The 57,671-nt window shown below is 61.3% G+C and carries 48 protein-coding genes and 1 pseudogene; 25 read left to right on the top strand and 24 right to left on the bottom strand.

The genetic code is table 11. From position 1 onward, the window contains the following. Window positions 1–205 precede the first annotated feature (205 nt). Window positions 206–940 carry a phosphoadenylyl-sulfate reductase gene (locus tag J1G34_RS19185; protein ID WP_065898139.1) on the bottom strand — a complete coding sequence of 245 codons (735 nt, stop codon included), beginning with the start codon at window positions 938–940 and terminating at the stop codon, window positions 206–208. 150 nt (window positions 941–1,090) lie between these two features. On the opposite strand from J1G34_RS19185, the gene thrH reads away from it, so the two are divergent. Beyond that, the gene (thrH, locus tag J1G34_RS19190; RefSeq protein ID WP_222994496.1) at window positions 1,091–1,708 is read left to right on the top strand and encodes a bifunctional phosphoserine phosphatase/homoserine phosphotransferase ThrH; all 618 of its coding nucleotides are present in this window, start codon (window positions 1,091–1,093) and stop codon (window positions 1,706–1,708) included. A 68-nt stretch (window positions 1,709–1,776) separates the two neighbouring features. On the opposite strand, the gene J1G34_RS19195 is transcribed toward thrH, so the two are convergent. From J1G34_RS19195 to rloA, 6 genes are all read right to left on the bottom strand, one after another. After that, window positions 1,777–2,133 carry a helix-turn-helix domain-containing protein gene (locus J1G34_RS19195; protein ID WP_122463837.1) on the bottom strand — a complete coding sequence of 119 codons (357 nt, stop codon included), beginning with the start codon at window positions 2,131–2,133 and terminating at the stop codon, window positions 1,777–1,779. Beyond that, window positions 2,133–2,435: a type II toxin-antitoxin system HigB family toxin gene (locus tag J1G34_RS19200; protein ID WP_065887828.1), complete on the bottom strand. Its 303-nt coding sequence runs from the start codon at window positions 2,433–2,435 to the stop codon at window positions 2,133–2,135. Before J1G34_RS19200 ends, J1G34_RS19195 begins: the two co-directional genes overlap by 1 nt. Before the next feature lie 225 nt (window positions 2,436–2,660). Continuing rightward, window positions 2,661–4,004 carry an aminodeoxychorismate synthase component I gene (gene pabB, locus J1G34_RS19205; RefSeq protein WP_065937026.1) on the bottom strand — a complete coding sequence of 448 codons (1,344 nt, stop codon included), beginning with the start codon at window positions 4,002–4,004 and terminating at the stop codon, window positions 2,661–2,663. 100 nt (window positions 4,005–4,104) lie between these two features. Continuing rightward, on the bottom strand, window positions 4,105–5,091 hold the full coding sequence (locus J1G34_RS19210; protein ID WP_065887830.1) for an alpha-L-glutamate ligase-like protein: 987 nt from the start codon (window positions 5,089–5,091) through the stop codon (window positions 4,105–4,107). Beyond that, on the bottom strand, window positions 5,091–6,623 hold the full coding sequence (gene rloB, locus J1G34_RS19215; protein WP_065887831.1) for an osmotic stress tolerance membrane protein RloB: 1,533 nt from the start codon (window positions 6,621–6,623) through the stop codon (window positions 5,091–5,093). Before rloB ends, J1G34_RS19210 begins: the two co-directional genes overlap by 1 nt. 5 nt (window positions 6,624–6,628) lie before the next feature. Further along, window positions 6,629–7,168 (bottom strand): retropepsin-like aspartic peptidase RloA, encoded by a 540-nt coding sequence (rloA, locus tag J1G34_RS19220; RefSeq protein ID WP_065892325.1) that lies wholly within the window; start codon window positions 7,166–7,168, stop codon window positions 6,629–6,631. 265 nt (window positions 7,169–7,433) lie between these two features. On the opposite strand from rloA, the gene J1G34_RS19225 reads away from it, so the two are divergent. The 6 genes from J1G34_RS19225 to prpD all read left to right on the top strand — a co-directional run bounded on the left by J1G34_RS19225 (window position 7,434) and on the right by prpD (window position 15,933). Beyond that, window positions 7,434–8,132 carry a GntR family transcriptional regulator gene (locus J1G34_RS19225; protein WP_065892326.1) on the top strand — a complete coding sequence of 233 codons (699 nt, stop codon included), beginning with the start codon at window positions 7,434–7,436 and terminating at the stop codon, window positions 8,130–8,132. Between the two features lie 13 nt (window positions 8,133–8,145). Continuing rightward, on the top strand, window positions 8,146–9,039 hold the full coding sequence (prpB, locus tag J1G34_RS19230) for a methylisocitrate lyase (RefSeq protein ID WP_057721179.1): 894 nt from the start codon (window positions 8,146–8,148) through the stop codon (window positions 9,037–9,039). Between the two features lie 36 nt (window positions 9,040–9,075). Continuing rightward, a complete protein-coding gene (prpC, locus tag J1G34_RS19235; RefSeq protein WP_065935004.1) occupies window positions 9,076–10,203 on the top strand; it encodes a bifunctional 2-methylcitrate synthase/citrate synthase in 1,128 nt (375 codons plus the stop codon). A gap of 197 nt (window positions 10,204–10,400) precedes the next feature. Beyond that, a complete protein-coding gene (gene acnD / locus J1G34_RS19240; protein ID WP_065937023.1) occupies window positions 10,401–12,995 on the top strand; it encodes a Fe/S-dependent 2-methylisocitrate dehydratase AcnD in 2,595 nt (864 codons plus the stop codon). An 11-nt stretch (window positions 12,996–13,006) separates the two neighbouring features. Then, on the top strand, window positions 13,007–14,197 hold the full coding sequence (gene prpF, locus J1G34_RS19245; RefSeq protein ID WP_065892330.1) for a 2-methylaconitate cis-trans isomerase PrpF: 1,191 nt from the start codon (window positions 13,007–13,009) through the stop codon (window positions 14,195–14,197). A 251-nt stretch (window positions 14,198–14,448) separates the two neighbouring features. Continuing rightward, window positions 14,449–15,933 (top strand): 2-methylcitrate dehydratase, encoded by a 1,485-nt coding sequence (prpD, locus tag J1G34_RS19250; protein ID WP_065898144.1) that lies wholly within the window; start codon window positions 14,449–14,451, stop codon window positions 15,931–15,933. 108 nt (window positions 15,934–16,041) lie between these two features. On the opposite strand, the gene J1G34_RS19255 is transcribed toward prpD, so the two are convergent. Genes J1G34_RS19255 through J1G34_RS19275 form a run of 5 tightly spaced genes read right to left on the bottom strand, consistent with a single transcriptional unit; the run spans window position 16,042 to window position 21,514 of the window. Further along, complete coding sequence (locus J1G34_RS19255) at window positions 16,042–16,773, bottom strand: alanyl-tRNA editing protein (RefSeq protein ID WP_065892332.1); 732 nt, start codon at window positions 16,771–16,773, stop codon at window positions 16,042–16,044. Window positions 16,774–16,775: 2 nt separating this feature from the next. Then, window positions 16,776–17,768, bottom strand: coding sequence for a serine O-acetyltransferase (locus J1G34_RS19260; RefSeq protein ID WP_065892333.1), 993 nt, complete (start codon window positions 17,766–17,768; stop codon window positions 16,776–16,778). A 37-nt stretch (window positions 17,769–17,805) separates the two neighbouring features. Continuing rightward, on the bottom strand, window positions 17,806–18,720 hold the full coding sequence (locus J1G34_RS19265; protein ID WP_065937021.1) for a PLP-dependent cysteine synthase family protein: 915 nt from the start codon (window positions 18,718–18,720) through the stop codon (window positions 17,806–17,808). A gap of 14 nt (window positions 18,721–18,734) precedes the next feature. Then, window positions 18,735–20,597, bottom strand: a complete 1,863-nt coding sequence (moeB, locus tag J1G34_RS19270) for a molybdopterin-synthase adenylyltransferase MoeB (RefSeq protein WP_222994497.1) — start codon at window positions 20,595–20,597, stop codon at window positions 18,735–18,737. Between the two features lie 23 nt (window positions 20,598–20,620). Beyond that, window positions 20,621–21,514: a DMT family transporter gene (locus J1G34_RS19275; protein ID WP_163001595.1), complete on the bottom strand. Its 894-nt coding sequence runs from the start codon at window positions 21,512–21,514 to the stop codon at window positions 20,621–20,623. 160 nt (window positions 21,515–21,674) lie between these two features. Between J1G34_RS19275 and J1G34_RS19280 the strand changes: the two genes are divergently transcribed. Next, on the top strand, window positions 21,675–23,099 hold the full coding sequence (locus tag J1G34_RS19280) for an aminotransferase-like domain-containing protein (RefSeq protein WP_065887930.1): 1,425 nt from the start codon (window positions 21,675–21,677) through the stop codon (window positions 23,097–23,099). A 241-nt stretch (window positions 23,100–23,340) separates the two neighbouring features. Here J1G34_RS19280 and ppsR read toward each other — a convergent pair whose 3' ends face one another. Continuing rightward, window positions 23,341–24,159, bottom strand: coding sequence for a posphoenolpyruvate synthetase regulatory kinase/phosphorylase PpsR (gene ppsR, locus J1G34_RS19285; protein WP_003230310.1), 819 nt, complete (start codon window positions 24,157–24,159; stop codon window positions 23,341–23,343). Window positions 24,160–24,337: 178 nt separating this feature from the next. Between ppsR and ppsA the strand changes: the two genes are divergently transcribed. The 8 genes from ppsA (at window position 24,338) to J1G34_RS19325 (ending at window position 32,477) form a co-directional block, all read left to right on the top strand. Beyond that, window positions 24,338–26,713 (top strand): phosphoenolpyruvate synthase, encoded by a 2,376-nt coding sequence (ppsA, locus tag J1G34_RS19290; protein WP_065887843.1) that lies wholly within the window; start codon window positions 24,338–24,340, stop codon window positions 26,711–26,713. Between the two features lie 106 nt (window positions 26,714–26,819). Continuing rightward, window positions 26,820–27,809: an alpha/beta fold hydrolase gene (locus J1G34_RS19295; RefSeq protein ID WP_065892337.1), complete on the top strand. Its 990-nt coding sequence runs from the start codon at window positions 26,820–26,822 to the stop codon at window positions 27,807–27,809. Window positions 27,810–28,039: 230 nt separating this feature from the next. Then, complete coding sequence (gene rraA / locus J1G34_RS19300) at window positions 28,040–28,531, top strand: ribonuclease E activity regulator RraA (RefSeq protein WP_065892338.1); 492 nt, start codon at window positions 28,040–28,042, stop codon at window positions 28,529–28,531. Window positions 28,532–28,556: 25 nt separating this feature from the next. Continuing rightward, window positions 28,557–29,552, top strand: a complete 996-nt coding sequence (locus J1G34_RS19305; protein ID WP_065892339.1) for a zinc transporter ZntB — start codon at window positions 28,557–28,559, stop codon at window positions 29,550–29,552. Window positions 29,553–29,638: 86 nt separating this feature from the next. Beyond that, complete coding sequence (locus J1G34_RS19310; RefSeq protein ID WP_065887847.1) at window positions 29,639–29,884, top strand: CrfX protein; 246 nt, start codon at window positions 29,639–29,641, stop codon at window positions 29,882–29,884. A gap of 2 nt (window positions 29,885–29,886) precedes the next feature. Beyond that, on the top strand, window positions 29,887–30,711 hold the full coding sequence (locus J1G34_RS19315; RefSeq protein WP_003193288.1) for a mechanosensitive ion channel family protein: 825 nt from the start codon (window positions 29,887–29,889) through the stop codon (window positions 30,709–30,711). Window positions 30,712–30,798: 87 nt separating this feature from the next. Continuing rightward, window positions 30,799–31,389, top strand: coding sequence for an RNA polymerase sigma factor SigX (gene sigX, locus J1G34_RS19320; protein ID WP_057721193.1), 591 nt, complete (start codon window positions 30,799–30,801; stop codon window positions 31,387–31,389). 107 nt (window positions 31,390–31,496) lie between these two features. Further along, entirely contained in the window at window positions 31,497–32,477 is a 981-nt protein-coding gene (locus J1G34_RS19325; RefSeq protein WP_065892340.1) for an OmpA family protein, read from the top strand. Window positions 32,478–32,537: 60 nt separating this feature from the next. On the opposite strand, the gene cobA is transcribed toward J1G34_RS19325, so the two are convergent. The 8 genes from cobA to J1G34_RS19365 all read right to left on the bottom strand — a co-directional run bounded on the left by cobA (window position 32,538) and on the right by J1G34_RS19365 (window position 43,870). Then, entirely contained in the window at window positions 32,538–33,281 is a 744-nt protein-coding gene (cobA, locus tag J1G34_RS19330) for a uroporphyrinogen-III C-methyltransferase (protein WP_065892341.1), read from the bottom strand. Between the two features lie 10 nt (window positions 33,282–33,291). Further along, on the bottom strand, window positions 33,292–36,000 hold the full coding sequence (locus J1G34_RS19335; RefSeq protein ID WP_222994498.1) for a nitrate reductase: 2,709 nt from the start codon (window positions 35,998–36,000) through the stop codon (window positions 33,292–33,294). Then, the gene (nirD, locus tag J1G34_RS19340) at window positions 36,000–36,317 is read right to left on the bottom strand and encodes a nitrite reductase small subunit NirD (protein WP_065887851.1); all 318 of its coding nucleotides are present in this window, start codon (window positions 36,315–36,317) and stop codon (window positions 36,000–36,002) included. Before nirD ends, J1G34_RS19335 begins: the two co-directional genes overlap by 1 nt. Beyond that, window positions 36,314–38,767: a nitrite reductase large subunit NirB gene (nirB, locus tag J1G34_RS19345; protein WP_122561893.1), complete on the bottom strand. Its 2,454-nt coding sequence runs from the start codon at window positions 38,765–38,767 to the stop codon at window positions 36,314–36,316. Before nirB ends, nirD begins: the two co-directional genes overlap by 4 nt. A 224-nt stretch (window positions 38,768–38,991) precedes the next feature. Then, window positions 38,992–40,662: a bifunctional protein-serine/threonine kinase/phosphatase gene (locus tag J1G34_RS19350; protein WP_065898149.1), complete on the bottom strand. Its 1,671-nt coding sequence runs from the start codon at window positions 40,660–40,662 to the stop codon at window positions 38,992–38,994. Continuing rightward, on the bottom strand, window positions 40,662–41,873 hold the full coding sequence (locus tag J1G34_RS19355; protein ID WP_065887854.1) for a nitrate/nitrite transporter: 1,212 nt from the start codon (window positions 41,871–41,873) through the stop codon (window positions 40,662–40,664). Before J1G34_RS19355 ends, J1G34_RS19350 begins: the two co-directional genes overlap by 1 nt. A gap of 184 nt (window positions 41,874–42,057) precedes the next feature. After that, window positions 42,058–42,633 carry an ANTAR domain-containing response regulator gene (locus J1G34_RS19360; RefSeq protein WP_065887855.1) on the bottom strand — a complete coding sequence of 192 codons (576 nt, stop codon included), beginning with the start codon at window positions 42,631–42,633 and terminating at the stop codon, window positions 42,058–42,060. Window positions 42,634–42,643: 10 nt separating this feature from the next. Beyond that, window positions 42,644–43,870, bottom strand: coding sequence for a CmpA/NrtA family ABC transporter substrate-binding protein (locus tag J1G34_RS19365; RefSeq protein ID WP_122463821.1), 1,227 nt, complete (start codon window positions 43,868–43,870; stop codon window positions 42,644–42,646). 283 nt (window positions 43,871–44,153) lie between these two features. Between J1G34_RS19365 and J1G34_RS19370 the strand changes: the two are divergent. The 5 genes and pseudogenes from J1G34_RS19370 to J1G34_RS19390 all read left to right on the top strand — a co-directional run. Continuing rightward, a pseudogene (locus tag J1G34_RS19370) lies at window positions 44,154–44,942 on the top strand (secretin N-terminal domain-containing protein); the annotation flags it as partial. A 106-nt stretch (window positions 44,943–45,048) separates the two neighbouring features. Next, window positions 45,049–45,270, top strand: a complete 222-nt coding sequence (locus J1G34_RS19375) for a FliM/FliN family flagellar motor switch protein (RefSeq protein WP_065887857.1) — start codon at window positions 45,049–45,051, stop codon at window positions 45,268–45,270. Between the two features lie 158 nt (window positions 45,271–45,428). Beyond that, a complete protein-coding gene (locus J1G34_RS19380) occupies window positions 45,429–45,815 on the top strand; it encodes a winged helix-turn-helix domain-containing protein (RefSeq protein WP_065937013.1) in 387 nt (128 codons plus the stop codon). Then, complete coding sequence (locus J1G34_RS19385; RefSeq protein WP_065937012.1) at window positions 45,808–46,269, top strand: transglycosylase SLT domain-containing protein; 462 nt, start codon at window positions 45,808–45,810, stop codon at window positions 46,267–46,269. The genes J1G34_RS19380 and J1G34_RS19385 overlap by 8 nt, the downstream gene beginning before the upstream one ends. A gap of 85 nt (window positions 46,270–46,354) precedes the next feature. After that, entirely contained in the window at window positions 46,355–47,374 is a 1,020-nt protein-coding gene (locus J1G34_RS19390) for a quinone-dependent dihydroorotate dehydrogenase (protein WP_065898153.1), read from the top strand. A 127-nt stretch (window positions 47,375–47,501) separates the two neighbouring features. Here the strand turns inward: J1G34_RS19390 and rmf are convergent, their stop codons facing one another. After that, window positions 47,502–47,717 carry a ribosome modulation factor gene (rmf, locus tag J1G34_RS19395; RefSeq protein ID WP_002553055.1) on the bottom strand — a complete coding sequence of 72 codons (216 nt, stop codon included), beginning with the start codon at window positions 47,715–47,717 and terminating at the stop codon, window positions 47,502–47,504. Between the two features lie 532 nt (window positions 47,718–48,249). On the opposite strand from rmf, the gene rlmKL reads away from it, so the two are divergent. Further along, the gene (gene rlmKL / locus J1G34_RS19400; RefSeq protein ID WP_065892350.1) at window positions 48,250–50,514 is read left to right on the top strand and encodes a bifunctional 23S rRNA (guanine(2069)-N(7))-methyltransferase RlmK/23S rRNA (guanine(2445)-N(2))-methyltransferase RlmL; all 2,265 of its coding nucleotides are present in this window, start codon (window positions 48,250–48,252) and stop codon (window positions 50,512–50,514) included. Window positions 50,515–50,785: 271 nt separating this feature from the next. Beyond that, window positions 50,786–53,167 (top strand): sensor domain-containing diguanylate cyclase, encoded by a 2,382-nt coding sequence (locus tag J1G34_RS19405; protein ID WP_065892351.1) that lies wholly within the window; start codon window positions 50,786–50,788, stop codon window positions 53,165–53,167. Between the two features lie 9 nt (window positions 53,168–53,176). On the opposite strand, the gene dacB is transcribed toward J1G34_RS19405, so the two are convergent. Then, window positions 53,177–54,637: a D-alanyl-D-alanine carboxypeptidase/D-alanyl-D-alanine endopeptidase gene (gene dacB, locus J1G34_RS19410; RefSeq protein ID WP_065887863.1), complete on the bottom strand. Its 1,461-nt coding sequence runs from the start codon at window positions 54,635–54,637 to the stop codon at window positions 53,177–53,179. 237 nt (window positions 54,638–54,874) lie between these two features. Between dacB and J1G34_RS19415 the strand changes: the two genes are divergently transcribed. Further along, a complete protein-coding gene (locus tag J1G34_RS19415; protein WP_057721210.1) occupies window positions 54,875–55,219 on the top strand; it encodes a YggL family protein in 345 nt (114 codons plus the stop codon). Between the two features lie 37 nt (window positions 55,220–55,256). On the opposite strand, the gene J1G34_RS19420 is transcribed toward J1G34_RS19415, so the two are convergent. Further along, complete coding sequence (locus J1G34_RS19420) at window positions 55,257–56,447, bottom strand: benzoate/H(+) symporter BenE family transporter (protein WP_065892352.1); 1,191 nt, start codon at window positions 56,445–56,447, stop codon at window positions 55,257–55,259. 361 nt (window positions 56,448–56,808) lie between these two features. Between J1G34_RS19420 and J1G34_RS19425 the strand changes: the two genes are divergently transcribed. Next, on the top strand, window positions 56,809–57,573 hold the full coding sequence (locus tag J1G34_RS19425) for a GntR family transcriptional regulator (protein WP_065887865.1): 765 nt from the start codon (window positions 56,809–56,811) through the stop codon (window positions 57,571–57,573). Window positions 57,574–57,671 lie beyond the last annotated feature (98 nt).

Below are 57,671 nucleotides of genomic sequence, written 5' to 3' on the forward strand. Positions count from 1 at the left end.
TGCCGAGTGGTGGGGCAAGAGCCCTTTGGTTACTTTGGGGCTTTTCCAAAGTGACCCGCCGTCAGGGCGGAACCCTAAGTAGCCGTTACCGCAGAAACGGATATGTACTCGATCTGATCCAACATCCCGGTAGGCCCAGAGGCCGCCATCGGGGGCAAGCCCCCTCCCACACAAGCCCCCTCCCACAGGTTTTACCGCATCAACTTCAAGCCTTGCTGATGATATTCCCCGCATGCAGCCCGCATTCCTTCTGCGTAGCTTCTTCCCACCACCAGCGGCCTTCACGCTCGTGCTGATTGGGCAATACCGGGCGGGTGCAGGGCTCGCAGCCGATGCTGATAAAGCCGCGTTCATGCAGGCTGTTATAGGGCAGCTCAAGCATGCGGATGTAACCCCAGATTTCCTCACTGGTCATCTGCGCCAGCGGGTTGAACTTGTACAGGGTACGTTCCGGGGTAGAGAACGCCGTATCGATTTCCAGCGCGGCCACCTGACTGCGGGTGCCCGGGCTCTGATCGCGGCGCTGCCCTGTGGCCCAGGCGCGTACACCTGCGAGTTTGCGGCGCAACGGTTCGATCTTGCGGATGCCGCAGCACTCGCCATGACCGTCCCTATAGAAGCTGAACAGGCCTTTCTCCTTGACGAAGGGTTCCAGCTTGCTCTGGTCCGGCGAGATCAGTTCGATGTCGATCTTGTAGAAGTCACGCACCTGTTCGATAAACCGATAGGTTTCCGGGTGCAGCCGGCCGGTGTCGAGGCTGAACACCTTGACGTTCTTGTTCAGTTTCCAGGCCATGTCCACCAGCACCACATCTTCGGCGCCGCTGAAGGAAATCCACAGGTCGTCACCGAACTGGCTGAACGCCAGCTTGAGAATGTCCTGGGCGGACTTGTTGGCATAGGTCGTGGCGAGTTCAACGACGTCGAAGGCTTGGTTCATCAGGACGGTTCCTACAGGTCAGTGGCGCTGAGCGCTCTATAGGCGGCGATGGTATCAAAATCCGCCCTGCGTTGCGGCGGCGTGCTTGAATCGCTAGAGTTCGGCAGTCCTTTTGCTCGCTCAACTTGAATAATACGAACGGAGTGTCTTGTGGAAATTGCCTGTCTCGACCTGGAAGGGGTGCTGGTTCCGGAAATCTGGATCGCCTTCGCCGAAAAAACCGGTATTGAATCCCTGCGCGCCACCACCCGTGACATTCCCGACTACGACGTGTTGATGCAGCAGCGCCTGCGTATCCTCGACGAGCATGGGCTCAAGCTTGCCGATATCCAGCAAGTGATCGCGACACTCAAGCCACTGGACGGCGCCATCGAGTTCGTCAACTGGCTGCGCGAACGCTTTCAAGTGGTGATTCTCTCCGACACCTTCTACGAGTTCTCCCAGCCGCTGATGCGCCAGCTGGGCTTTCCGACCTTGCTTTGCCACCGCCTGATTACCGATGAAAGCGACCGGGTGGTCGGTTACCAACTGCGCCAGAAAGACCCCAAGCGCCAGTCGGTACTGGCGTTCAAGACGCTGTATTACCGCGTGATTGCTGCCGGCGATTCCTACAACGACACCACAATGCTGGCGGAGGCTGATCGCGGAATTCTGTTCCATGCGCCAGACAATGTGATTCGTGAATTCCCGCAGTTTCCGGCCGTGCACACGTTTGAGGATTTGAAGCGGGAGTTTATCAAGGCGTCGAATCGGCCGTTGAGCCTGTAAGTTGTCCGGCGCGGCTGATGGCCTCATCGGGAGCAAGCCCCCTCCCACATGGGCCTCCCAGCCTGCGCCTAAACGCCTGCCAGCAATCGTTCGTAAGGAATACACAATCCTTCATGCAGGCGTTTGATCATCGCCAGGCTCAGTTTGCGCTTGCCGTTCAGAACTTCTGAAACTCGCCCGCTGGGGCCGATAAAGGGTTCAAGGTCGCGGGCGGTCAAGCCCATTTGTTCCATGCGGAATTTGATCGCTTCCACAGGGTCCGAAGGCGGCATTGGAAAATGTTCCGCCTCGTATTTCTCGATGAGAACAGCGAGAATTTCGAGTTCGTCACCTTCGGGGCTGCCGATGGCCGCTCCCCAAATCTGCTCGACGCGCGCGAGCGCAGCGGCCAGGTCTTCCTGAGAGTGAATAGGTTTGATGTTCATCACACGGTCTCCGCGTTGATTGAGTCGTACTGCGCGTGGGTGCCGACGAAGCGGATAAACCCAAGTTGTCGCTCATAATCGATCGACATGATCACCCGATACTTGTTGCCACCCACGTTGAACACAACCCTGGCGCCTTTGAGAATGCTCGCAGTCCTGAGCTCTGCCTTGAGGGCCTGTGGTGTCGGATAAGTGGCTTTTTCCATATGGCGATACAGCTCGACCAAGGGCGTTTTCGCGTCGGCAAAAGCCGGGCGACTCTCCCAGAATATTCGTAGGGTGGAGAGAGCGATTATGCGCATCGTTCTGACCTCCCGTTTTGGGAGATAGTAGAGTGGAGCGGGAGAGGATGCAATTCCTGAAACAAATCCTGACGATTGAGCAGTCGCATATGTGATCCTTCACAGACGGCCGGTGGGCGGTGGAAGACGGAAGCTATCGCGCAGCTCACCGTCGGTCCACAACCGTTCTGATTCGGGGTTTTTCGTGGCGAAGTCGCTGCCTTGCGCGGCAGGAATGGCCTGGTTCTAGAGCGCTTCCAGGGTGTGTAACAACACCCGTACCTTGGTCAGCGACTCCTGATATTCCGCCTCCCACTGGGAGTCCGCCACGATCCCGCCGCCGCCCCAGCAGCACACCTGCCCGTCCTTGACCAGCAGGCTGCGGATGGCAATGGAGCTGTCCATTTCGCCGCGCACGTCCAGGTACATCAGTGAACCGCAGTACAAGCCACGTCGGGTCGGCTCCAGTTCGTCGATGATCTGCATGGCGCGGATCTTCGGCGCGCCGGTGATGGAGCCGCCGGGGAAGCTGCCTTCGATGAGGTCGAGGGCATCCTTGTCGTCGGCCAGCGTGCCGGTGACGCTGCTCACCAGGTGGTGCACGTTGGGGTAGCTTTCCAGGCTGAACAGCTCCGGTACGTTTACCGAGCCGATTCGGCAACTGCGGCCGAGGTCGTTGCGCAGCAGGTCGACGATCATCAGGTTTTCCGCGCGATCCTTGGGGCTGGCCAACAGTTCGTCGGCGTGCGCGGCGTCTTCCTGGGGTGTCAGGCCACGGGGGCGGGTGCCCTTGATCGGGCGGGTTTCGACATGGCGCTCGCTGACCCGCACGAAACGCTCGGGCGACAGGCTCAATACCGCACCGTGATCCGGCAGGCTCTGAAATCCGGAGAACGGCGTCGGGCACGCTTGGCGCAATGCGCAGTAAGCCACCCAGGGATCACCGGCGCACGGCGCGCGAAAACGCTGGGCAAAGTTGACCTGATAGCAGTCACCGGCCTGGATATAGTCCTGGATGCGCACGATGGCCTGGCGGTACGCCTCGGCCGTGAGGTCCGGCGCCATGGGGCCTTGCAGCGTGAAGCTGGCCGTTGACGCAGTGAATGGCCGACTGAACAAGGCAATCAGGCGCTGCCGCTCACGGTCGGCCAGTGTGGGGTGAAACACCAGTTGGCTGGTCTGCGCCTGGTGATCACTGATCAGCGCCCAGGCATACAGGCCCAGGCGCGCGTCCGGCAGGTGCAAATCGTCTACCGCCAAGTGCGGCATGTGTTCCAGGTGGCGGCCGAAGTCATAACTCAGGTAGCCGATCAAACCACCGGCAAAGGGCAGCTCTGTACCGGCGGGCAGCGTCGCTTCGCCCAAGTTCGTCAGGCTATCGCGCAGGCGTTGCAGGAAATTGTCGCCGCGCTCCTCAGGCTCAACCGCGAAGGTCGCCTCCGGCCAGGCGCTGAGCAGGTCGTAACGGCCACGCTCGGCAGCCGGCCGGCCGCTGTCGAGCAGCACCGCGCCAGGGGCATGACGAATCGCCGTAAAGTACTCGGCGGGGTTGGCCCGATAGGGCAGCGGATGTACGGAACAGGTCGACATGCGGGGGTGGATCAGCCAGTGGCGCGGGGGAGGGGATTGTAGTCCCCTGTAGGATTTGCTCCTAGAGGGGATGTCGGGGATAGACAGTTTGAAGACCGGATCAGCCTTCCACCGGCGGAATATGACCGAACATTTCCTGTACGAACTTCACCCGCTCTTCCACGGTTTCGGTCACGCCGGCGGCTTTCAGTTCTTCCAGCCGCGCCTCCACCGCATGGGTGCGCAGGGTCAGGCCGCAGTCGTTGGCAATCTGGATATTCAGCCCCGGCCGCGCGTTCAGCTCCAGGATCAGCGGGCCTTTTTCCTGGTCGAGCACCATGTCCACGCCGATATAGCCCAGGCCGCACAGCTCGTAACAGCCGGCCGCCAACTTCATGAAGCCGTCCCAGTTGGGCAGTTGCACGCCATCCACCGCATTGGTGGTATCGGGGTGCTTGGTGATGATGGTGTTCAGCCATGTGCCACGCAGGGTCAGGCCGGTGGCCAGATCCACGCCCACGCCAATCGCGCCCTGGTGCAGGTTGGCCTTGCCACCGGACTGACGGGTCGGCAAACGCAGCATCGCCATCACCGGATACCCCATCAGCACAATGATGCGGATATCCGGCACGCCTTCGTAGCTGATGCTCTTGAAGATCTGGTCGGGCACCACGCGGTATTCGATCAAGGCGCGGTCGCGGTGGCCGCCCAGGGAGTACAGGCCGGTCAGGATGCTGGAAATCTGATGCTCGATTTCTTCATGGCTGATGATCTTGCCGGACACCGTGCGATAGCGCCCTTCAAAACGGTCCGCCACCACCAGGATGCCGTCGCCGCCGGCACCCTGGGCGGGCTTGATCACGAAGTCGCTGCGCCCGCCGATAATGTCGTCGAGCTTGTCGATTTCCTTCTCGGTGGAGATCACCCCGTACATTTGCGGCACATGGATGCCGGCCGCCATGGCCCGCTCCTTGGTGATGATCTTGTCATCCACGATCGGGTACAGGCTGCGCTTGTTGTACTTGAGCACGTAGTCGGCGTTACGCCGGTTGATGCCCATGATCCCGCGCGCCTCCAGGGCTTTCCAGGTCTTCCAGAAGCCGAACATTACGAGTCAGCCTTCAAGAACGCCTTGAAACGTACCAGTTCGGTCAGGCGATAACCGCGATAACGCCCCATGGCCAGCATGAAACCTACCAGGATCAGCAGGATCGCCGGGAAGGTGAACACGAAGTAGACCAGCTCCGGCACGCTCATGATGATGTGCGCCAGGGAGGCTGCGAACAGCGTGCCGATCGCGACTTTCAGCGCATGGTTGGCGCCGCGCTCTTCCCAGGTGATCGACAGGCGTTCGATGGTCATGGTCAGGATCACCATCGGGAACAGCGCCACCGACAGGCCTCGCTCCAGGCCCAGCTTGTGGCTGAACAGGCTGATGGCGGCAATCAGCACCACCACGAAGGTCAGCACCACCGACAGGCGCGGCAGCATCTGCAGCTTGAGGTGTTCCAGGTAGGACCTGAGCGACAGCCCCAGTGCGGTAATAATGGTGAACAGCACAATGCCGAAGCCCAGTTGCGTCTCGCGAAACGCCAGGGCAATCAGCACCGGGGTGAAGGTGCCGAGGGTCTGCAGGCCGATCAGGTTGCGCAGGATCAGGATCACCAGCACGCCAATCGGGATCATCACCATGATCATGAACGTCTGCTGGGTTTGCAGCGGCAGGCCGTACAGCGAGTATTCGAGAAAGTTGGCGTCGGTGTTTTCGTCGGTCAGCTTGGCCAGGCGAATGGCATTCATCTCGCTGTTGTTCAGGCTGAAGGTGACCATGGCTTTCTTGCCGCCATCGACCGTGATCAGGTTTTCATCGCCGGTCCACCACAGCAGGCGGTCGGCGGGCAGGCCTTGCTCACCGGTTTCCGGGTTGAAGTACAGCCAGTCGTTGCCGTTGAAGCTGCGCAGCCACAGTTCAGGCGATTGCGGCTGGTCGGCGACGAGGCGGATGGTGTGGACTTTTTCCACCGGGACGTGGGCGATGGACAACAGCAATTCGACGATCTTGGCCTTGTGCGGCGTCGACGGGTCGCCCGCCAGCAGCAGTTTTACATTGTCGTCGTTGAGGTTGTTGGTGCGCTTGATGGCTTCGGTGATAAAGGTTTCGACGTCTGCCGAGTGCTGGCGAATCGGCGCGAGCAAGGCTTCGGCGGCGATTTTTTCCGGGCCTTCCACGGCGATGCTGTCGCGAAAGGTCGGGCCCTTGATCTTGACCTTTTCACCGCTGTAGCGCTTGGTCAGCACCAGGCGGTAATACAGCGTCTGGTTACCCTTGGCGCGGCGCGCCGACCAGGTGACCTTGCGGTTGCCGTCGGCGCGGTTGACGCTCACCCCGTAGTTGTTCGAGATGAAACTCTCATTGAGGCTGACGAAGTCGCGGCTCAACGGCGGCACGAACATCGAAATCTTCACCGGGTCCTTGGGGTTGGCGACGAACTCGACCTTGGCGTCGATGTTCCACAAGTCGTCGGTGGCGTCCTCGGTGACAGGGATGCCCAGCACGAAGATCTGGTAGGCGGTGACCGAAATACCCAGCACCACCAGAATGGTGATCAGGATTTTCAGGTGCAGGGTCAGAGAGCGCATTCGGTTTACTCGGCGGTATGAGCGTCGGCGGCGCAGGCAGGTTTGCCTGCTGCATATTTAAGACTGGGGTCGATCAGCGCATCAAAGCGCTTGAGCGCTTCGGAGCCGATCAGCAGCGGATATTGGAAGGTGCTGCGGTCGGTCAAGTTCACTTCGATACTGCGTAAAGCGCTGCCCATGCAGATATCCAGGGCAATCACCGGACGAGCGGTGTACTGCTTGTCCTCATCGGGGTCGTAGTCATCGGCGCGGCGCTTGATTTTGCTGACTCGGGCCAGGGGGCGTTCGATGGGGTGGGAGTGGGCGGTATCGATGGCCAGGTAGAAGCGTACCCAGGATTCGCCGTTGCGCTTGAAGCGTTTGATATCGCGCGCACTCAGCGAGGCGGTCTTGGCGCCGGTGTCGAGTTTGGCCGCGACTTCCAGGTCGATGCCCGCCAGCTTGGCGTATTCGTTCAGGCCATACACCGTCTTCTCGGCGGCAACGCCAAGGCTCGGTATGGACAATAGGCATAACAACAATAGGGGGAAGGGCTTGAGTCTCATAGTTCCTGAGGCGATGCAGTGCGAAATTCAAGGCGACTGGCATTACTGCGCAAGCTCCCTCGTGCGCCATTTCATCTTGAGATGTCAGGCAAAAGCGGCGGGCATTCTAACATGATGCTTTTTTGGCGCCAGCGCTGGCAGGCGGCCATGCTCATCAACGGCCAATAAGGTTATTAGACGATTGTCGACAATGTTGATTTATTCTTTGACTAAGCAGTGAGTATTAGCTAGTTTTTGCCGCATTGCTTTTAAAGGTGTCGACAATATGCTGGATCACTCGGAATTTCCGTCGGCGCTGTCGGATGAATCCCAAACTATGTCGGAAAACGTCTTCCGGCGCATCCAGGCCGCCATCGTCAAGGGCGAGATCGCCCCCGGCACGAAGATTTCCGAACCGGAGCTGGCGCGTACCTACGGCATCAGCCGTGGCCCGTTGCGCGAGGCGATTCACCGTCTGGAAGGCCAGCGCCTGCTGGTACGGGTGCCCCATGTCGGCGCGCGGGTGGTGTCATTGAGTCACGCCGAGCTGATCGAGCTGTATGAAATCCGCGAGTCATTGGAAGGCATGGCTTGCCGGCTGGCGGCCGAGCGCATGACCGACGCGGAAATCGAAGAACTGCGCCAGGTATTGCACACCCATGAACGGGACGCCGCGTTCCAGGCCGGTGTCGGCTATTACCAGCAGGAAGGTGACTTCGATTTTCATTACCGGATCATTCAAGGTGCCGGTAACCGCACCCTGACCCAGATGCTCTGCGGTGAGCTGTACCAATTGGTGCGCATGTACCGCATCCAGTTTTCCGCCACCCCCAACCGTCCCCGCCAGGCCTTTGCCGAGCATCACCGCATTCTTGACGCGATTGCCGATCGCGACGGTGAACTGGCCGAACTGTTGATGCGCCGGCATATCGGTGCTTCCAAACGCAACATCGCCCGTCACTTTCCGGACGGCGCTCCCCAATAAATAGAGGTGAGTCATGAGTTCCACGAACAAGAGCACCCCAGGCCAGCGTTTCCGAGACGCGGTCGCCAGTGAACAGCCGCTGCAGGTGGTTGGCGCAATCAATGCCAACCACGCCTTGCTGGCCAAGCGCGCCGGCTTCAAGGCGATCTACCTCTCAGGCGGCGGCGTGGCCGCCGGCTCCCTGGGCGTACCGGACCTGGGCATCACCGGCCTGGATGACGTGCTGACCGATGTACGCCGCATCACCGATGTGTGCGACCTGCCGCTGCTGGTGGACGTGGACACCGGCTTCGGTTCCTCGGCGTTCAACGTGGCGCGCACCGTCAAGTCGATGATCAAGTTCGGCGCCGCCGCCATCCATATCGAAGACCAGGTCGGCGCCAAGCGTTGCGGCCATCGCCCTAACAAGGAAATCGTGTCCCAGCAGGAAATGGTCGACCGCATCAAGGCCGCCGTGGACGCGCGCACCGATGACAGCTTCGTGATCATGGCCCGCACCGACGCCCTGGCCGTGGAAGGTCTGGAGTCCGCCCTGGAGCGCGCCGCCGCCTGCATCGAGGCCGGCGCCGACATGGTGTTCCCGGAAGCCATCACCGAACTTGAGATGTACAAGCTGTTCGCCTCGCGGGTCAAGGCACCGATCCTGGCCAACATCACCGAATTCGGCGCGACCCCGCTGTTCACCACCGAACAGTTGAAATCTGCCGATGTTTCCATCGTGCTGTACCCGCTCTCGGCGTTCCGCGCCATGAACAAGGCGGCCGAGAATGTCTACACCGCGATCCGCCGCGACGGTACGCAGCAGAATGTGATCGACACCATGCAAACCCGCATGGAGCTTTACGATCGTATCGACTACCACACCTTCGAGCAGAAGCTCGACGCGCTGTTTGCCGCGAAAAAGTAACGGCTCTCTGAACAAATATAAAATGGGAGAAGAACCATGGCTGAAGCAAAAGTATTGAGTGGCGCCGGCCTGCGTGGCCAGGTGGCCGGGCAGACCGCATTGTCGACCGTGGGCCAGGCCGGTGCCGGCTTGACCTATCGCGGCTATGACGTGCGTGAACTGGCCGCCGATGCGCAATTTGAAGAAGTCGCCTACCTGCTGCTGTACGGCGAACTGCCGACCCAGGCCGAACTGGCGGCCTACAGCGCCAGGCTGGGCAAGCTGCGCGACTTGCCGCAAGCGTTGAAGGAAGTGCTCGAGCGCATCCCCGCCGACGCCCACCCGATGGACGTGATGCGCACCGGTTGTTCGTTCCTGGGCAATATCGAGCCGGAAAAAGACTTCAGCGTGCAGCATGACGTCACCGACCGCCTGCTCGCCGCGTTCCCGGCGATCATGTGCTACTGGTACCGCTTCAGCCACGACGGCAAACGCATCGACTGCGTCACCGACGAGCCGAGCATTGGCGGGCACTTCCTGCACCTGCTGCACGGCAAGAAGCCGAGCGAGCTGCATGTCAAAGTGATGAACGTGTCGCTGATCCTCTACGCCGAACACGAATTCAACGCCTCGACCTTCACCGCCCGGGTCTGTGCGTCGACCTTGTCCGACCTGTATTCCTGCGTCACCGCGGCCATCGGTTCCCTGCGCGGCCCGCTGCACGGCGGTGCCAACGAAGCGGCGATGGAGATGATCGAGCGTTTCGGTTCGGCCGAAGAAGCCGTCGAAGGCACCCTCGGCATGCTGGCGCGCAAGGACAAGATCATGGGTTTTGGCCACGCGATCTACAAGGACAGCGACCCGCGTAACGAAGTGATCAAGGGCTGGTCGAAAAAACTCGCTGACGAGGTGGGCGACACGGTGTTGTTCCCGGTGTCCGAAGCCATCGACAAGACCATGTGGGAGCAGAAGAAACTGTTCCCCAATGCCGATTTCTACCATGCCTCGGCGTACCACTTCATGGGCATTCCCACCAAGCTGTTCACGCCGATTTTCGTCTGCTCGCGGCTCACCGGCTGGGCGGCGCATGTGTTCGAGCAGCGCGCCAATAACCGCATCATCCGTCCAAGCGCCGAGTACATCGGTGTTGAGCAGCGCAAGTTCGTGCCAATCGAACGTCGCTGAATGAGAGGGCCCGCGGACCCGGGACTGGAATGCGATCAACGTGTGGGAGGGGGCTTGCCCCCGATAGCGGTGTGTCATGCAGCACATGTGTCGACTGATACACCGCCATCGGGGGCAAGCCCCCTCCCACATTTAAATGGCATTTCAACGCTGGATCAGTGGGTCCTTTTTGTTATCACCGTGACCGAGTCCTGACGATGAACACTGAATTTCGCAAACCGCTCCCCGGCAGCCGCCTGGATTTCTTCGACGCCCGTGCGGCTGTCGAGGCAATCAGCCCCGGCGCCTATGCCACCTTGCCGTATACCTCACGCGTACTCGCGGAAAACCTGGTGCGCCGCTGCGACCCGGCCACCCTCAACGCATCCCTGAGCCAACTGATCGAACGCCGGCGTGACCTCGATTTCCCCTGGTTCCCGGCCCGCGTGGTCTGCCATGACATCCTCGGCCAGACCGCGCTGGTGGACCTGGCCGGCCTGCGCGACGCCATTGCCCTGCAAGGCGGCGATCCGGCGCAGGTCAACCCGGTGGTGCCCACCCAGTTGATCGTCGATCACTCACTGGCCGTCGAAGCCGGTGGTGCCGACCCCCAGGCGTTCGAAAAAAACCGCGCCATCGAAGACCGCCGCAACGAAGATCGCTTTCACTTTATCGAGTGGACCAAGAAGGCCTTCAAGAACGTCGACGTGATCCCGCCCGGCAACGGCATCATGCACCAGATCAACCTGGAGAAAATGTCCCCGGTGATTCAGGTACGTGACGGTGTGGCGTTCCCCGACACGTGCGTCGGCACCGACAGCCACACCCCGCATGTGGATGCCCTGGGCGTGATCGCCATCGGCGTCGGCGGCCTTGAGGCCGAAAGCGTGATGCTTGGGCGTGCGTCGTGGATGCGCCTGCCCGAAAGCGTCGGCGTGGAGCTGACCGGCAAGCTGCAGCCGGGTATCACCGCCACCGATATGGTGCTGGCGCTGACCGAGTTCCTGCGCCAACAGAAGGTGGTCGGCGCCTGGCTGGAGTTCTTCGGGGAAGGGGCGTCGGCATTGACCCTGGGCGACCGTGCGACGATTTCCAACATGGCCCCCGAATACGGCGCCACTGCGGCCATGTTCTACATCGACCAGCAGACCATCGCCTACCTGAAACTCACTGGCCGGGAAGACGAACAAGTCGCCCTGGTCGAACAATATGCGCGCCACACCGGCCTGTGGGCCGACGATCTCAAGGGCGCGCACTACGAGCGTGGCCTGACATTCGACCTGTCCAGCGTTGTGCGCAACATGGCCGGCCCGAGCAATCCGCACGCCCGTGTCGCCACCCGCGACCTGGCGTCAAAAGGCATCAGCGGGCAGTGGGACGAAGTGCCAGGGCAAATGCCCGACGGCGCCGTGATCATCGCCGCCATCACCAGTTGCACCAACACCAGTAACCCGCGCAACGTGATCGCCGCCGGCCTGCTGGCGCGCAACGCCAACAGGCTCGGGCTGACGCGCAAGCCGTGGGTCAAGTCGTCCCTGGCGCCGGGCTCGAAAACCGTGGCCATGTACCTGGAGGAAGCAGGCCTGGGGCATGAGCTGGAAAAACTCGGGTTTGGCGTGGTGGCCTTTGCCTGCACCACCTGCAACGGCATGTCCGGCGCGCTCGATCCGCTGATCCAGCAGGAAATCATCGACCGCGACCTGTACGCCACTGCCGTGCTGTCGGGCAACCGCAACTTCGACGGGCGCATTCACCCGTATGCCAAGCAGGCGTTCCTGGCCTCGCCGCCGCTGGTCGTGGCCTATGCGATTGCCGGCACCATTCGGTTCGATATCGAGAAAGACGTGCTCGGGCTCGACGCCGACGGCAAGGAAATCCGCCTGCAGGACATCTGGCCAAGCGACGAAGAGATCGACGCGGTGGTCAAGGCGTCGGTCAAGCCGGAGCAGTTTCGCGCGGTGTACATCCCGATGTTCGCGATTCACGAAGACACCGGCCCCAAAGTCACCCCGCTGTACGACTGGCGCCCGCAAAGCACCTATATTCGCCGCCCGCCGTATTGGGAAGGTGCATTGGCCGGTGCGCGTCCGCTCAAGGGCATGCGCCCGCTGGCGGTGTTGCCGGACAACATCACCACCGATCACCTGTCGCCGTCCAACGCGATCATGCTCGACAGCGCCGCCGGCGAGTACCTGGCGAAAATGGGCCTGCCGGAAGTTGACTTCAACTCCTACGCGACGCACCGGGGCGATCACCTGACCGCGCAACGCGCCACCTTCGCCAACCCGAAACTGTTCAACGAAATGGTGCAGGAAAATGGCAAGGTCAAGCAGGGCTCCCTGGCGCGTATCGAGCCGGAAGGCAAGGTCACGCGGATGTGGGAAGCCATCGAAACCTACATGGAACGCAAGCAGCCGCTGATCATCATCGCCGGTGCCGACTACGGCCAGGGCTCGTCGCGCGACTGGGCGGCCAAGGGCGTACGCCTGGCCGGGGTGGAAGCGATCGCCGCCGAGGGTTTCGAGCGTATTCACCGCACCAATCTGGTCGGCATGGGCGTATTGCCCCTGGAGTTCCTGCCGGGTACCGACCGCCACACACTCAAGATCGACGGCAGCGAAACCTATGACGTGCTCGGCGAACGCACGCCGCGTGCGCAACTGACCCTGGTGATAAACCGCAAAAATGGCGAGCGTGTCGAAGTGCCGGTGACCTGCCGCCTGGACACCGCTGAAGAAGTGTCGATCTACGAGGCGGGCGGCGTGTTGCAACGTTTTGCCCAGGACTTCCTGGAATCGGCGGCCACCGCCTGAAGAGGATAACCATGGCATACGCAGCGCAAATCAAGATCCCCGCCACCTATATGCGTGGCGGCACCAGCAAGGGGGTTTTCTTCAGCCTCGAAGACCTGCCGCCATCGGCCCAGGTGCCGGGGGCTGCCCGTGACGCCTTGTTGTTGCGGGTGATCGGCAGCCCCGATCCCTATGACAAGCAGATCGACGGCATGGGCGGCGCCACCTCCAGCACCAGCAAAAGCGTGATCCTGTCCAGGAGCACCCGTGCCGGGCACGACGTGGATTACCTGTTTGGCCAGGTCTCCATCGACAAGCCATTTGTCGACTGGAGTGGCAACTGCGGCAACCTGTCGGCGGCGGTCGGTTCGTTCGCCATCAGCGCCGGCCTGGTCGACCCGGGCCGCGTGCCCCACAACGGCGTGGCCGTGGTGCGCATATGGCAGGCCAATATCGGTAAGACCATCATTGCCCACGTGCCGATTACCGACGGTGCGGTGCAGGAAACCGGTGATTTCGAACTCGACGGCGTGACCTTTCCCGCCGCCGAAGTGCAGCTGGAATTCATCGACCCTGCGGCGGAAGAAGAGGGCGGTGGCGGCTCGATGTTCCCCACCGGCAACCTGATCGACGAACTGGAAGTGCCGGGTGTCGGCACCTTCAAGGCCACCCTGATCAATGCCGGCATCCCGACGATTTTCATCAATGCTCAAGACCTGGGCTACACCGGCACCGAGCTGCAAGGCGCAATCAACGGCGACCCGCAGGCCCTGGCGATGTTCGAGACCGTGCGTGCCTATGGCGCGTTGCGCATGGGCCTGATCAAACACCTGGACGAAGCGGCCCAGCGCCAGCACACGCCGAAGGTTGCGTTCGTGGCCAAGCCTGCCGATTACGTGGCCTCCAGCGGCAAGGCCGTCAAGGCCGGCGATGTGGACCTGCTGGTGCGGGCCCTATCCATGGGCAAGTTGCACCACGCCATGATGGGCACGGCGGCGGTGGCGATCGGCACGGCGGCGGCGATTTCCGGCACCCTGGTCAACCAGGCTGCAGGTGGCGTGGAGCGCAACGCCGTGCGCTTCGGCCATCCTTCGGGCACCTTGCGCGTCGGTGCCGAGGCGACGCAAGTCAACGGTGAATGGGTGGTGAAGAAAGCCATCATGAGCCGCAGTGCGCGGGTGTTGATGGAAGGTTTCGTGCGCGTCCCCGGCGACGCTTTCTAAAACCCGGCACCAATCCCAGGGGAGGGGGCTTGCCCTAATTGCTACTGTAGGAGCGAGCTTGCTCGCGAAAAACTTCAACGAATACGCGTGCTTTTTGAATGAACGCGGCGCCTGTAAGTTTTTCGCGAGCAAGCTCGCTCCTACAGGTGGGCCCGCTCCACAAGGGATTTCTATTCCAAGGCAGGCAACCAGACCTGCCCTGATGATCAACCGTGACCCTGAGGAATAAACCACCCATTTGGAGAACTGCCATGAGCGCCAACGTCGACCAGAACAACCGTCCCGACTACGACCAGGTCCTGCAGGACATTGCCGACTATGTCCTCACCTACCAAGTCGAGTCCCAAGCCGCCCTGGACACCGCACGCAACTGCCTGATGGACACCCTCGGCTGCGGCCTGCTGGCGTTGCGCTTTCCCGAGTGCACCAAGCACCTGGGGCCGCTCGTCGAAGGCACCGTGGTGCCGTTCGGCGCACGGGTGCCGGGCACTTCGTTGCGGCTGGACCCGGTCAAGGCCGCCTGGGACATCGGCTGCATCGTGCGCTGGCTCGATTACAACGACACCTGGCTCGCGGCGGAGTGGGGCCACCCTTCGGACAATCTGGGCGGCATCCTCGCGGTGGCTGATCATCTGTCGCAGCAACGCGTGGCCAACGGCGACGCGCCGCTGAGCCTACGCACGGTGCTGGAAGCGATGATCATGGCCCACGAGATCCAGGGCGTGATCGCCCTGGAAAACGCCTTCAATCGCGTCGGCCTCGACCATGTGCTGCTGGTCAAAGTCGCCTCGACGGCAGTCACTGCCAAGCTGATGGGCGCCAACCGCGAGCAACTGCTCGCCGCCTTGTCCCATGCGTTTGTCGACGGGCAGGCGTTGCGCACTTACCGTCATGCGCCCAATGCCGGTTCGCGCAAGTCCTGGGCGGCGGGCGATGCATCGAGTCGCGGGGTGCGTCTGGCGGATATCGCGATGCGTGGCGAGATGGGCATACCCGGTGTACTGAGCGCGCCGCAGTGGGGCTTCTACGACGTTTTGTTCAGCCACACCAACAAGGACCTGGCCCTCAAGCCGGAAGAACAGCGCAGGTTCAGCCTGTCCCAGCCCTACGGCACCTATGTGATGGAAAACGTGCTGTTCAAGATCAGCTTTCCCGCTGAATTTCATGCGCAGACTGCCTGCGAAGCGGCGGTCATCCTGCATCCGCAGGTCAAGCAGCGCCTGCATGAAGTCGAACGTATCGTGATCACCACCCACGAGTCGGCCATTCGTATCATTTCCAAGGTCGGCCCATTGGCCAACGCCGCCGACCGTGACCATTGCCTGCAATACATGACGGCCGTGCCCCTGGCCTTCGGCGACCTGGTGGCCGAACAGTATGAAGACCATTTCCATGCCGCCCATCCGATCATCGATGAGCTGCGCGGGAAAATGGTCATCGTTGAAGACCCGCGTTACAGCCGCGAATACCTGGAGGCTGACAAGCGCTCCATCGCCAACGCGGTGCAGGTGTTCTTCACCGACGGCACCTGCACCGAGCAGGTGGCGGTGGAGTATCCGATTGGCCATCGCCGTCGTCGGGAGGATGGGATTCCTCTGCTGGAAGCCAAGTTCAAAGCCAATCTGGCGACGCGCTTCCCTGCGCAGCGCAGCGCCGAGATTTTTGCCTTGTGCACGGACCAGGCACGGCTTGAGGCTACCCCAGTCAACCGTTTCATGGACCTGTTCATGATCTAGAAAACAACGCGGTCAATGTGGGAGGGGGCTTGCCCCCGATAGCTGAGTGTCAGTCAGTGCATCAGGTGACTGACCCACCGCCATCGGGGGCAAGCCCCCTCCCACATTTCAGCCTTCAAACCGCAAAATCACCCTGCGGTTGTGCTTGCTCTTCTTTTCGATCTTCTCGCAGAACACCCGGCCGATTTCCTCGGTATTGAGCACGTGGGTGCCGCCACACGGCTGGATGTCGATGCCTGCAATTTCAATCACCCGAACCGAGCCCTGGATGACCGGCGGCGCAACGGCCTGGGTGCGGGTGATCTGCAGCAGGGTGGCGTACTCGGTGGCGGCCATCGACAGGGTTTGCACCGGGTGCGCCTGCTCAATCAGTGCGTTGAGGTCGCGGGTGATGCTGTCTTTGTCCAGGGTCATTTCCGGCAGGTCGAAATCCAGGCGACCCTTGTCCGCGCTGATGCTGCAACCGGTGACAGGTGCGTCGATGATCGAACACAGCAAGTGCAGGCAAGTGTGCATCTTCATGTGCTGGTAGCGGCGCTCCCAGTCCAGGCCGGCGTCTACCTGGGCGCCGGCAATCAGTTGCGCCGGGCAATGGTCCACCTGATGCCAGATGATCGAGCGCAGTACCGGATCGCGCACCGTGCCGGTGACCTGCACGCGGGTGCCGTCGGCCAGGGTGAAGTGGCCGGTGTCGCCCGGTTGCCCACCGCCGGTGGGGTAGAACAACGTGTGTTCCAGCGCGACGCCGTGCTCGCTGACGGCAATCACCCGGGCGCTGAAGGCGTTTTGATAGGGCGCGCTGTCGAACAGCGCCAGGGTTTCCATGGTGTGCACGGACATGTTCAACCTCCAACGATCAGTGGGCTGGCTTGCAACAGGTGACGCACCATCGCACTCAAGCCAGGGGGAGAGAGCAGGGTGATTTCGAACGCCGGGCCGCAGACTTTCAGGTTCAGCGGCAGGCGTGGCAGTTGTTCGCTGACGCCCTGGCGGTGCAGGCGAAATTGCAGGTGATGCCGCTCCTTCACCGTGGGTTCGAGCATCAGCCCCGGCAGGGGATGAAAGTCGGCGTCCAGCACCGTGACCTTGTGCCCCGCGTCGACCTCGCCGACCACGTGCAGGCGCTCATCCAGGGCGAACGCACCGAGGTAGTTGCTGTGCTCCGATTCATCGTTTTTCTGCAACTGGATCTGGTTGACCACCTTGACCTTGGTGCCCGCCGGCACGTCCTGGGTAATGACGCAGGCCGGGCTGATAAACACATTGTCACCGATCTGCACGTAGCCCAGCACCCGCGCCCCGGCACCGACCTCGACATGGTTGCCCAGGCGTGGATGGCGCTTGCCGTCCGGGTTGTTGGCAATACCGCGGGCGCCCAGGGTCACGCCGCAGAGGATGTAGCAGTCGTGACCGATCTCGCAGGTTTCACCGATGACCGTGCCGTAGCCATGGTCCAGCACAAAGCGTCGGCCGATGCGCGCAGCCGGGTGAATCTCGGCCCCGGACAGGATCTTGCCCTGGTTGCTGAGCTTGAGCGCAATGCGGGTGAATACGCCGTGGGCGGGCTCCGGAAAATGCCACACCAGGTGCGCAAGCCGGTAGAACAACACCGCCTTGAACGAGGCATAAGATTCCAGGATCAGCTCACCGCGTCCGCGCGAAGCCGGGTCGCGATAGGCGTAGGCGATCAGGTCCTCGGCCACCGCCTGGGCGGCGTTCTGGACCAGCGGCGCCAGGTGCGGTTCCAGCTGCTTCATCTGCCCGGGCGTCAGGGTCTGGATGAGGTGGGTGAGCAACTCATCGTGCAGCTGTTGCATGTCGATAAAGCCTCCCATGGAGGCACCCCCGCATTCTGGTTGGTTGGGTAACCGGCTATTCGAAACTGGGCAGGTAGCTGTCGGCATTGTCGTAGACCATGGTCAGCACCACCGTTTCGGGCGGCAGTTCCGGGGCGAGTTGGGCGATGGCGACCATGTTGGCGGCCGAGGACAGCCCCAGGCTGATGGCGTCGGTGCGCATGATGCGTTTGATCATCTCCAGGCACGCCCCATGCGACACCTTGAGCATGCCGTCCAGTACGTCCAGGTTGAGAATGCTCGGGATCAGGCCAATCGACAGGCCCTGGATGGCGTGCGGGGCGTGCCGGTCCTTGAGCAAGTCGCATTCCTCCGGCTCCACGCCCATGATGCGCAGTGCCGGCCAGGCGGCCTTGAGGGTTTCGCCGATACCGGTGATATGCCCGCCGGTGCCGATGCCGCTGACGAAGTAGTCCACCCGCCGTTCGCCAAAGGCGCGGAGGATTTCCGGCGCAGTGGTGTCGCGATGGGTTTGCGGGTTGGCGCCGTTGCGCTGCTGGTTGAGCATCACGTAATTGGGGTTTTCCAACAGCAGTTCCATGCACTTTTCGCCGTGGGAGTTGTTGCCCAGGCGGCTGTCCGAGAGCACCACCCTGGCGCCATACAGGCGCAGCAGCTTCTGTTTTTCGGGACTGTAGTTGTCCGGGATGACCAGCACCACTTTGTAGCCGAGCACATTGCCCGCCATCACCAGGCCGATACCGGTATTGCCGCCGCTGGGTTCGATGATGGTTTGTCCGCAGTCGCGCATCAGCACGCCCCGGCGCTCGGCGTCGAGGATCATGCCCAGGGCGATGCGCGCCTTGTGGCTGCCGCCCGGGTTGAGGGATTCCAGCTTGGCGTAGACCTCGATGCCGAGGTCTTCGGAAAACTGCGCCAGACGCACGATCGGGGTTTGGCCGATCACGTCGAGAATGGAGTTATGCAGCATCGGTCGGCCCCCGGTCAGTACAGCGGCATGTCGGGTTCGACGTCGCGCACCCAATGTTTCATGCCGCCCTGCAGGACTTTGGTGTTGGCGAAGCCCGCCGCCAGCAAGGTACTGGCGGCCTGCTCGGCACGCGTGCCGGCGTAGCAGATCAGGTAATGGGTGTTGTCGCGGCTCAGGCTGCCGAGCTGCTCATCCAGCTCGGCCAGGGGGATGTGCACCACGCCCGGCAGTTTGCACACTTCCAGTTCGCTTGCATCGCGAACGTCGAGCAACACGTCGGCGCTGCGGTGGTTGTCGATCACTTGCTTGAGCAGCCGAGGCTCGATGTAGCGTTCTTCGGCCAGGGACGGCTGGCTCGGCACGGCATCCGCGCACACCGCCGGCGTGGCGGTCTCGCTGTGACGCAGCTCCGAGCAGCACGGGCAGTCGGCACGGCGCTTGAAGCGGATTTCGCTGAATTTCATGGCCAGCGCATCGAAACGCATCAAGCGGCCGGACAACGGTTCGCCAATGCCGATCAGCAGTTTGATCGCCTCGGTCGCCTGGATCATGCCCACCACCCCCGGCAACACGCCGATGACCCCGCCGGCGCTGCAATTGGGCGCCAGCTCTGCGGGCGGGGCCTTGGGGAACAGGCAGCGGTAGCACGGCCCACCTTTATGATTGAACACGCTGATTTGCCCGTCGAAGCGGTAGATCGCGCCGTATACCAGCGGCTTGCCCAATTGCACGCAGGCGTCATTGACCAGGTAGCGGGTGTCGAAATTGTCCGTGCCGTCGATCACCAGGTCATAGGCGGCCACCAGTTCCAGGGCGTTGTCGGTATTGAGTGCGGTGTTGTGCGCGTTGATCCGGATGTGGGGGTTCAGGTCCTGCAAGCGTTGTTTGGCGGACTCCACCTTGGGCATGCCCAGGGTGCTGTTGCCGTGCACGACCTGGCGTTGCAGGTTGCTGCTTTCCACCACGTCGAAGTCCACCAGGCCCAGGGTGCCGATGCCGGCCGCCGCCAGGTACAGGCTGATGGGTGAGCCCAGGCCGCCGGTGCCGATGATCAGCACCCTGGCTTTTTTCAGGTTCAACTGACCTTCACGGCCGACACCGGGCAGAGTGATATGGCGCACGTAGCGTTGCACTTCTTCGTTGCTCAGGGTGTCGACGTCGATGCCGCCGGAGGTGGCCAGCAGCACTTCGATCCGAGCGTTTTCCGGCAAGCTGTCGTCGGCGTCGATCAACGCGTCCTCGGCGGTAAACAGGAAGTGCTCCTTGAGCTGGTTGTTCTGCTCGTGAAACAGATGCGGGCGCAACTGTGGGTGACTGTCGCAGAGGTTTTCAATGACTTCGCGCAATGTCGATCCGGCGCCCTCAAGGGTCGATTGCGGCAGCTTGGCCACGCGAACCAGAATGTCGGGGAAAGAGACAGCGTTCATGGACAACTCCGTGTGCAGGTCGTTGAAAGGTTGAAGGGCGAAATGCTTGCCATCCCAGGCAAACAGCTTTGACCCCAGGGCCTGGCCCTGGCGAACATCCACCACCAGGTAGCTGACAGGGTAGATCGGCTCGCCCAGGAACAGCGCCTTGTCCTGGTCTTCATCACTGAAATAGGCGCCGACATCCGGGTGCGAGTGGTAGATCACCACCACCGGGTTGTCGCTGCGAAAGGCCTTGTTCAGCAGCAGCGTGTCGGCGACCGAAAAGGTGTAGCCGTTGGCCGCACTGCGCGGGTACATCTGCGGGTTCCTGCGATGCAATTCGTTCTGGATATTGCTGCCCAGGTACACACTGCCGTCGGCGAAGATGAAACCGCAGCACTCCTCGGGATAGCTGCGGCTTGCGTGGGCGTAGATCTGTTCCAGGGCGTGGGGGCGGAGGACTTCCATGTTTCTCTCGCTTGGGGTGAGGGTCAATTTTTCTTCGCCAGCAGTTTTTCGATGGGTAGCTTGGTGATCGCAAAGCCGGCCAGCAGGATCGCCGAGTACAGCATCAGGTCACGGGAAATTTCCACGCCTTCGTACCAGGCGCCGATGATCACCGCGAACACGGGGAAGATGATGAACACGAAGGACAGGATGATCGGGCTCAGGCGCTTGAGCAGCATGAAATACACAATGAAACCACCCACCGAAGCGACCAGCCCAAGGTAGAACAGCGCGCTCCAGGAGCGCAGGGTGATGGCGTCGAAGGTCGGGTTTTCAAACCACAGGCCGGCCACGAACAGCATCAGCCCGGCAATGCCGATAGGCAGGGTGTTGTAGGTGATGACACTGATGGCGCTGCCTTTTTGCTTGGTAATCACGTAGCACAACGCGTGCATGATCGCGGCGGCCAGAATCGCCAGTACGCCGAAGAATTCGGCATGGTCCAGGTGCAGGCCCTGGCTCTTGATAATCATGTAGAGGCTGCCGAAACCGATGCCGATGCCGACCACCTGGGAGAGGTAGATGCGCTCGCGCAGGAACAGCGCGGAGAAGATCAGGATGAACACCGGCATGCAGCTGAACAGCAGGGCAGTCAGGCCGGACGAGACGTGCATCTCGCCGTAATTGAGCAGGTAATAGGGAATGCTGAAGTAGGACAGGGTCACGAACACGAAGAACCAGCGGCTTTCCCGTGGGAACAGAATCGGCTCACGGCGCACCATGGCGAAACACAGGAACAACGGGAAGGCGATCAGGAAGCGCAGGCCTGCTGACGTCAGTGGCGGCACGCTTTCCACCGCAATCTTGATGCCCAGCCAGGTGGTGCCCCAGCTCAGGCACACGATCAGGAACATCACGCTGGTGATCAACCCGGCCAGCCACTGTTTGCGGGTTTTGGTTTTTGCGGTGTTTTCAAGAATGGCGGACATTGGCATCGTTTATTGCTTCCCTGAGCCGGAATTGAACTCTATATTGAACTTGTTATAAGTGATTCAATCCGGTGATTGAACCCGCAAAAGCACACTATTAGGGCGAATGATGACTGTCAAAACAAATATTGACATGGTGTCAATTATGCGTGAGGGGTTGTCCAATGGTCAGGGCGTGAAGTACAAGCGCCTGTCCGATGTCATGGAAAGGGGCATCCTTGAAGGCACGATTGAACCGGGAAGAAAACTGCCGCCCCATCGGGTCCTTTCCGACAATCTGGGCGTCACTATCGGCACCATCAGCCGGGCCTACGGTGAGCTGGAGCGCTTGGGGTTGGTAGTCGCGCGCGTGGGTGACGGCACATTCGTTCGCAAGCGTGGGATGGAGCGCCAGCGTGATGAAGGCTTTCGCAACGTCAGCGAGGAGCCACGCCAGTACTTCGACATGAGCCGCAACATGCATATTCCGGGTCAGGAGACGGTGTTCCTTGCCCAGAGCTTCCAAACCCTGTCGACCAACGGCAAATTTCTCCAGGACATCAGCGCCTATACCCCGGATGCGGGCCTGCCGCGCTACCGCGAGGCCGGTGCACAATGGCTGGTGCAGCGCGACTTCCATCCGATTCCCGAGCAGGTCATCTGCGTCAATGGCGGCCAGCACGGCCTGCTCTGCGCAATGATGGCGTTGCTGCGTGCCGGCGACACGGTGGTCACCGAGCAATTGACTTACCCAGGGCTTATCACCGCCGCGCGTATGCTGGGTGTGCGCTTGATCGGGCTGGAGATGGATGACGAAGGCGTGCTGCCGGGCGCGCTGGATGAAGTCTGTCGAAATCACCGGGTTTCGGCATTGTATTGCACGCCAACGATCCAGAATCCTACAACCGCCGTGCTGTCAGTCCCGCGCCGTGAAGCGTTGGCCAAGGTCTGTCGTGAACATAATCTGCTGATTCTTGAGGATGAGGCCCACGGGGTGCTGGTAGAGGATCGTCCTGCGCCCCTCAGTTATTTCGCCCCTGAGCGTACGATCCTGATCAGCAGCTTGAGCAAGGCGGTATCGGCCGGGCTGCGCGTGGGCTATGTGCATGCGCCGCCGGCGTTGGTCAGCCGTATTTCAGCGGCGTTGCGTTCGACCTGCTGGATGGCCACCCCGGTGACCCTGGAATTGGCGACCCAATGGATCGAAAACGGCACGGCGCAATACCTGCTGCGCCAGCAGATCAACGAGATAACCCGGCGCAAGGCATTGGTGGAGGGCTTATTGAGCGGCCTGCAGTACCGCACTCACCTCAACAGCCCGCACTTCTGGATCGAAGTACCCGAACCCTGGCGCGCGTCGGAAATCGAGGCGGAACTCAAGCAGAACAACTACCTGATCGCGACCGCCGAAGCCTTTGCAGTGGGGCAGACGGCGGTGCCGCAGTTTATCCGGGCGAGTATTTGCAATACCTCGGGGGATGATCAGTTGCTGCGGGCGGGGTTCGATGCGCTGGCGACGGCGCTGGGGCAGGGAGGGGGAAGGTTTCACCTGTAGCCAGACTGACACAATTGGGTCGTGTGGGAGGGGGGTTGCCCTAATGCCAGTCAGTTAAGCGAACGAAATGCTCAGAGCAGCGAAGATCAAATGTGGGAGGGGGCTTGCCCCCGATAGCTGAGTGTCAGTCAGTGCATCAGGTGACTGATCCACCGCCATCGGGGGCAAGCCCCCTCCCACAGGTTCAGCGGCGTAGCAGAAGTTTGGTTCATACCGATAGCGTCAGCTCAGGCAATACAGGTCACTTGAACCTGCGCTCCACACCCTTCTCCACCAGAATCTTCGCCGATATCTCTTCCACTGAAAAATGCGTGGAATTGATGTGCGCAATATTCTCGCGACGGAACAGATTTTCCACTTCGCGCACTTCGAACTCACACTGGGCGTAACTTGAATAACGGCTGTTGGGCTTGCGTTCATTGCGGATCGCGGTGAGGCGGTCCGGGTCGATGGTCAGGCCGAACAGCTTGTGCGAATGCGCGCGCAGGGCGGCGGGCAGCGTCAGGTGTTCCATGTCGTCTTCGGTCAGCGGGTAGTTGGCTGCGCGAATACCGAATTGCATGGCCATGTACAGGCAGGTCGGGGTCTTGCCGCAGCGCGACACGCCTACCAGGATCAGGTCGGCCTTGTCGTAATAGTGCGTGCGGGCGCCGTCGTCGTTGTCGAGGGCGAAGTTCACCGCTTCGATACGCTCCATATAATTGGAATTATGACCAATGGAATGGGACTTTCCGACGGAGTAAGAGGAATGTTCGCTCAGCTCCTGTTCCAATGGCGCCAGGAACGTGGAGAAGATGTCGATCATGAAACCATTCGAGGTCGCCAGAATCTCACGAATGTCTTGATTGACGATGGTGTCGAAAATGATCGGGCGACAACCGTCTTTTTCAGCCGCCAGATTGATTTGTTGTACCATGGCCCGCGCTTTGTCCACGCTGTCTATATAAGGCCGCGTGAATTTGGCGAAGGTAATGTTTTCGAACTGCGCGAGCAGGCTCTGGCCCAGTGTTTCGGCCGTGATGCCGGTGCCATCGGAAATAAAGAAAGCAGATCGTTTCATTTGAGCCCTGGGCCTTAAGCTGATGGCGAATCTTGGATATGATAGGCGCGATTTTGCCGTCCCGCAGTGGGCCGCATTCTCACTTATTTTCCAGGTCCAGGCCACAAGCGCTGGCGTTCGCTCCTACTGAGCAAGCCGCGTCCTGAGCTTTTCCAACACAGAAAGTGGAGAGATCACCTTGGTAGAGTACGTAGTTTCCCTCGATAAGCTCGGCGTCCATGATGTAGAGCACGTGGGGGGCAAGAACGCATCCCTCGGCGAGATGATCAGTAATCTTGCAGGCGCTGGCGTGTCGGTGCCGGGTGGTTTTGCCACCACGGCCCAGGCTTACCGTGACTTCCTTGAGCTGAGCGGTCTCAACGACCAGATCCACGCTGCCCTGGACGCCCTGGATGTCGATGACGTCAACGCCCTGGCCAGGACCGGCGCCCAGATCCGCCAATGGATCATGGAAGCGGAGTTCCCCGAGAAGCTCAACGAAGAGATCCGCACCGCCTTCGCCACCCTGTCGGCCGGTAACCCGGACATGGCGGTCGCCGTGCGTTCCTCGGCCACCGCCGAAGACCTGCCCGACGCCTCCTTCGCCGGTCAGCAGGAAACGTTCCTGAACATCCGCGGCGTGGAAAACGTGATCCGCGCGGCCAAGGAAGTGTTTGCCTCGCTGTTCAACGACCGCGCCATTTCCTACCGCGTGCACCAGGGTTTCGACCACAAGCTGGTGGCTTTGTCTGCCGGCGTGCAGCGCATGGTGCGCTCGGAAACCGGCACCGCCGGCGTGATGTTCACCCTGGACACCGAATCGGGCTTTCGTGACGTGGTGTTTATCACCGGCGCCTACGGCCTGGGTGAAACCGTCGTACAAGGCGCGGTCAACCCGGACGAATTCTACGTGCACAAGCACACCCTTGAGGCCGGTCGCCCGGCCATCCTGCGCCGTAACCTGGGCAGCAAGGCGATCAAGATGATCTACGGCGACGAGGCCAAGGCCGGTCGTTCGGTCAAGACCGTCGACGTCGACAAGGCCGAGCGTGCGCGTTTCTGCCTGAGCGACGCTGAAGTCAGCGAGCTGGCCAAGCAAGCGATGATCATCGAAAAGCACTACAAGTGCCCGATGGACATCGAGTGGGCCAAGGACGGTGACGACGGCAAGCTGTACATCGTGCAGGCCCGTCCCGAGACCGTTAAGAGCCGTACGTCGGCCAACGTCATGGAACGCTACCTGCTCAAGGAAACCGGCACCGTGCTGGTGGAAGGCCGCGCCATCGGCCAGCGCATCGGCGCCGGCAAGGTACGCATCATCAAGGACGTGTCCGAGATGGACAAAGTCCAGCCGGGTGACGTGCTGGTCTCCGACATGACCGATCCGGACTGGGAGCCGGTGATGAAGCGTGCCAGCGCCATCGTGACCAACCGTGGCGGACGCACGTGCCACGCGGCGATCATCGCCCGTGAGCTGGGAATTCCTGCGGTGGTCGGTTGCGGCAACGCCACCCAGCTGTTGAAAGATGGCCAGGGTGTGACGGTGTCCTGCGCCGAAGGCGATACCGGCTTCATCTTCGAAGGCGAACTGGGCTTCGACATCAAGCAGAACTCCATCGACGCCATGCCGGACCTGCCGTTCAAGATCATGATGAACGTCGGCAACCCGGACCGCGCCTTCGACTTCGCGCAGTTGCCGAACGCCGGTGTGGGCCTGGCCCGCCTGGAATTCATCATCAACCGCATGATCGGCGTGCACCCCAAGGCCCTGTTGAACTACGACGGCCTGCCGCTGGACATCAAGGAAAGCGTCGACAAGCGCATCGCCGGTTACAACGACCCGGTGGGCTTCTACGTCGAGAAGCTGGTGGAAGGTATCAGCACCCTGGCAGCGGCGTTCTACCCGAAAAAGGTCATCGTGCGACTGTCGGACTTCAAGTCCAACGAATACGCCAACCTGATCGGCGGCAAGCTTTACGAGCCGGAAGAAGAAAACCCCATGCTGGGTTTCCGTGGCGCCTCGCGTTACATCAGCGAAGCCTTCCGTGACTGTTTCGAACTCGAATGCCGCGCCCTCAAGCGTGTGCGCAACGAGATGGGGCTGACCAACGTCGAGATCATGGTGCCGTTCGTGCGCACCCTGGGCGAAGCGAGCCAAGTCGTGGACCTGCTGGCTGAAAACGGCCTGTCCCGTGGCGAAAACGGCTTGCGCGTCATCATGATGTGCGAACTGCCGTCCAACGCGATCCTGGCCGAAGAGTTCCTGGAGTTCTTCGACGGTTTCTCCATCGGCTCCAACGACCTGACCCAGCTGACCCTGGGCCTGGACCGTGACTCCGGGATCATCGCTCACCTGTTCGACGAGCGAAATCCTGCGGTCAAGAAGCTGCTGTCCAACGCCATCCAGGCCTGTAACAAGGCCGGCAAGTACATCGGTATCTGTGGCCAGGGCCCTTCCGATCACCCTGACCTGGCCAGATGGCTGATGGAACAGGGTATCGAAAGTGTCTCGCTGAACCCCGATTCCGTGCTTGAAACCTGGTTCTTCCTCGCCGAAGGCCAAGCGTCCGCTTAAAGCCGCTACGTCAAAAGTGCCGGTCACCTGTCGAGGGTGACCGGCATTCTTATCTGTACAGGGCGGAATTCCTGCCGGACGCCGCCCTTTTTTGTGCAAGAACATTATGCAAAGCAGCAGCAACCTGTTTCCTGTCGCCCTGATCAGCGCTGAACGTCGTGGCGACCTGAGTGAAGATGTGTACCGCCTCAAGCCCGGCAACAGCCCCGACGCGACCGTCGAGTTGGCGGTTACCCGGTTGGGTCTGGCCGATGTCCCGGAAAACCGGGGCACGCCGGTTATTTTCCTGCACGGCAGTTTTTCCAATCGGCGCTTCTGGTATTCGCCCAAGGGCATCGGCCTGGGCGCTCACCTGGCGCGCCGGGGTTTTGATGTGTGGATCCCGGAAATGCGCGGCCATGGCCTGTCCCGGCGCAACCGCGACTACGTGCGCAACCGCGTTGCCGACTACGCACGTTACGATTTGCCGGCCATTGGCGCCTTTGTGCACGAGCAAAGCGGGCAGGTGCCGCATTGGATCGGGCATTCCCTCGGCGCCACGACCTTGGCTGCGGCGCTGGGTGGTCAAACCTTGAACGCGCAGTCAGTGGCCTCGGTGGCGTTATTTGGCTGCCAGGTCAGCCGCACGCATTGGCCGTTGAAAATTCCACCGGTGGAGTGGGGCGCTCGATTGATCCTGAAGCGTCTGGCCCAGGTGTCCGGCCCGCGATTCAAGCGCGGGCCGGAGGACGAACCGGCCGGCGTGATGATCGAAGCGCTGCGCTGGAACGGCCTGTTCGGCCGCTTTGGCGACGCCGAGCGCGATTGGTGGAAAGGCCTGGCAGCGGTCGACGTGCCGTTGTTGGCGGTCAGCGCGGCGGGCGATCGGCAGGACCCGGACTGGGCCTGTCGCAAGCTGTTCGAGCAAGTCGGCAGCGAGCATCGCCAGTACCTGTGCCTGGGGCGTCGGCAGGGTTTTACCGAAGATTTCGGGCATGTACAAATGCTGGTCAGCAAAGCCGCGCAGGCCCAAGTGTGGCCCTTGGTGGAGCGCTGGTTGAAAGACCCGCTGACACCTGTGCTCGGCACCCGTCCCGAGGTGGCTGTGGCGGTGTGACGAAGCGCGCTATCGAGGCCGTTTCACTCTTGAGTGGTTGCGGCTAAGATATGACGCCTCAGGCGCTTCTGGTCATATTCAGTCGCGTAACGGCTGTTGCGTTGCGTTGATTGCGGTTTGATCATGACCGGCGCCGGTGGCCGGGCAGTTAAAGAATGCCTGCTGCAGCACGTTTTCCTGATGTATGCCGTGAGCTGTTCGACCCCTTCTTTGATGACAGGAGTTTCGCGATGGACCATTACGTGACCCCCGACCTGTGCGACGCCTACCCGGAGCTGGTGCAGGTGCTTGAGCCGATGTTCAGCAATTTCGGTGGCCGAGACTCCTTCGGCGGCGAGATTGTCACCCTCAAATGCTTCGAGGATAACTCCCTGGTCAAGGCTCAGGCCGAGCAGCCGGGCGCCGGCAAGGTGTTGGTGGTCGATGGCGGTGGTTCGCTCAGGCGTGCGTTGCTCGGTGACCTGATCGCCGAAAAGGCCGCGAAAAACGGCTGGGAAGGCATGGTGATCTACGGTTGCATCCGCGATGTCGATGTCCTTGCCCAGACTGACCTGGGCGTGCAGGCCCTGGCCGCCCATCCGATGAAAACCGACAAGCGCGGCCTGGGTGACCTGAACGTGGTGGTGAACTTTGCAGGCGTGACGTTCCGCCCGGGTGAATACGTGTACGCCGACAACAACGGGGTGATCGTCTCGCCCAGCCCACTGAAAATGCCGGAATAAACCGCAGTAGCCGAAAGGGATGAGGATGTTCGAGGAAGACAACGCGCAGTGGGGGCTGGTGCATGCCCTGGTGCTGGACGGTAAAGGCGGTGCGCGTTCGATTGCCCGGACCGAGCTTGACGAGTTGCAACTGCAGCCCCAGGAAAGCCTGTGGCTGCATTGGGACCGCAGCCATCCGCAAACCCAGACCTGGCTGCGCCAATCCAGCGGTCTGAGTGAATTTGCCTGTGACCTGCTGCTGGAAGAAAACACCCGTCCGCGGCTGCTGCCGTTGCCGGATGCCGAACTGCTGCTCTTTCTGCGCGGGATCAATCTCAACCCCGGCGCGGAACCGGAGGACATGGTTTCGGTACGTATATTCGCAGCGGCCAATCGTGTGATTTCCCTGCGGTTGCGCCCGTTACGCGCCACCGATGAGCTGCTGGTGCAGTTGGCCGAGGGCAAGGGGCCCAGGACCGCATCGGAACTGATCCTTTATATGGCGCAATACCTGACCAACAAAGTGCAGGATCTGGTCACTGGACTGTCCGAAATTGTCGATGCCGAGGAAGAAAAACTCGACGCCGACGAACGGTATACCCCCGAGCACGGCAGCGTCCTGCAGATCCGTCGGCGAGCGGCCGGGCTCAAGCGTTTCCTCGCGCCGCAACGGGATATTTTTGCGCAGCTGACGCGAATCAAACTGGCGTGGTTCTGTGATGACGACGCTGACTATTGGAACGAGTTACACAACAGCCTGACCCGCTACCTGGAAGAACTCGAATTGGCCCGAGAGCGCGTGGGGCTTGTGCTTGAGGCCGAAGACCGGCGTTTGAGCCTGCGTATGAACCGCACCATGTACCGCTTCGGCATCATCACCGGCATCTTCTTGCCGATGAGTTTCCTGACCGGCTTGCTGGGCATCAATGTGGGGGGCATCCCGTTTTCCGGCAGCCCCTACGGATTCATGATTGCGTGCCTGTTGATGGTCTCGGTGGCGCTGGGTCAATGGTGGCTTTTTCGACGGTTACGCTGGGTTTGAGCTGAATATGAGCTGAACGTAGGAAAGGGTCGATGTGACCCGATGAATTTTACCCTCGTCTTTTAAATCACTTGCGAGAGGTCTCTATGCACGATCCGTTCGAACAGTCTTTGCGTGACATGCTCAATGCTTCGCCATCCAACCGGGATGACGATGCCTGCTTGGGCCGCGTACTGAAAACCGCCAACCGTCAGGTTGGGGCGGGGTCCCTGTTCGGTCTGCTCGGGCGTTGGGTGCCGGCGTTGATGATGGCCCTGAACAATGGTTCGGCCCATGTATCGCCTGTTTCCCGACATAAACCTCTTGCTCGCACTGCTGATAAGGCTGATTGAATATGGAACTTGATCTCTGGACCCAGAGCCTGGTCACCGCAATGACCGCATTGTGGACCAAGGTGGCGAATTTCATTCCCAACCTCTTTGGTGCCCTGGTCCTGGTGCTGCTGGGCTTTGTCGTGGCCAAGCTGCTTGACACCCTGTTGTCCAAATTGCTCGCCAAGCTCGGGCTGGACCGCCTGATGGCCGGCACCGGGCTGACCAAGCTGCTGGGCCGTGCCGGGTTGCAGGTTCCGATTTCGACGCTGATCGGCAAGATCGTTTATTGGTTCGTTCTACTTATTTTCCTGGTTTCTGCGGCTCAGTCCCTTGGACTTGAGCGAGTTTCAGCTACGCTCGACATGCTGGCATTGTATTTGCCGAAAGTTTTCGGCGGCGCGCTGGTGCTGCTGGTAGGCGTTTTACTCGCGCAACTGGCCAATGGCCTGGTACGCGGAGCCGCCGAAGGGGTCGGCCTGGACTATGCGGCGGGCCTTGGACGAATCGCCCAGGGGCTGGTGATCATCATCAGTATTTCGGTTGCGATCAGCCAGTTGGAGGTCAAGACCGACCTGCTGAACCACGTTATTGTGATTGTTTTGATTACCGTTGGTCTGGCCGTTGCACTGGCCATGGGCTTGGGAAGCCGGGAAATTGCCGGTCAGATTCTTGCGGGAATCTATGTGCGTGAGCTGTATCAGGTGGGGCAACAGGTGCGTGTGGGCGAGGTCGAAGGGCAGATCGAGGAGATCGGTACAGTCAAGACGACCGTGCTGACCGACGACGGAGAACTGGTGTCGCTGTCCAACCGGATTCTCCTGGAGCAGCAGGTCAGTAGCCGCTAAACCGGCAAACCCTGCTAATGTACGCCGCCGCGAACCCGGCTGACCGGGTTGCAGCGGACATTGACCTGACTGCCGGCACGACTTGTTTTGAATAAAGCCCAAACGCTGTCCACGCGCTATGACCCCCGTGAGCTCTCTGATGAGGAGTTGGTCGCGCGTTCGCACACGGAGCTGTTTCACGTAACACGCGCGTACGAAGAATTGATGCGCAGGTATCAACGCACTCTGTTCAACGTTTGTTCAAGGTATTTAGGGAACGATAGAGATGCGGACGATGTCTGTCAGGAAGTGATGCTCAAGGTGCTGTACGGCCTGAAGAACTTCGAGGGCAAATCGAAGTTCAAGACCTGGCTCTACAGCATCACGTACAACGAGTGCATCACGCAGTATCGTAAGGAACGGCGAAAGCGTCGCTTGATGGACGCGTTGAGTCTGGACCCCCTTGAGGAAGCGTCTGAAGAAAAGGCGCCGACACCCGAGGAAAAGGGCGGACTCGATCGCTGGTTGGTGCATGTGAATCCGATCGATCGTGAAATTCTGGTGCTACGTTTCGTCGCAGAATTGGAATTTCAAGAAATCGCTGACATCATGCACATGGGTTTGAGTGCTACAAAGATGCGTTACAAACGTGCTCTTGATAAATTACGTGAGAAATTTGCGGGCGAGACTGAAACTTAGTGCGTAGCAAATATCTCTTACGTGTAGGCAAGTTCTGTTAGACTTGTCGCCGAGTTGTCCCCCGGTTTGTGGGACTGCTTTACAATCACCAGATGGGGATTTAACGGATGAAACTGAAAAACACCTTGGGCTTGGCCATTGGTTCTCTTATTGCCGCTACTTCTTTCGGCGTTCTGGCACAAGGCCAAGGCGCAGTTGAAGGCGAGCTGTTCTACAAGAAGCAGTACAACGATAGCGTCAAGCACATCGAAGACGGCTTCAATCCTGGCGCTCGCATCGGTTACTTCTTGACCGACGACCTGTCCTTGAACCTGTCCTACGACAAGACTAACCACACCCGTTCGAACGACGGTACTGGTAGCCAGAAGATCAAAGGTGATACCGGCAGCCTGGTTGCCCAATACCACTTCGGTCAAGCTGGCGTTGACAGCCTGCGTCCATACGTTGAAGGCGGTTTCGGCCACCAGAGCCGTACCAACGTTCAGGCTGACGGCCACAGCGGTCGCGACCAGACCACTTTCGCTACCATCGGTACCGGCGTGAAGTACTACTTCACCAACAACCTGTACGCTCGTGCTGGTGTTGAAGCTGACTACGGTCTGGACAACGGCAAGTGGGACTACTCCGCACTGGTTGGCCTGGGTGTGAACTTCGGCGGTAACGCTGGCGCAGCTGCTCCAGCTCCTACCCCAGCACCAGCTCCAGAGCCAGTTCCAGAGCCAGAAGCTCCGGTTGCTCAGGTTGTTCGTGTTGAGCTGGACGTTAAGTTCGACTTCGACAAGTCGGTTGTTAAGCCTAACAGCTACGGCGACGTCAAAAACCTGGCCGACTTCATGGCTCAGTACCCAGACACCAACGTAGAAGTTGCTGGTCACACTGACTCCGTAGGTCCAGACGCTTACAACCAGAAGCTGTCCCAGCGTCGTGCTGACGCTGTTAAGCAAGTCCTGGTTAAAGATGGCGTAGCTCCTAGCCGCATCACCTCCGTAGGTTACGGCGAATCCCGCCCAGTTGCTGACAACGCAACTGAAGCTGGTCGCGCTGTTAACCGTCGCGTAGAAGCAGCGGTTGAAGCTCAAGCTAAGTAATTAGCCGAGTTTCACAAAAAGCCCGGCTTAGGCCGGGCTTTTTTTCGCCTGCGATTTACCTCAAGCGCTGGCCGCTGCCGCATCGCACGCCATCTGTGCTGCGCCGGCAACACGGCCAATCACCAGGATTGCCGGGCTTTTCAGCGCAAAAGCCTGCGCGTCTTCATGCATGGCAACGAGGTGGCTACGGCATTCGCGCTGTTCGGGCAACGATGCATTTTCGATCATCGCCACCGGCATATCCGCAGCCATGCCGCCTTCCAGCAACTGTTGCCGGATTTCCTCGAGCTTGGCCACGCCCATGTACACCACCAGCGTCGTTCCGCCTTCGGCCAGTGCGCGCCAGTTCACGCTGCTGTCATCCTGGGTATGCGCAGTGACCAGGGTCACGCCACGGCTCACGCCGCGCAGGGTCAACGGGATATCGCAATTCGTCGCTCCAGCCAGCCCCGAGGTAATGCCGTTGACCAGCTCCACCTCGATCCCACGCTCGCGCAGCCACGTCGCCTCTTCGCCACCACGCCCGAAAATGCATGGATCGCCGCCTTTAAGCCGCACCACGCACTTGCCCTGACGCGCATAGCGCAGCATCAGGCGGTGAATAAACGCCTGCGGCGTGGAGCGACAGCCGCCGCGCTTGCCGACGGTTATCACGCGCGCGTCGGTGCAGTGTTCCAAGACGGCCGGGTTGACCAGATCGTCGATCAACACCACGTTTGCTTCATGCAGGGCCCTTACCGCCTTGAGGGTGAGCAACTCCGGATCACCGGGCCCAGCGCCTACGAGCCACACTTTTGCGCTCATGTTGTTCCCCTCACACACTGATTGCGATTGGCTGCGGGCCGACGGCCAGCAGACGTTTGATTTCCGGCACGCAGGAGCCGCATTGCGTGCCGCATCCCAGTTGCTGTTTGAGCCCGACCAGGTCCAGGCCACGGGCAATCCCGGCGCACACCGCGTTTTCGCTGACATTCTTGCAATTGCACAGGACCTTGCTGCTGGCCGCCGCTCCCCCCGGTGGGGCGCTCAGTGGCGCCAACAGCCAGCGACGCAGTTGATCGTCGGTGCGGCCCTCCAGCCACAGGCTTTGCAGCCAATGCCGGGCCAGGGTTTCACCGGCCAGGCGAACCGCCGTAATGCGGCCCTGTTCGATTTTCACGCGCTTGCCGATAGAGCGGCGCGGGTCGTCGTAGGCCATCACCGGACCGTCATGCAGGCCCAGCAACTGGTCGATGCGGGTCAGTATCTGCAGGTCGGGCGCCTCGGTATGGGCTGCACGCACCAGTAGCGCAGGCCGTTCGCGTCCTGTCAGGCTCAAACTGACGTAGGCAAATGCTTCGCACAGCGGGCGCAGGGCGTCGAAGTGTCGTTGCACGTCTCCTTCGATCAGCGCAAACAGCTGCCACGGCAGTTGCACCGCTTCCAGGCGCACACCGCTGTGTTTGAGTTCCGGCTGTTTCGACAACGGATCGAACGCCGGTTGGGTGAGCACATTCACGCCACCTTTGAGAAAACGGTCGCCCCAATGCATCGGCAGGAACGCTTGACCGGGGCGCACGCTGTCATCGCCGGTGACCGCGACCACCAGATTGCCTCGACGGCTTTTCAGGTTGACCAGGTCGCCTTCCTTGAAGCGGTGACGGCGCAACTCGTCCGGGTGCAGGCTCAGCAGCGCTTCGCTGACATGCCCGAACAACTGCGCCGCCGTGCCGGTGCGACTCATGCCGTGCCACTGGTCGCGCAGACGACCGGTAATCAGGGTCAGGGGAAAGCGTGCGTCACGCTGCTCCCTGGCGGCGCGATAGGGATCGGCAACAAACTGCGCGCGGCCATTATCGGTGGGGAAAATCCCGTCGACGTAGAGGCGTGGCGTCCCGGCCTGTGCGCCCATGGGAAACGGCCACTGTTGCGGGCCGAGCCGGTCAAGCAGGGCGTGGCTGAGGCCTGAAAAATCCAGGTCGCGCGCTTGAGTCAATAGCTTGAACTCGTCAAAGATCTGCGCCGGTTGCTCAAAGGCAAACAGGCTGTCCAGCCCCGGCCGCAGACGGCGCTCCAGGCGCTGCGCGAAATCCACGGTAATCGCCCAGTCCGGTCGCGCTTCGCCCGGTGGGGGGATGGCGCGACGCACGTGGGAGATACGCCGTTCGGAGTTGGTCACCGTGCCTTCTTTTTCACCCCAACTGGCGGCGGGCAGCAGCAGGTCGGCGTAGGCGGCGGTTTCGGTGGTTCGAAAGGCCTCCTGCAACACCACGAACGGACACGCCGCCAGGGCTGCACGCACTGCATTCTGGTCCGGCAATGATTGGGCGGGGTTGGTGCAGGCGATCCACAGCGCCTTGATCTTGCCCGCCTGCACCTGTTCAAACAATTCGATCGCCGTGAGGCCGGTGGTTGCCGGCAGTTGATCGACACCCCAGTACGCGGCTACTGCTGCGCGGTGTTCGGGGTTGGCGGCGTCGCGGTGCCCAGGCAGCAGGTTCGACAGGCTGCCGGTCTCGCGCCCGCCCATGGCATTGGGTTGACCGGTCAGGGAAAACGGCCCGCAGCCTGGGCGGCCAATCGTACCGGTGGCCAGGTGCAGGTTGATCAGCGCGCTGTTTTTCGCACTGCCTGCGGTGGATTGGTTAAGGCCCATGCACCACAGCGACAAGAAGCTGCTGGAGGTGCCCACCCACTGTGCGCACAGGCGCAACTGCTCGACGCTGATGCCGCACAGTTGCGTGACCATTTGCGGCGTGTAGTCATGCACCAGGCGTTTGAGCGCTGCCAGGCCGTCGGTATGGGCGTGAATGAACTCGCGGTCGATCCAGTCTTCCCACAACAACAGATGCAAAATTCCATGGAACAGCGCGACATCCGTGCCCGGCAGGATCGCCAGGTGCAGGTCGGCCAGGTCGCAGGTGTCGGTACGCCGTGGGTCGATCACCACCACTTTCATCTGCGGCCGTCGCGCCTTGGCCTCTTCCAGGCGTCGGAACAGTACCGGGTGCGCGTAGGCCATGTTGCTGCCGACGATCATCACACAGTCGCTGGTTTCCAGGTCTTCATAGCTGCACGGTGGCGCATCGGCGCCAAGGCTACGTTTGTAGCCCACGACTGCCGAGGACATGCACAGCCGTGAGTTGCTATCGATATTGTTGGTGCCGACCAGCGCCCGCGCCAGTTTGTTGAAACTGTAGTAGTCCTCGGTCAGCAGTTGCCCGGAGATGTAGAACGCCACGCTGTCGGGGCCGTGTTCGGCAATGGTGCGGGCGAATACGTTGGCCGCATGTTCCAGGGCGGTGTCCCAGTCGGTGCGGGCGCGGGCCAGGTCTTTGCCTAGACGCAACTCGGGGTACAAGGCACGGGCGTCGAGGTCTCCGGTCAGGTGCAGGCTGGCGCCCTTGCTGCACAGTTTGCCGAAGTTGGCCGGGTGGTGCGGGTCGCCTTGCACGCCGAGGATGCGGGTGCCGTCATGCTCGATCAGCACGCCGCAGCCCACCCCGCAATAACAGCAGGTGGACGCCGTGACCTCGCGGTTCATCACCCTGCATCCCGCAGGGCCAGCATCACTCGGCCGTTTTCCACGCGGGCGAGGTGATGATGGGCGCAACCGATATCCGGCGCCTGGGCTTCGCCGGACGCCAGGTCGATCTGCCAGTTGTGCAGCGGGCAGGCCACGCGTTTGCCATAGATCAAGCCCTGGGACAGCGGCCCGCCTTTGTGCGGGCAACGGTCATCGAGTGCGAAGACTTCATCGTCGCTGGTGCGAAAAATCGCAATGTCGCCCTTGGGCCCGTTGATGATGCGCGAGCCCAGGGTGTTGATTTCTTCCAGGGCGCAGATATCCAGCCAGTTCATGCCGGCACCTCCAATTGCTTGACCGGGATCACATCGAATTCTTTTTTCAGCAGCGGCTGTTCCAGGCGTTCTTTCCAGGGGTCTTGCTCGAACGACAGGGAAAACTGCAGGCGCTCGTTGAGGGCCTGGCGCCGGGCCGGATCTTCCAGCACGGCTTTCTTGATATGGTCCATGCCGACCCGCTGCAGGTAGTGCACGGTGCGCTCCAGGTAGAAGGCTTCTTCGCGGTACAGTTGCAGGAATGCGCCGTTGTATTCGCGCACCTCTTCGGCGGTCTTGAGCTTGACGAAGAACTCCGCGACTTCGGTCTTGATCCCGCCGTTGCCGCCGATATACATCTCCCAGCCTGAGTCCACACCGATAATTCCGACGTCCTTGATGCCTGCTTCCGAGCAGTTGCGTGGGCAGCCGGACACCGCCAGCTTGACCTTGTGCGGTGACCACATGTTGAACAGGTCATGCTCCAGCTCAATGCCCAGTTGCGTGGAGTTTTGTGTACCGAAGCGGCAGAACTCGCTGCCCACGCAGGTCTTCACGGTCCGGATGGATTTTCCGTAGGCGTGCCCGGACGGCATATCGAGGTCCTTCCACACGCCGGGCAGGTCCTGCTTCTTGATGCCGAGCAAGTCGATGCGCTGGCCGCCGGTCACCTTGACCATCGGCACGTTGTACTTGTCGGCCACGTCGGCGATGCGGCGCAGTTCCGACGGATTGGTCACGCCGCCCCACATGCGCGGGACCACCGAATAGGTGCCGTCTTTCTGAATGTTGGCGTGGGCGCGCTCGTTGATCAGGCGCGATTGCGGGTCGTCCTTGGCCTCGCCCGGCCAGGTCGAGATCAGGTAGTAATTGAGCGCCGGACGGCAGGTGGCACAACCGTTGGGCGTGCGCCAGTTCAGGTAGCTCATGGTGCCGGCGATGGTCAGCAGGTGCTGCTCGCGGATGGCCTGGCGGATCTGCCCGTGGTTGAGGTCGCTGCAACCGCAGATGGCTTTTTCGCTCTTGGGCTTGACGTCGGCGGCCCCGCCCACGGTGTTGATCAGAATCTGTTCCACCAGCCCCACGCAGGACCCACAAGAGCTGGCCGCCTTGGTGTGCTTCTTCACGTCATCGACGCTGAACAGCCCCTGTTCCTGGATCGCTTTTACGATAGTGCCCTTGCACACGCCGTTGCAGCCGCAGACTTCGGCGCTGTCGGCCATGCTCATGGCCTTGTCCTGCCCTTGGTGGCCGACGTCGCCCAGCGCATTTTCGCCAAACATCAAGTGATCGCGAATCTCGCCAATCGCGTGGTTCTCACGGATCTGGCGGAAATACCAACCGCCGTCTGCGGTATCGCCGTACAGGCAGGCGCCGACCAGGATGTCATCCTTGATCACCAGTTTCTTGTACACCCCGCCGATGGGGTCGGAGAGGGTGATGGTCTCAGTACCTTCGCCGCCCATGAAGTCGCCTGCGGAGAACAGGTCAATGCCGGTGACTTTGAGCTTGGTGGAGGTGACAGAACCTTTATAGGTGGCGAAGCCCAACTGGGCGAGGTGGTTGGCGCACACCTTGGCCTGTTCGAACAGCGGCGCGACCAGGCCGTAGGCGATCCCACGGTGGCTGGCGCATTCACCGATGGCATAGATGCGCGGGTCGTAGGTTTGCATCGTGTCGTTGACCAGAATCCCTCGGTTGCAGGGGATGCCGGACTTTTCCGCCAGTTCGGTGTTGGGGCGGATACCGGCGGCCATGACCACCAGGTCGGCAGGGATGATGTCACCGTTCTTGAACTGCACCGAACCGACGCGGCCGTTGCCGGCGTCGTGCAGGGCCTGGGTCTGTTCGCACAGGCGAAACACCAGGCCGCGGCTTTCCAGCTCGGTTTGCAGCAGCTGGCCACTGGTCTTGTCCAGTTGCCGTTCCAGCAGCCATTCACCGATGTGCACCACGGTCACGTGCATGCCGCGCAGCATCAGGCCGTTGGCTGCTTCCAGGCCGAGCAGCCCGCCGCCGATGACCACCGCGTGCTTGTGGGTTTTGGCGGTGTCGATCATGGCCTGGGTGTCGGCAATGTCGCGGTAGCCGATCACGCCCTGCAAGGTGTTGCCAGGGATCGGCAGGATAAACGGCGTGGAGCCGGTGGCGATCAGCAGGCGATCGTATTCGGCTGCGGTGCCGTCTTCGGCGATGACGCGGCGCTTGACCCGATCGATCTGCACCACTTTGCGGTTGAGCAGCAGCTTGACGTGGTTGTCGAGGTACCAGTCCAGGTCGTTGAGTACGATCTCTTCGAAGGTCTGCTCGCCGGCCAGTACCGGTGAAAGCAGGATGCGGTTGTAGTTGGTGTGGGGCTCGGCGCCGAACACCGTGATGTCATACAGGTCGCTGCTGAGCTTGAGCAATTCTTCCAGGGTACGAACCCCGGCCATGCCGTTGCCGATCATCACCAGTTTGAGTTTTTTCATGTCGCTCTCCGACCAATCACGCGCAAACAAAAAAAGGCGTCCCCGCTAGTTACCTAGCGAGGACGCCTTTGTCCTGGTCCCGTTCTCTCGGGAAGCTCGATCCTTCGACGTTGAAGGCGCGGCTATATGTGGGTTGTTGGGCAAGCTGATGCAGCCGCTGTGCCAAGTGTCGATATCCCCGGTTTTATTGAGTTTTAAACCCATAGGGCCGCAGGATCTGCCCGTTAGTGGTGCAATAGCCAGAACAGCAGCACCAGATTGATCAGCAGCGAAGTGGTCGCCAGCGCTTGCCAGACCTTGAGCGGTTCACGCTCCAGCAAAGGGCGCGGGCGCACGCTCAGCTCGCGCCGGTCGGCCTGTTCCAGCACCAGCAGCCATTCTTCGGCGGTCTCATAGCGCTGCTGCGGTTGTGCGGCCACGGCGCGTTCCAGGCTTGCGGGCAACCAGTCCGGCACATCGGGACGGTAGCGGCTGGCGCTGACCGCGTGAGTGAAGCGCGGGCGTTGGAAGGCTTCGATCTCGCCGTAGGGATAGTGGCCGGTCAGCAGGTAATAGAGGGTGACGCCGACGCTGTACAAATCCTGCTGTGGGGTAGGACGTTCACCGTTGAACGACTCCGGCGCGATAAAACTCGGGGTGCCGGGCAGTGCGCCGGCAGGGTCTTGCGACAGCCCCGGGCAGTAGGCCAGGCCGAAATCCAGCACGCGCAGTTCGCCGTCGTCCCCCAGCAACAGGTTTTCCGGCTTGATATCGCGGTGCAGGATCTGCCGCCGGTGCAGCAGGCCGACCGCGCGCAGCAAGCGTTCGGCGATGGACTGCCATTGCGCCAGGGGCAACGGGCCCTGGCGCTTGAACAGTTCTGCGAGGGTTTGCCCCGGGTATTCGCGCATCACGTAGTACAAATGCTGGCGCTCACCGGCGGCATGCACTTCAGGGAACGCGCGGCCGGCGACCCGGCGCAGAAACCATTCTTCCGAGAGCAGGGCCTGGGCGGCGTCAGTGTCGTTGTCGCGGCTTGATGCCAGGGTTTTCAGCAGCCAGGGTCGCTGCTGATCATCCCGTACCCGATACAGCAACGATTGTCGGCTCTGCGCCAGCAGGCTGTGCACCTGCCAACCCTCAAAATGTTGCCCGGCCTTGAGCGGTGGCGGCAGCGGCCACTGCTGCAACTGCACCAGTGCGTCGCCCAGTGTGGCGGCGCCGAGGGCATCGATGCGCACCAGCAAGGCGCTGGCATTGTCCTGGCTTCCGGCCAAATGCGCGGCATTGACCAGGGTGTTGACCGCCAGGTCCAGGTCGGTCTGCTCGCGCAGAATCGCGCGGATGCTGTGGTCGCCCAACGTCGCCCAGACCCCGTCGCTGAGCAGCAGGAAGCATTCGCCTGCGCGCAGTTCGCCATCGAGAAAGTCCAGTACCAGGTGCTGGTCCAGGCCAAGGGCGCGCTTGAGCACATGCTGCATGCCCGGTTGGTCCCACACATGGTCTTCGCTGATGCGCTGCAGCTCGCCGTCCAGCCAGCGATAGGCGCGGCAATCGCCGACGTGGGCGAGGGTGAAACGCCGACCGCGAAAGACCAGGGCGCTGAGGGTGGTCAGCAGCGGCTGACCGCCGCCATTGGCTTGCAGCCAGCGGTTCTGCGCGACCAGTAAGCGTTCCAGCGCCTGGGCCACGCCCCAGGTCTGCGGCGTGGCGTAGTAGTCCAGGGCCAGCGCCTGCAAGGTCGAGCGCGCGGCCAGGCCACCATCGGCGCATTGGCTGACGCCGTCGGCCAATGCGCACAGGTAGCCTTTGCTCGCAGCCAGCTCCGCCCTGGGCGTGACCACCCGCAACGCGTCCTGGTTTTCTGCCCTGGGGCCAATCGCACTGGCCTGGGCGATGCTCAGTTGCAGGCTCATCAGACGCGGGCGGCGGTCACGGCGGCCGAACCCCAGGTGGTTCTCCAGCGGCGTTTGACGCCGTGCAGGCCAAACCAGGCCAGTACGCCGAGGCTGGCGAACAACCACAGGGCCAGCTGGTAACTACCGGTACTCTGTTTGATCGCGCCCATGCCGGCGGCCAGCGCAAAACCGCCGATGCCGCCGGCCATGCCGATCAAGCCGGTCATCACGCCGATCTCACTGCGAAAACGCTGGGGCACCAGCTGGAATACCGCGCCATTGCCGGCGCCGAGGCCGAGCATGGTGCAGACGAAAAGCGCCAGCGCGGCGTAAGAACTGGGCAGGTTGAAACCCACCGCCGCAATGCAGATCACGGCCACGCTGTACATGCCGAGCAGGGTCTTGATCCCGCCGAAACGGTCCGCCAGGGCGCCGCCCAGCGGGCGCATCAGGCTGCCGCCGAAGACACAGGCCGCGGTGTAGTAGCCGGCGGTCACCGGGCTCAGGCCGTACTGGTCGTTGAAGTAGCCGGGCAGGGCGCTGGCCAGGCCGATAAAGCCGCCAAAGGTCACGCTGTAGAAGAACATGAACCACCAACTGTCGCGATCACCCAGGGCCTTGAAATAATCGGCCATCGCCTTGGCTTTCGGGCGTTGCGGGGCATTGCGCGCGAGCCAGGCGAACACGATCAGGGTGAGAATCAGCGGAATCAAGGCGAAGCCGAATACATTGCTCCAGCCAAAGGCCGCCGCCAGTACCGGTGCCAGCAAGGCGGCAAACACGGTGCCGGAATTGCCGGCGCCGGCGATGCCCATGGCTTTGCCCTGGTGCTCGGCCGGATACCATTGCGAGGCCAGCGGCAGGGCGACGGCAAAAGAGGCACCGGCCATGCCCAGGAACATGCCCAGCAACAGGGCTTGCTCGTAGCTGTGAATGCCCAGTTTCCAGGCGCAGAACAACGCCACGATGACTATCACCTGGCCAATCAGCCCGGCGGTCTTGGGCGACAGCTTGTCGGCCAGCATGCCCATGAGAAAGCGCAGCACCGCGCCCGCCAGGATCGGCGTGGCGACGACCAGCCCGCGCTGTTGAGTGCTCAGGTGCAAGTCGGCGGCAATCTGTACCGCCAGGGGGCCCAGCAGGTACCAGACCATGAAACTCAGGTCGAAATACAGGAACGCGGCAAACAGGGTCGGGGTGTGCCCGGATTTCCAGAAGCTTGATTTCATCACGCACCTCAACGGTTGGGGGGGCTTGTCGGAAGACCTGGTGGCTCCATGCGCTGGGGCCGAAACGAAAAAAAACGCCGCCACCGGGTTCGCGAGGGCAAACCGGGTGTGCGACGTCTTTGTCGTTGATGGGGCAACCGCCGTTGGCTACCTGTAACGGTTCTTTAGCAAGAGCCGCGCCAGATCAGCCGAGCAATTCGCTCATGGCAATAATCTGTTCGGCCACCTGAATCAGTTTCTGCTGTCGGCTCATGGCCTGACGGCGCATGAGGGTGTAGGCCTCTTCCTCATTGCAGTCCTTCATTTTCATCAGCAGACCCTTGGCCAGCTCGATGCGCTTGCGTTCCGCCAACTGTTGATCGCGGGCGTGCAGCTGGGCACGCAGGGCCTGGTCGCTTTCAAAGCGCGCCATGGCCACCTCGAGGATCGGTTGCAGGCGCTGGGCCTGGATGCCTTCGACAATATAGGCACTGACCCCGGACTTGATCGCCTGGCGCATGACAGTCGGGTCATGTTCATCGGTGAACATCACGATAGGGCGGGGCTGGTCCCGGCTGACCAGCACCACTTGTTCCATCACATCGCGGCCGGGTGACTCGGTATCGATCAGGATCACGTCGGGGCGCACTGTTTCGACGCGTGCGGGCAAGTCGATGGTCAGGCCGGATTCATCGATCACCTCAAAGCCGGCCTCGGTCAGCGCGGCCTTGAGCCGGCCGACTTTGCGCGGGGTGTCGTTGATCAACAGGATTCGCAGCATGCTCGTGCTCCTAGCGCAGCGCTTGGCGGCTGGTGTCATCCGCCATGGCGTGCAGGCGGAAGCTGCGGGCATAGCCGGCGGGGTCGGAGCCGTCCCAGATCCTGCCGTCGATCAACTGGCTGCTGCGCATATCCTGGGCATGGGTCGGCACGCCCACGGCGCTGGCGGCCTGACGATACACATCCAATTGTTGCACCTGGCGGGCGACGGCCAGGTAATCGGGGTCTTCGCGCAGCAGGCCCCAACGGCGAAACTGGGTCATGAACCACATACCGTCGCACAGGTAAGGCAGGTTGACCGCGCCATCGGCGAAGAACCGCAGCGCATGCGGGTCCTGCCACTGGTTGCCCAGGCCATCTTCGTAGTGCCCCAGCAGTCGTGGCTCGATACAGTCCAGCGGTGCGTCGAGGTACTCGCGGGCGCTGAGCAGTTGGGCGGTGGAACGACGGTTTTGCGTGCTCGCTTCGATAAAGCGACTGGCCTCAAGAATCGCCATCACCAATACGCGCGCCGTATTGGGGTACTGGTCGACGAAGGCTTGGGTACAACCCAGGACTTTTTCCGGATGATTGGGCCAGATCGACTGGCTGGTCGCCAGGGTGAAGCCCTGGTTCTGCTTGACGGCGCTGGCGCACCAGGGTTCGCCGACACACAGGCCGTCGATGCGTCCCGCCTGCAGGTGCGCGACCATCTGCGGCGGGGGCACTACCACACTGTCCACGTCCCGCAGCGGGTGGATGCCCTGGCTCGCCAGCCAGTAATACAGCCACATGGCGTGGGTGCCTGTCGGAAAGGTCTGGGCGAAGGTGAGTTTTGTGCGGCTTTGGTGCACGTGGCGATCCAGCGCCTCAGGAGTGACCACGCCCTGCTGTTGCAGCCCACGGGACAGGTTGATGCTCTGTCCGTTTTGATTGAGCCCCATCAGCACCGCCATCGGGCTCGGCGCAACGCCGCCGATGCCCAGGTGCACGGCATAGATCAGGCCGTAGAGGCTATGGGCGGCGTCCAGCTCACCGCTGACCAGTTTGTCGCGCAAGTTGGCCCAGGACGATTGGCGCTTGAGGTTCAGTGTGAGGCCGTAGGGTTGCGCAAACCCCTGGGTGGCGGCGACCACCAGCGAGGCGCAATCAGTCAGGGCCATGAACCCCAGGTCCAGGCTGCTCTTTTCCGGGGCGTCACTGCCGTTTACCCAGGCGAGCGCTGGGTTCACCGGGCTGCCGTCGACCGAATCGTTCATCAACACCTACCTTTTCTCGCAAAAAAAAGCGTCGCGCCCTCGGATGGCGATACCGGCCATTACAGGGAAACGACGCCTTTGTCCGTAGGCCCGCACCGTCGCTGGCGCGCGCCCTGATAGAGAGTGCATAGCAAGGCACATGCCACGGGGCAGCCATCAGCTTTCCATCATGATTGAACCTCGCCCGCCTTTCAGTATGGCCGCTCTTTTGCGTCCTCCTCCCCAGGAAAAACCCACGGTGCATGCTGATTCCGCCATTCCGACCCGCCACCGCCTCGGCAGCATGCTGCTGTGGGTTGCGCTGTTGCTGGTCAGCCATGTGGCCCGGGGCGATCCGTATCAGGCCAGGGATGAGCGCCTGGACAGTTTTTTCACGGCGCTGTCGGTGCCGTTGGGGATGCCTGTGGTGGTCAGTCGGGAAGCGGCGCCCAAGCGTGTCAGCGGGACATTCGATTTTGACGCGCCGCAACAGGTCCTCGAAACGCTGGCCGGGCAGGAAGGCCTGATCTGGCACAGCGACGGGCAGGCCGTGTACCTCTACAACGCGAGCGAAGCCAGGACCTCTGCGGTGGCGCTGCGGTACATTTCGGTCAACCGGCTGCGCGGCATCATGCGCCGAACAGGCATGGATGAATCGCGCTATCCCTTGCGCGACAGCGGGGTGCGTACGTTCTACGTGTCCGGGCCGCCAAGCTACGTCAGCCAGGTGCTGCGGCTGGCGCAATTGACCGACCGGCAACGCAGTGAACTGCGTGTGGGGGCGCAGGCCTTTGGTGTGGTGCAGGTGTTCAATACCCACGTCGAGGATCGGCAGCATGGGACCGGCGCAAACAAGGTCACGGTGCCGGGCATGGCCTCCGTCATCCAAGGCCTGCTGGCCAGTGAGCAGAAGGGCCTGCTGGCGGACAAGAACCTGACGCTGATCGCTTATCCGGACACCAACAGCCTCCTGATCAAGGGCAAGCCTGCTCAGGTCAGCCTGATCGAAAAACTGGTGGATGAATTGGATGTGCCCAAGCAAGTCAATGAAATCTCGTCATGGCGTGTGGAAGCGGGTCGTGACGAATCGAAGCCCCCGGCCGGGCCGCCGCCGTTGACGGCCGCGCAATATGAACGTGTGCAACGTGCGTTTGTCAGGTCGGGCGGCGAGCGTTCTCCCTGAATAAAGGCGTTAGTCCATGTACCTGGAAATACTGCTGCAGGAGCAATTGATCAGCCGCAAGCGACTGGCTGCGTTTGCGCCGGGCAAAGTCTTGCCTTTGGCACCCGAAGTTATCCATTGCGTGGAGGTACGGGTCAATGGGCAACTGATGGCGGTGGGTGAGTTGGTGCAGTTGGAGGATCGATTAGGGGTGGAGCTGCATGAGGTGTATCAGGAGTGGCTGCCGTATTCCGGTTGAGGCGAATTGTCTTACAGCAAACCGCTGAAAGACGCTGATTGAATCGGGCTTTTCCTAACGTGATACGCGAGGGAGGTTTTTATAGTCATGGCATCGGGCAAGTGGGCCGTCACAGGAAGATTGGATTGAATGTCAGCAGTCGAACGTGCAGGTGCCTTATGGCGGTGGTGATTGAAGAATCGACAAAGTCCCTCGTTTTCGCTGATTGGACCTTGCATGACGATGGTCGGCTGACAGGCAGGGAAACCGACATTCAACTGCCGCCCAAAGAGGGCAGCGTGCTTCGATTGTTGCTGGCCTCCGGCGGTACGTTGATGACCAAGGACCGCCTGTTGGCGCTCGCCTGGCCCAGGGGCGAGGTGGCCGATGAGTCATTGACCCGTTGCATTTATGCCTTGCGCAAACACTTGAGCGCCGACAAGGGGTTTATCAAGACCGTGTATGGCAAGGGGTATCGTTTTACCTGCCCCGTGCAGGTAAAAGACGCTGAGCCGATGCGGGTGGTGCACACGTGCGCGGCATGCGGACAGATCAGCCATGTCTAAGCGGTGGGGCAGGGGCCTGATCCTCGGCCTGCTGCTGGGCAGCAACCAGGCCCTGGCCTACTGCTGGGATGAGGTGGCGCGTCGCTACGACTTCGAGCCGGAGTTGCTGCAGGCGATCGCGGCGGTGGAGTCGGGGTACCGGGCGCAGGCGATCAACGCGGTCAACGCCAATGGCACCCATGATATCGGCTTGATGCAAATCAACAGCAGTCACTTGCCTCGCTTGCTCGAGCTGGGCATCACCGAGGAACGGTTGCTGAACGAGCCGTGTCTGTCGGTGGAGGTTGGTGCCTCGATTCTTGCCGGGTTCGTCCAGCGTTTCGGCTACAACTGGACGGCGGTGGGTTCCTACAATGTGGGGCCGGGCGCCGGAGCGCAGCGTGATGCGTTGCGCCTGCGATACGCCGAAAAAGTCTGGGCGCGTTATGAGGCCTTGATGGCCCACCGTAATTGACGAGTCGGCGGCACGCCTCGCATGCTGCCCGTCTCCCCGGCTATAATCGCGCCACCTTTCGCCGCCATCCGAGTCTAGCCCGCCCATGTATACCCTGGCCCGCCAGCTGTTGTTCAAACTCTCCCCGGAAACCTCCCACGATCTGTCCCTGGACCTGATCGGCGCCGGTGGCCGCCTGGGGCTCAATGGCCTGGTATGCAAGGCTGCGGCGAAAGTTCCGGTGTCGGTGATGGGACTCGACTTTCCCAATCCGGTCGGGCTGGCTGCCGGTCTGGACAAGAACGGTGCGGCCATCGACGGGTTTGCGCAGTTGGGTTTCGGTTTTGTCGAGATCGGCACCGTGACGCCTCGTGCGCAACCGGGCAACCCCAAGCCGCGGATCTTCCGCCTGCCGGACGCCGAGGCGATCATCAACCGCATGGGGTTCAACAATCTGGGCGTGGACCATTTGTTGTCGCGGGTTCAGGCGGCGAAGTACAAGGGCATCCTCGGCATCAACATCGGCAAGAATGTCGACACGCCGGTGGAGCGCGCGGTGGACGATTACCTGATCTGCCTGGACAAAGTCTACGCCCACGCCAGCTACGTCACCGTCAACGTCAGTTCGCCCAATACCCCGGGTTTGCGCAGCCTGCAGTTCGGCGACTCGCTCAAGCAACTGCTCGAAGCGTTGCGCCAGCGCCAGGAAGACCTGGCGGTGCGTCACGGCAAGCGTGTGCCGTTGGCGATCAAGATCGCGCCCGATATGAGCGATGAAGAGACCGTGCTGGTGGCCCAGGCCCTGGTGGACGCGGGCATGGATGCGGTGATCGCGACCAACACCACCCTCAGTCGTGCGGGCGTCGAAGGCCTGGCCCACGGTGACGAGGCGGGCGGTTTGTCCGGCGCGCCGGTGCGGGACAAAAGCACCCATATCGTCAAGGTGCTGGCCGCCGAACTGGCGGGGCGCTTGCCGATCATTGCGGTGGGCGGAATCACCGAAGGCAGGCACGCGGCTGAAAAAATCGCGGCGGGCGCAAGCCTGGTGCAACTGTACTCGGGCTTTATCTACAAGGGCCCCGCGCTGATTCGCGAATCGGTGGACGCGATCGCCGCGTTGCGCTGAGCAATCGTCAGGCAATAAAAAGGGCTCCCTGAAGGAGCCCCTGGGCCGAAGCCCGCCGCCCGGATAGGACGTGCGTGGTTAAGTCGTTATCTATTCAAGTTGATGTGTCGGATTGTAAGTGCCCTGATTAGCCGACGGCGTGAAGTTCGTTGAGTCTGTGGATGCCCGCAGTGCCAGTCATACCGTCCCAGTTGTCGCCACGTCCTTCTCGCCAGCCATTGATCCAGGCTTGGCGTACCGACGGTAGAGTAAATGGGCAAAGCTCACGGGATTTTCCATGAACGCCATATTGATATCCGCGTAAAAATGCTCTTTCCAACGGATCACGCTTAAGTCTTCTCATAGGGTGTTTCCCTCACTTGTTGACTGTCTAGATATCCTTCGGCCTCGTCTGAGGCCGGGCAGAGTTTTTCTGCCGTTGGTGGGCTCGCTGCCGGCGTGGCGAGCCGATGTGTCGGCGTCGTTACGGCGCCAACCTGTGTTGAGTTCTAACCAATAGGTCACATGGATTCAATGATCGTTTTGTCATAAGCACGTAACGATAACGATGCTATAGCCATAAGCTGGGATGGCTTTTCGCCCCTTTTTTCAAGCAAAGCCAGCTATGATGTGCCCTGCGAAGGAAATGTGATTAATCCTTTGGTGAGAATGACCCCCTGTTGCAGTCGGTTATTATTCGACGAAGGGTCGGAATATTTCTTTTTGTTGCTTCAAATTCTTTTTCTGCACCGTCGATAAAGGCCCGAGGGCCCGGCAGACGGGGTGGAACGGCACATTCGTGCCACGCGAGCGCTCTTCAAGAAAAGTGCTTGATTGAAAACCGAGCCGGCGATGCGTCGCCCGTTCATTTATTGCTGAAAAGCCTGGAATGCCCCATGTCGGACCGTTTTGAACTCTTCCTCACCTGCCCCAAGGGCCTCGAAGGCCTGCTGATCGAGGAAGCCGTCGGGCTTGGCCTTGAGGAGGCCCGCGAGCACACCTCGGCCGTGCGCGGCATGGCCGACATGGAAACCGCCTACCGCCTGTGCCTCTGGTCGCGCCTGGCCAACCGGGTGCTGCTGGTCCTCAAGCGCTTCCCGATGAAGGACGCCGAGGACCTCTACCACGGCGTGCTGGATATCGAGTGGGCCGACCACATGGTCAGCGACGGCAGCCTGGCGGTGGAGTTCAGCGGTCACGGCTCGGGCATCGACAACACCCACTTCGGCGCGCTCAAGGTCAAGGATGCGATTGTCGACAAGCTGCGCACCCCGACCGGCGAACGTCCGTCCATCGACAAGATCAACCCGGACCTGCGCATCCACCTGCGCCTGGACCGTGGTGAAGCCATCCTGTCCCTCGACCTGTCCGGCCACAGCCTGCACCAGCGCGGCTACCGCTTGCAGCAGGGCGCCGCGCCGCTGAAGGAAAACCTCGCGGCGGCGATCCTGATTCGCGCCGGCTGGCCGCGCATTGCTGCCGAGGGCGGCGCATTGACCGACCCGATGTGCGGCGTCGGCACCTTCCTGGTTGAAGGCGCCATGATCGCCGCCGACATGGCCCCCAACCTCAATCGCGAACTGTGGGGCTTCACCACCTGGCTCGGGCACGTCCCGGCGCTGTGGAAGAAACTGCACGCCGAGGCCACTGAACGTGCCGCTGTCGGCATGAACAAAACCCCGCTGTGGGTGCGTGGCTACGAAGCCGATCCGCGCCTGATCCAGCCGGCCCGCAACAACATCGAGCGCGCAGGCCTGAGCCACTGGATCAAGGTGTACCAGGGCGAAGTCGGCACGTTCGAGCCGCGCCCGGACCAGAACCAGAAAGGCCTGGTGATCTGCAATCCGCCGTACGGCGAGCGTTTGGGTGATGAGGCCAGCCTGTTGTATCTCTACCAGAACCTCGGCGAGCGTCTGCGCCAGGCCTGCATGGGTTGGGAGGCGGCCGTGTTCACCGGCGCGCCGGACCTGGGCAAGCGCATGGGCATTCGCAGCCACAAACAGTATTCGTTCTGGAACGGCGCCTTGCCGTGCAAATTGTTGCTGATCAAGGTCAACCCCGATCAGTTCGTCACCGGCGAGCGCCGCACCCCGGAGCAGCGCCAGGCCGAGCGTGAGCAAGCGGCCTACGACCAGGCTCCGACCGAACCGGCAGAGCGTCAGTACAACAAGAACGGCAACCCGATCAAGCCGGCCCCGGCGCCGGTGGTCGAACAGGCGCGCCTGAGCGAAGGCGGGCAGATGTTCGCCAACCGCCTGCAGAAAAACCTCAAGCAGTTGGGCAAGTGGGCCAAGCGTGAGGGTGTGGATTGCTACCGTGTGTACGACGCCGACATGCCGGAATATTCCATGGCCATCGACCTGTATCACGATTGGGTGCATGTGCAGGAATATGCCGCGCCCAAGTCCATCGACCCGGAGAAGGCCTCGGCGCGCATGTTTGACGCGCTCGCGGCGATTCCCCAGGCGCTCAACGTCGACAAGAGCCGCGTGGTGGTCAAGCGTCGCGAGCGCCAGAGCGGCACCAAGCAATACGAGCGCCAAAGCGCCCAGGGCAAGTTCACCGAGGTCAGCGAAGGTGGCGTGAAGCTGTTGGTCAACCTCACCGATTACCTGGACACCGGCCTGTTCCTTGATCACCGGCCGATGCGCATGCGCATTCAGAAGGAAGCGGCGGGCAAGCGTTTCCTCAACCTGTATTGCTACACCGCTACCGCCAGTGTGCACGCAGCCAAGGGCGGCGCGCGCAGCACCACCAGTGTCGATTTGTCCAAGACCTACCTGGACTGGGCGCGGCGCAATTTTTCCCTCAACGGGTTTTCCGACAAGAACCGCCTGGAACAGGGTGACGTGATGGCGTGGCTGGAAGCCAGTCGTGACGAGTTCGATATGATTTTCATCGACCCGCCAACCTTTTCCAACTCCAAGCGCATGGAAGGCATCTTCGACGTCCAGCGTGACCACGTGCAGTTGCTCGACCTGGCCATGGCGCGCCTGGCGCCGGGGGGCGTGTTGTACTTCTCGAACAATTTCCGCAAGTTCCAGCTGGAAGACAACCTCAGCGAACGCTATGCGGTCGAGGAAATCAGCGACAAGACCATCGACCCGGATTTCGCGCGTAACGCGAAGATCCATCGGGCGTGGAAAATCAGCGCACGCTGAGTCGCCAATGTGGGGGGGGGCAAGCCCTAATGCCAGTCAGGTAGGAGCGAGCTTGCTCGCGAAAAACGTCAACGATAAAGCGTGCTTCCTGAATGAACGCGGTGCCTGTGAGTTTTTCGCGAGCAAGCTCGCTCCTACAGACGGTATTAGGGCAAACCCCTCCCACATTAAGCGTGCGCATTTTTTACACTGGTCAAACCCCCGACGGATGGCTATAACTTAACGTCCCGCCAAAGTGACACCCCGCACGCTGGCGCTGTGAGTGTTGCCTATGCCGATGCAAGCCGTACGCCCGAAAATCCTTGGTTTTATCAGTGAACAGGCATCGGCTTGGCTGGTGGCATTGGTGGTAATGGCAACGGGTGGCGCGCTGACCCTGGTCATCGCGTGGGCCGCTGCCGACCTGTATCAGCAACAGGTGCGCCAGCGCTTCCAGTTGCTGGTCAGCGAGCGCTACAGCCGGATTCAGGAACGCTTCGAAGACCAGGAGCTGCGCCTGGATAGCCTGCGGCGTTTTTTCGTCAATTCCGACGAGGTGTCCCGCGCCGAATTTGACGGTTTCGCCCAGTCCCTGTTGTTGCACGCGCGTGCCTATGCCTGGGCGCCGCGAGTGTCCGGGGATCAGCGCAGCCAGTTCGAGCAGACCATCTCGCGCCAGCGTGGCGCACCTTTCACCATCCGCGAATTGAATTCGGCAGGCGAGCTGGCGCCGGCGTCCGATCGCGATGAATACGTGCCGGTTTTATATAGCCAGACCCAGAGTCTGTTGGGCTCGCCAATGGGTTTTGACCTGCTTGCCCAACCCCTGCGGCGCGCGGTTGTCGAGCGCGCGCAAGCCAGCGGCCAGGCGGCGGTGTCCCAGCCCATGCAACTGGTGGGCCTGGAGCCGGCGTATGCCGCCGGGGTGCTGCTGGTAGCGCCGGTGCGCAAAACGGTCGATCCCCAGCCGTACGGCTATGTAATGGCGGTGATCAGCATGCGCCAGTTGGTGGCCGAGGGTTTGCCCAAGTCCAGCCGGGATAACCTGGTGATGCAGATCGTCGATACCTCCGACACTGAGCAACGGGTGCTGTATGCGTCGAGCAATGTGCCGGGCGACAGCGACCTTGTCGCTGCCCGACGACTTACCCTCGGTGACCACGTCTACGCGCTGAGCCTGCGCGCCAGCGAGGTATTCGACAAGGCCAACCATTCTTCGACCCACACCATATTGGTCATGGGCGTGCTGCTGAGTGCGCTGCTCGCGGCTCTGCTCTATGTGCTGGTCAGCCAACGCCAGCGGGCGCTGGCACTGGTGGAGCAGCGTACCGCGCAGTTGCGCCTGCGTGAACAGGAACTGCGCGGCGCGCACGGCCAATTGCGCAGTGTGCTGGACGCGGCAACGCACGTCGCAATCATTGCCACTGACTTGCGCGGAGTCATCAACATGTTCAATGCCGGCGCCGAACGGATGCTGGGATTCAAGAGCGAACACGTGGTGGGCCACCTGACGCTGGAAAGCCTGCACCTGGCCTCGGAGCTTGAGGCCCGCGCCACGCGTTTGAGCGCGGCGCTGGGCAAGCGTATTACGCCGAGCCAGGCGATGCTGGTGGAAAGCCCGGACAGGCAGCACGACGCCCGCGAGTGGACGCTGGTGCGTGAGGACGGCAGCCCTTTGACCGTGAATATGCTGGCCACAGTGTTGCTGGATGACCATGGCCTGTGGGTCGGGCACCTGGCCATTTACCTGGATGTCACTGAGCAGAAGCGCGCCTACGAGGCCTTGGCGGCGCGGGATCGCTTGCTGAAAAAACTCAGTGTCCATGTACCTGGCGGTATCTTCCAGTTCACGCTGGAGCCCCACGATCGCTGGCGCTTCATTTACACCAGCGAAGGCATGCGCGATATCTATGAAATCGAGCTTGGCGTGTTGCAGCAGGATGCGGGCAAAATCCTGGAGCGCATTCACCCCCAGGACCTCGAGCGGGTACGCGCGTCAATACGCTTGTCGGCGCTGCAATTGAGCCATTGGCGCGAAGAATATCGCGTGCAGTTGCCCCAGCGGGGCCTGCGCTGGATTCGTGGCGAAGCGACCCCGGAAGAATTACCCGGCGGCGGTACGTTGTGGCATGGCTATGTGTCGGATATTTCCGATCTAAAGCGCGTGGAAGACGAATTGCGCACGCTGTCCATCACCGACTCCCTGACCGGCATCCACAATCGCCGCTATTTCCAGGACCGCATGAAAGTCGAACTGCTGCGCCTGAACCGCACATCGGGAGCGCTGTCGGTGATCATGCTGGATATCGACCACTTCAAACGGATCAATGACCAGCACGGGCATGGTATCGGCGACGACGTATTGCGCGAGCTGTGCAAGCGAATCAGCCAGCGCCTGCGCCGCACCGACGTGTTCTGCCGGCTGGGCGGGGAAGAGTTCGTGGTGCTCTGCCCGCATACCGATAGCGCCCAGGCCTATTGCCTGGCGATGGAGTTGTGGCAGTCGTTGCGCAGCGTGCCGATGGCGCCGGTGGGCGTCGTCACCGCCAGCTTTGGGGTCGCCAGCTGGCGGATCGATGAAGGTATCGATGGGTTGCTGCTGCGCGCGGATTCGGCTGTCTATGTCGCCAAGCAGGCGGGCAGGGACCGGGTGGAACCCGCTCCCACAGACTGAACCGGTGCTCTAGAGCACCGGCGCGGCTGCCACTGCTTTCGGCTGGCGATACAGGTCAAGCAGCACCTGGTCCAGCACCGACGACGCGCCCCACGGCTTGGAATCGTTGAGAATCGCCACCACCGCCCAAGTGTTGCCATTGTTGTCGCGGCTGAACCCGGCGATGGCGCGCACGGTGTTCAAGGTGCCGGTCTTCACATGGGCTTCGCCGCGCATGGCGGTGGTCTTCAGGCGTTTACGCATGGTGCCGTCGGTGCCGGCGATCGGCAGAGAGCTGATGTATTCGGCGGCGTAGGGGCTTTTCCAAGCCGCTTGCAGCATGGCCGCCATCTCACGGGCGCTGACTCGTTCGGCGCGGGACAGGCCGGAACCATTCTCCATCACCAGGTGTGGCGCGGTAATGCCTTTTTTCGCCAGCCACTGACGCACCACGCGTTGCGCGGCCTTGGCATCGTCGCCATCGGCATCGTTGCGAAACTGCGCGCCCAGGCTCAGGAACAGTTGCTGGGCCATGGTGTTGTTACTGTATTTATTGATGTCGCGGATGATTTCCGCCAGGTCCGGCGAGAACGCACGGGCCAACACTTTGGCGTCCTTGGGCACCGGCGCCTGGATATCGCGGCCCTGGATGGTGCCGCCCAACTCCTTCCAGATCGCACGCACGGCGCCGGCGGTGTAGGTGGCATGGTCGAGCAGCGACAGGTAGGTCTGCGAACTGCAACCGTCCGCCAACTGGCCACTGACGGTCACGGTCACACTGCCATCGGCGGCGGTCACCGGGCTGTAGCGTACGTCGCCGGTGCATTGTTTGGCGTTGGACACTTTCACCTGATTGTCGATGCGAATGCTCGCAATCGGCGGCTCGACCGACACGATCACCCGCCCGGCATCATTGCGCGTCACGAAGCGCAGGGCCTTGAGGTTGACCAGCAGGGCATCGGGCTTGACCAGGAACGGCTTGTTCTCGTCGTTGCCGTCGTCATTGAACTCCGGCAATTGTGGCTGCTGGAAGAAGTTGCGATCCAGGACCAGGTCGCCGGTGACCTGTTGTACGCCGTTGGCGCGCAGGTCGCGCATCAACAGCCAGAGTTTCTCCATGTTCAGCTTGGGATCGCCGCCGCCCTTGAGATACAGGTTGCCGCGCAACACGCCGCCACTGAGTACGCCGTCGGTGTAGAACTCGGTTTTCCACTGATGGTTGGGGCCGAGCATTTCCAGGGCCGCGTAGGTCGTCACCAGTTTCATGGTGGAGGCCGGGTTCACCGAAACGTCGGCATTGAACACGGTCGGCGTACCAGGGCCGTTCAAGGGCAACATCACCAGGGACAGGGCGGTATTTTGCAGTTTGGCCTTCTGAAGGGCCTGGGCAACGCTGGGGGGCAGGGTGTTATTGACGGGGGCGGCGGTGGCATGCAGGGCCAATGGCAGAAGAACACCGGCGAGGAAAACAGAACGCAACGATTTGATCATAAAAAATAAGACCCTACTGCTGAGGAGGGTGAAAAAGGCGAGGGGTATACAAGAAAAATCCCTCATTGGTCATGAAAGTGTCGGCATTATGCCCCAAGCCGAGCTTACTTGTAGCTGAACGATAGCGGGTAATCCGGGTTTTTTTATCGGCCAAACGCCGCCCGTCCCAGAGAGTCGGGCAATTGCCGCCTTAAACTGCTAAAGTGCCGGCCGTTATTACTTAAGAGGATTGTTCCAATGGCGACTAACCGTTCCCAGCGTCTGCGCAAAAAACTGTGCGTTGATGAATTTCAAGAGCTGGGTTTCGAACTGAACCTGGACTTCAAAGAAGGCCTGAGTGAAGAAGCTATCGACGCTTTCCTCGAAGCATTCATCAAAGAAGCCATGGAAGCCAACGGTCTGGGTTATGTCGGCGGCGATGACTACGGTCTGGTTTGCCTGCAGAAGCGTGGCTCGGTCAACGAAGAGCAGCGTGCTGCCGTTGAAGCCTGGCTGAAAACCCGTTCCGAGCTGACCAAGGCTGAAGTCAGCCCGTTGCTGGACGTGTGGTATCCGGAAAAGCCGATCAACGCGGCCAAGTGATACTAAACAAAACGGCGACCTGAGGGTCGCCGTTTTTTTATGCCTTGCGCCCGTTCAGAATCAGCAGCGTCAACACTCCCGCCACAATCCCCCAGAACGCCGAACCAATGGAAAACAGCGTCAGGCCTGACGCGGTGACCATGAAGGTGATCAACGCCGCTTCCCGCTCCCGGGGCTCACTCATGGCGATGCTCAGGCCATTGATGATCGAGCCGAACAACGCCAGCGCCGCAATCGACAGCACCAGTTCCTTGGGCAACGCGGCGAAGAGCGCCGCCAATGTGGCGCCGAACACCCCGGCAATCCCGTAGAACACCCCGCACCAGACGGCTGCGGTGTAGCGCTTGTTGCGGTCTTCGTGAGCGTGCGGCCCGGTGCAGATCGCCGCGCTGATGGCCGCCAGGTTGATGCCGTGGGAGCCAAAGGGCGCCAGCACCAGCGAGGCAAGGCCGGTGCTGGTTATCAGTGGCGAGGCCGGCACGGTGTAGCCGTCGGCGCGCAGCACGGCGACCCCCGGCATGTTCTGCGAGGTCATCGCCACCACGAACAGCGGGATACCGATGCTGATGGTCGCCGCCAGCGAAAAGTGCGGTGTGGTCCATACCGGTGTTGCGACTTCCAGATGAAAACCGCTGAAATCCAGCAACCCCATCAAGCCCGACAGCAGGGTGCCGCTCACCAGTGCGGCCAGCACCGCATAACGCGGCGACAGGCGCTTGATGATCAGGTAAGTGAAAAACATCCCCAGCACCAGGCCGGTGCGATGCTGCGCGGCGACGAAGATTTCACTGCCGATCTTGAACAGAATCCCCGCCAGCAACGCCGCCGCCAGCGACGCGGGGATACGCTTGACGAGTTTTTCAAAGCTGCCGGTCAGCCCGCAGAGGGTCACCAGCACTGCGCAGGTGATGTAGGCACCGATGGCCTCGCCGTAACTGACGCCGCCCAGGCTCGTGATCAACAGCGCCGCGCCGGGTGTCGACCAGGCGATGGTGATCGGCGTGCGATAGCGCAGGGACAGGCCGATGCTGCACACCGCCATGCCGATGGAAATCGCCCAGATCCACGAGGAAATCTGCGCCGTGGTCAAACCGGCGGCCTGGCCGGCCTGGAACATCAGCACCAGCGAGCTGGTGTAGCCGGTCATCATCGCGATGAAACCGGCGACGATGGCCGAAGGTGAAGTGTCGGCCAGCGGGCGCAGCGGCGCTTGGGTGGCGTCGGTCATGAAAGGGTGTTCCTTTTACCTGACTTCGCACGCGGTAGGAGCGAGCTTGCTCGCGAAAATCGCCAACGATAACGCGGGCAATCAGATTAAACGCGGCGCCCTTGGATTCTTCGCGAGCAAGCTCGCTCCTACAGTGGGATGTCGTTCATGGGAAATCGTGGAATCAAGCCTAAACTCAAACGTAACGACCCATTGCAATACAGCCGGCGCCGCAAACAGCCGTACAGTGTGTTGGCGCATTGGGTTGTGTACAATGTGCCGTGTTTTCAGGCGATACTTGCCAGCGACTCCCTGTTGCCGTATTACCTTAAAGTTGTCGTATTACCGTTAATTCGCCGCCGTTCTCCCTACCCGAGTGCCCATGAACGAACAGTTGCAACCTCTCAAGAAACAACCGCGCGCCGGCAAGACCGGTCGCAGCGGAACCCAGGACGATATCGTCTACGCGCATATCTTCGAGGCGATCCTCGAACAACGCCTGGCACCTGGCACCAAATTGAGTGAAGAGGCACTGGGCGAAATCTTCGGCGTGAGCCGTACCATCATTCGCCGCGCGTTGTCGCGCCTGGCCCATGAGGGTGTGGTGTTGCTGCGGCCCAATCGTGGCGCGGTCGTCGCCAGCCCGAGCGTCGATGAAGCCCGCCAGGTGTTCATGGCGCGGCGTCTGGTGGAGCGGGCGATCACCGAGTTGGCGGTGCAGCACGCCACCGCCGAACAACTGGCCGAGTTGCGCCAGATGGTCAACGACGAACGCGACAGTTTCTCCCGTGGTGACCGTGGCGCCGGTATTCGCCTCTCCGGCGAATTTCACCTGAAGCTGGCCGAAGCGGCGAAGAATGCGCCGCTGATCAGCTTCCAGCGCAGCCTGGTGTCCCAGACCTCATTGATCATCGCCCAGTACGAAAGCGGCAACCGCTCGCACTGTTCCTACGATGAGCACACCCAGCTGATCGACGCGATCGAAGCCCGGGATGCGGTACTGGCGGTGGATTTGATGATGCATCACATGGATCACATCGACAGCAAGCTCAACCTCGATGAGGAAAGTGCATCGGATGATTTGCATGCGGTGTTCTCGCATCTGTTGCAGACCAAGAAGGCGGGGCGCTCTTCGGTAAAACTGTAATTTCCCTGATTCACCGGGGATAAAAATGTGGGAGGGGGCTTGCCCCCGATAGCAGTGTGTCAGTCAATGCATAGGTTGGCTGATCCACCGCAATCGGG

It is taken from the genome of Pseudomonas sp. Wu6 (assembly GCF_019891515.1).
GTDB lineage: Bacteria > Pseudomonadota > Gammaproteobacteria > Pseudomonadales > Pseudomonadaceae > Aquipseudomonas > Aquipseudomonas orientalis_A.

Coding starts and splice junctions, on each gene's coding strand:
- J1G34_RS19185 (WP_065898139.1), bottom strand. CDS start 940: ATGAACCAAGCCTTCGACGTCGTTGAACTCGCCACGACCTATGCCAAC.
- J1G34_RS19195 (WP_122463837.1), bottom strand. CDS start 2,133: ATGAACATCAAACCTATTCACTCTCAGGAAGACCTGGCCGCTGCGCTC.
- J1G34_RS19200 (WP_065887828.1), bottom strand. CDS start 2,435: ATGCGCATAATCGCTCTCTCCACCCTACGAATATTCTGGGAGAGTCGC.
- pabB (WP_065937026.1), bottom strand. CDS start 4,004: ATGTCGACCTGTTCCGTACATCCGCTGCCCTATCGGGCCAACCCCGCC.
- J1G34_RS19210 (WP_065887830.1), bottom strand. CDS start 5,091: ATGTTCGGCTTCTGGAAGACCTGGAAAGCCCTGGAGGCGCGCGGGATC.
- rloB (WP_065887831.1), bottom strand. CDS start 6,623: ATGCGCTCTCTGACCCTGCACCTGAAAATCCTGATCACCATTCTGGTG.
- rloA (WP_065892325.1), bottom strand. CDS start 7,168: ATGAGACTCAAGCCCTTCCCCCTATTGTTGTTATGCCTATTGTCCATA.
- J1G34_RS19225 (WP_065892326.1), top strand. CDS start 7,434: ATGCTGGATCACTCGGAATTTCCGTCGGCGCTGTCGGATGAATCCCAA.
- prpB (WP_057721179.1), top strand. CDS start 8,146: ATGAGTTCCACGAACAAGAGCACCCCAGGCCAGCGTTTCCGAGACGCG.
- prpC (WP_065935004.1), top strand. CDS start 9,076: ATGGCTGAAGCAAAAGTATTGAGTGGCGCCGGCCTGCGTGGCCAGGTG.
- acnD (WP_065937023.1), top strand. CDS start 10,401: ATGAACACTGAATTTCGCAAACCGCTCCCCGGCAGCCGCCTGGATTTC.
- prpF (WP_065892330.1), top strand. CDS start 13,007: ATGGCATACGCAGCGCAAATCAAGATCCCCGCCACCTATATGCGTGGC.
- prpD (WP_065898144.1), top strand. CDS start 14,449: ATGAGCGCCAACGTCGACCAGAACAACCGTCCCGACTACGACCAGGTC.
- J1G34_RS19255 (WP_065892332.1), bottom strand. CDS start 16,773: ATGTCCGTGCACACCATGGAAACCCTGGCGCTGTTCGACAGCGCGCCC.
- J1G34_RS19260 (WP_065892333.1), bottom strand. CDS start 17,768: ATGGGAGGCTTTATCGACATGCAACAGCTGCACGATGAGTTGCTCACC.
- J1G34_RS19265 (WP_065937021.1), bottom strand. CDS start 18,720: ATGCTGCATAACTCCATTCTCGACGTGATCGGCCAAACCCCGATCGTG.
- moeB (WP_222994497.1), bottom strand. CDS start 20,597: ATGGAAGTCCTCCGCCCCCACGCCCTGGAACAGATCTACGCCCACGCA.
- J1G34_RS19280 (WP_065887930.1), top strand. CDS start 21,675: ATGACTGTCAAAACAAATATTGACATGGTGTCAATTATGCGTGAGGGG.
- ppsR (WP_003230310.1), bottom strand. CDS start 24,159: ATGAAACGATCTGCTTTCTTTATTTCCGATGGCACCGGCATCACGGCC.
- J1G34_RS19295 (WP_065892337.1), top strand. CDS start 26,820: ATGCAAAGCAGCAGCAACCTGTTTCCTGTCGCCCTGATCAGCGCTGAA.
- rraA (WP_065892338.1), top strand. CDS start 28,040: ATGGACCATTACGTGACCCCCGACCTGTGCGACGCCTACCCGGAGCTG.
- J1G34_RS19305 (WP_065892339.1), top strand. CDS start 28,557: ATGTTCGAGGAAGACAACGCGCAGTGGGGGCTGGTGCATGCCCTGGTG.
- J1G34_RS19310 (WP_065887847.1), top strand. CDS start 29,639: ATGCACGATCCGTTCGAACAGTCTTTGCGTGACATGCTCAATGCTTCG.
- J1G34_RS19315 (WP_003193288.1), top strand. CDS start 29,887: ATGGAACTTGATCTCTGGACCCAGAGCCTGGTCACCGCAATGACCGCA.
- J1G34_RS19325 (WP_065892340.1), top strand. CDS start 31,497: ATGAAACTGAAAAACACCTTGGGCTTGGCCATTGGTTCTCTTATTGCC.
- cobA (WP_065892341.1), bottom strand. CDS start 33,281: ATGAGCGCAAAAGTGTGGCTCGTAGGCGCTGGGCCCGGTGATCCGGAG.
- J1G34_RS19335 (WP_222994498.1), bottom strand. CDS start 36,000: ATGAACCGCGAGGTCACGGCGTCCACCTGCTGTTATTGCGGGGTGGGC.
- nirD (WP_065887851.1), bottom strand. CDS start 36,317: ATGAACTGGCTGGATATCTGCGCCCTGGAAGAAATCAACACCCTGGGC.
- nirB (WP_122561893.1), bottom strand. CDS start 38,767: ATGAAAAAACTCAAACTGGTGATGATCGGCAACGGCATGGCCGGGGTT.
- J1G34_RS19350 (WP_065898149.1), bottom strand. CDS start 40,662: ATGAGCCTGCAACTGAGCATCGCCCAGGCCAGTGCGATTGGCCCCAGG.
- J1G34_RS19355 (WP_065887854.1), bottom strand. CDS start 41,873: ATGAAATCAAGCTTCTGGAAATCCGGGCACACCCCGACCCTGTTTGCC.
- J1G34_RS19360 (WP_065887855.1), bottom strand. CDS start 42,633: ATGCTGCGAATCCTGTTGATCAACGACACCCCGCGCAAAGTCGGCCGG.
- J1G34_RS19365 (WP_122463821.1), bottom strand. CDS start 43,870: ATGAACGATTCGGTCGACGGCAGCCCGGTGAACCCAGCGCTCGCCTGG.
- J1G34_RS19375 (WP_065887857.1), top strand. CDS start 45,049: ATGTACCTGGAAATACTGCTGCAGGAGCAATTGATCAGCCGCAAGCGA.
- J1G34_RS19380 (WP_065937013.1), top strand. CDS start 45,429: ATGGCGGTGGTGATTGAAGAATCGACAAAGTCCCTCGTTTTCGCTGAT.
- J1G34_RS19385 (WP_065937012.1), top strand. CDS start 45,808: ATGTCTAAGCGGTGGGGCAGGGGCCTGATCCTCGGCCTGCTGCTGGGC.
- J1G34_RS19390 (WP_065898153.1), top strand. CDS start 46,355: ATGTATACCCTGGCCCGCCAGCTGTTGTTCAAACTCTCCCCGGAAACC.
- rmf (WP_002553055.1), bottom strand. CDS start 47,717: ATGAGAAGACTTAAGCGTGATCCGTTGGAAAGAGCATTTTTACGCGGA.
- rlmKL (WP_065892350.1), top strand. CDS start 48,250: ATGTCGGACCGTTTTGAACTCTTCCTCACCTGCCCCAAGGGCCTCGAA.
- J1G34_RS19405 (WP_065892351.1), top strand. CDS start 50,786: ATGCCGATGCAAGCCGTACGCCCGAAAATCCTTGGTTTTATCAGTGAA.
- dacB (WP_065887863.1), bottom strand. CDS start 54,637: ATGATCAAATCGTTGCGTTCTGTTTTCCTCGCCGGTGTTCTTCTGCCA.
- J1G34_RS19415 (WP_057721210.1), top strand. CDS start 54,875: ATGGCGACTAACCGTTCCCAGCGTCTGCGCAAAAAACTGTGCGTTGAT.
- J1G34_RS19420 (WP_065892352.1), bottom strand. CDS start 56,447: ATGACCGACGCCACCCAAGCGCCGCTGCGCCCGCTGGCCGACACTTCA.
- J1G34_RS19425 (WP_065887865.1), top strand. CDS start 56,809: ATGAACGAACAGTTGCAACCTCTCAAGAAACAACCGCGCGCCGGCAAG.